Source organism: Nonomuraea sp. NPDC049419, assembly GCF_040676995.1.
Taxonomy (GTDB): domain Bacteria; phylum Actinomycetota; class Actinomycetes; order Streptosporangiales; family Streptosporangiaceae; genus Nonomuraea; species Nonomuraea salmonea.
In genome coordinates this window covers 57182-113993 of record NZ_JBFAQB010000003.1, presented here as the reverse complement: position 1 = coordinate 113993, position 56812 = coordinate 57182, and the positions used below count along the sequence as shown (strand labels likewise).

At 71.4% G+C, this 56812-nt stretch carries 54 protein-coding genes and 3 pseudogenes (2 of these 57 cut by a window edge); 27 read left to right on the top strand and 30 right to left on the bottom strand.

Annotated features, from left to right (window positions below):
- Nucleotides 1-1020, top strand: partial view of a BTAD domain-containing putative transcriptional regulator gene (locus AB0K12_RS10645; protein WP_364558078.1) — the 3' end only. 1563 nt of this gene lie to the left of the window's left edge; 1020 of the gene's 2583 nt are visible here — the last part of the coding sequence; the start codon falls outside the window, past its left edge; its stop codon occupies nucleotides 1018-1020.
- A 52-nt stretch (nucleotides 1021-1072) separates the two neighbouring features.
- On the opposite strand, the gene urtE is transcribed toward AB0K12_RS10645, so the two are convergent.
- Genes urtE through urtA form a run of 5 tightly spaced genes read right to left on the bottom strand, consistent with a single transcriptional unit; the run spans nucleotide 1073 to nucleotide 5560 of the window.
- The gene (gene urtE, locus AB0K12_RS10640; RefSeq protein ID WP_364558076.1) at nucleotides 1073-1762 is read right to left on the bottom strand and encodes an urea ABC transporter ATP-binding subunit UrtE; all 690 of its coding nucleotides are present in this window, start codon (nucleotides 1760-1762) and stop codon (nucleotides 1073-1075) included.
- Nucleotides 1740-2489, bottom strand: a complete 750-nt coding sequence (gene urtD / locus AB0K12_RS10635; protein ID WP_364558073.1) for an urea ABC transporter ATP-binding protein UrtD — start codon at nucleotides 2487-2489, stop codon at nucleotides 1740-1742. Before urtD ends, urtE begins: the two co-directional genes overlap by 23 nt.
- Nucleotides 2473-3495: an urea ABC transporter permease subunit UrtC gene (gene urtC, locus AB0K12_RS10630; RefSeq protein WP_364558071.1), complete on the bottom strand. Its 1023-nt coding sequence runs from the start codon at nucleotides 3493-3495 to the stop codon at nucleotides 2473-2475. The genes urtD and urtC overlap by 17 nt, the downstream gene beginning before the upstream one ends.
- Nucleotides 3492-4340, bottom strand: coding sequence for an urea ABC transporter permease subunit UrtB (urtB, locus tag AB0K12_RS10625; RefSeq protein ID WP_364558068.1), 849 nt, complete (start codon nucleotides 4338-4340; stop codon nucleotides 3492-3494). Before urtB ends, urtC begins: the two co-directional genes overlap by 4 nt.
- Nucleotides 4340-5560, bottom strand: a complete 1221-nt coding sequence (gene urtA, locus AB0K12_RS10620) for an urea ABC transporter substrate-binding protein (RefSeq protein ID WP_364558066.1) — start codon at nucleotides 5558-5560, stop codon at nucleotides 4340-4342. The genes urtB and urtA overlap by 1 nt, the downstream gene beginning before the upstream one ends.
- Nucleotides 5561-5758: 198 nt before the next feature.
- On the opposite strand from urtA, the gene AB0K12_RS10615 reads away from it, so the two are divergent.
- The 7 genes from AB0K12_RS10615 (at nucleotide 5759) to AB0K12_RS10585 (ending at nucleotide 11286) form a co-directional block, all read left to right on the top strand.
- The gene (locus tag AB0K12_RS10615; RefSeq protein WP_355419214.1) at nucleotides 5759-6061 is read left to right on the top strand and encodes an urease subunit gamma; all 303 of its coding nucleotides are present in this window, start codon (nucleotides 5759-5761) and stop codon (nucleotides 6059-6061) included.
- Nucleotides 6058-6369, top strand: coding sequence for an urease subunit beta (locus tag AB0K12_RS10610; protein ID WP_364558061.1), 312 nt, complete (start codon nucleotides 6058-6060; stop codon nucleotides 6367-6369). The genes AB0K12_RS10615 and AB0K12_RS10610 overlap by 4 nt, the downstream gene beginning before the upstream one ends.
- The gene (locus AB0K12_RS10605) at nucleotides 6362-8071 is read left to right on the top strand and encodes an urease subunit alpha (RefSeq protein ID WP_364558059.1); all 1710 of its coding nucleotides are present in this window, start codon (nucleotides 6362-6364) and stop codon (nucleotides 8069-8071) included. The genes AB0K12_RS10610 and AB0K12_RS10605 overlap by 8 nt, the downstream gene beginning before the upstream one ends.
- Entirely contained in the window at nucleotides 8071-8739 is a 669-nt protein-coding gene (locus tag AB0K12_RS10600; RefSeq protein WP_364558056.1) for an urease accessory UreF family protein, read from the top strand. The genes AB0K12_RS10605 and AB0K12_RS10600 overlap by 1 nt, the downstream gene beginning before the upstream one ends.
- 14 nt (nucleotides 8740-8753) lie before the next feature.
- Nucleotides 8754-9428: an urease accessory protein UreG gene (gene ureG, locus AB0K12_RS10595; protein WP_364558053.1), complete on the top strand. Its 675-nt coding sequence runs from the start codon at nucleotides 8754-8756 to the stop codon at nucleotides 9426-9428.
- Nucleotides 9429-9753: 325 nt separating this feature from the next.
- Nucleotides 9754-10617 (top strand): urease accessory protein UreD, encoded by an 864-nt coding sequence (locus AB0K12_RS10590; protein WP_364558050.1) that lies wholly within the window; start codon nucleotides 9754-9756, stop codon nucleotides 10615-10617.
- 201 nt (nucleotides 10618-10818) lie between these two features.
- Nucleotides 10819-11286 (top strand): hypothetical protein, encoded by a 468-nt coding sequence (locus AB0K12_RS10585; protein ID WP_364558048.1) that lies wholly within the window; start codon nucleotides 10819-10821, stop codon nucleotides 11284-11286.
- Nucleotides 11287-11304: 18 nt separating this feature from the next.
- Here AB0K12_RS10585 and era read toward each other — a convergent pair whose 3' ends face one another.
- The 9 genes and pseudogenes from era to AB0K12_RS10540 form a co-directional block, all read right to left on the bottom strand.
- Nucleotides 11305-12222 (bottom strand): GTPase Era, encoded by a 918-nt coding sequence (era, locus tag AB0K12_RS10580; RefSeq protein ID WP_364558045.1) that lies wholly within the window; start codon nucleotides 12220-12222, stop codon nucleotides 11305-11307.
- Nucleotides 12223-12231: 9 nt separating this feature from the next.
- Nucleotides 12232-12708, bottom strand: a complete 477-nt coding sequence (locus tag AB0K12_RS10575; RefSeq protein WP_364558042.1) for an NUDIX domain-containing protein — start codon at nucleotides 12706-12708, stop codon at nucleotides 12232-12234.
- Between the two features lie 7 nt (nucleotides 12709-12715).
- Nucleotides 12716-13033, bottom strand: a complete 318-nt coding sequence (locus AB0K12_RS10570; RefSeq protein ID WP_364558039.1) for a cytidine deaminase — start codon at nucleotides 13031-13033, stop codon at nucleotides 12716-12718.
- Nucleotides 13034-13043: 10 nt separating this feature from the next.
- A complete protein-coding gene (locus AB0K12_RS10565) occupies nucleotides 13044-13691 on the bottom strand; it encodes a hypothetical protein (protein WP_364558036.1) in 648 nt (215 codons plus the stop codon).
- Nucleotides 13692-14123: 432 nt separating this feature from the next.
- On the bottom strand, nucleotides 14124-15437 hold the full coding sequence (locus tag AB0K12_RS10560; protein WP_364558033.1) for a hemolysin family protein: 1314 nt from the start codon (nucleotides 15435-15437) through the stop codon (nucleotides 14124-14126).
- Nucleotides 15434-15910, bottom strand: a complete 477-nt coding sequence (gene ybeY, locus AB0K12_RS10555) for an rRNA maturation RNase YbeY (protein WP_355419238.1) — start codon at nucleotides 15908-15910, stop codon at nucleotides 15434-15436. The genes AB0K12_RS10560 and ybeY overlap by 4 nt, the downstream gene beginning before the upstream one ends.
- Nucleotides 15907-16641, bottom strand: a complete 735-nt coding sequence (locus AB0K12_RS10550) for a PhoH family protein (RefSeq protein ID WP_364559811.1) — start codon at nucleotides 16639-16641, stop codon at nucleotides 15907-15909. The genes ybeY and AB0K12_RS10550 overlap by 4 nt, the downstream gene beginning before the upstream one ends.
- A 417-nt stretch (nucleotides 16642-17058) precedes the next feature.
- Nucleotides 17059-17763 (bottom strand): annotated as a pseudogene (locus AB0K12_RS10545) (PhoH family protein); the annotation flags it as partial.
- A gap of 117 nt (nucleotides 17764-17880) precedes the next feature.
- A complete protein-coding gene (locus AB0K12_RS10540) occupies nucleotides 17881-18225 on the bottom strand; it encodes a histidine triad nucleotide-binding protein (RefSeq protein WP_364558029.1) in 345 nt (114 codons plus the stop codon).
- A gap of 278 nt (nucleotides 18226-18503) precedes the next feature.
- On the opposite strand from AB0K12_RS10540, the gene AB0K12_RS10535 reads away from it, so the two are divergent.
- On the top strand, nucleotides 18504-19016 hold the full coding sequence (locus tag AB0K12_RS10535) for a SigE family RNA polymerase sigma factor (RefSeq protein WP_049573205.1): 513 nt from the start codon (nucleotides 18504-18506) through the stop codon (nucleotides 19014-19016).
- On the top strand, nucleotides 19013-19675 hold the full coding sequence (locus AB0K12_RS10530) for a hypothetical protein (protein WP_364558026.1): 663 nt from the start codon (nucleotides 19013-19015) through the stop codon (nucleotides 19673-19675). Before AB0K12_RS10535 ends, AB0K12_RS10530 begins: the two co-directional genes overlap by 4 nt.
- Before the next feature lie 70 nt (nucleotides 19676-19745).
- Here AB0K12_RS10530 and AB0K12_RS10525 read toward each other — a convergent pair whose 3' ends face one another.
- The 3 genes from AB0K12_RS10525 to hrcA are packed head-to-tail and all read right to left on the bottom strand — an operon-like array spanning nucleotide 19746 to nucleotide 22635.
- On the bottom strand, nucleotides 19746-20471 hold the full coding sequence (locus AB0K12_RS10525; protein WP_364558023.1) for a 16S rRNA (uracil(1498)-N(3))-methyltransferase: 726 nt from the start codon (nucleotides 20469-20471) through the stop codon (nucleotides 19746-19748).
- Nucleotides 20468-21610, bottom strand: a complete 1143-nt coding sequence (gene dnaJ / locus AB0K12_RS10520; protein ID WP_364558021.1) for a molecular chaperone DnaJ — start codon at nucleotides 21608-21610, stop codon at nucleotides 20468-20470. Before dnaJ ends, AB0K12_RS10525 begins: the two co-directional genes overlap by 4 nt.
- 11 nt (nucleotides 21611-21621) lie before the next feature.
- Nucleotides 21622-22635 (bottom strand): heat-inducible transcriptional repressor HrcA, encoded by a 1014-nt coding sequence (hrcA, locus tag AB0K12_RS10515; RefSeq protein WP_364558018.1) that lies wholly within the window; start codon nucleotides 22633-22635, stop codon nucleotides 21622-21624.
- A gap of 415 nt (nucleotides 22636-23050) precedes the next feature.
- Between hrcA and AB0K12_RS10510 the strand changes: the two genes are divergently transcribed.
- Genes AB0K12_RS10510 through AB0K12_RS10500 form a run of 3 tightly spaced genes read left to right on the top strand, consistent with a single transcriptional unit; the run spans nucleotide 23051 to nucleotide 25238 of the window.
- Nucleotides 23051-23560, top strand: coding sequence for a hypothetical protein (locus tag AB0K12_RS10510; RefSeq protein ID WP_364558016.1), 510 nt, complete (start codon nucleotides 23051-23053; stop codon nucleotides 23558-23560).
- Nucleotides 23561-23577: 17 nt separating this feature from the next.
- Nucleotides 23578-24387: a DUF3097 domain-containing protein gene (locus AB0K12_RS10505; protein WP_364558013.1), complete on the top strand. Its 810-nt coding sequence runs from the start codon at nucleotides 23578-23580 to the stop codon at nucleotides 24385-24387.
- Nucleotides 24384-25238, top strand: a complete 855-nt coding sequence (locus AB0K12_RS10500; protein ID WP_364558010.1) for a DUF4870 domain-containing protein — start codon at nucleotides 24384-24386, stop codon at nucleotides 25236-25238. The genes AB0K12_RS10505 and AB0K12_RS10500 overlap by 4 nt, the downstream gene beginning before the upstream one ends.
- Here AB0K12_RS10500 and hemW read toward each other — a convergent pair.
- Entirely contained in the window at nucleotides 25235-26455 is a 1221-nt protein-coding gene (hemW, locus tag AB0K12_RS10495; protein ID WP_364558007.1) for a radical SAM family heme chaperone HemW, read from the bottom strand. The two genes, AB0K12_RS10500 and hemW, sit on opposite strands and share 4 nt — an antisense overlap.
- A 129-nt stretch (nucleotides 26456-26584) precedes the next feature.
- Here hemW and AB0K12_RS10490 point away from each other — a divergent pair, with 129 nt between their 5' ends.
- Nucleotides 26585-27832, top strand: a complete 1248-nt coding sequence (locus AB0K12_RS10490) for a glycoside hydrolase family 18 protein (protein WP_364558005.1) — start codon at nucleotides 26585-26587, stop codon at nucleotides 27830-27832.
- 9 nt (nucleotides 27833-27841) lie between these two features.
- Here AB0K12_RS10490 and AB0K12_RS10485 read toward each other — a convergent pair whose 3' ends face one another.
- Nucleotides 27842-28693: a hypothetical protein gene (locus tag AB0K12_RS10485; RefSeq protein ID WP_364558002.1), complete on the bottom strand. Its 852-nt coding sequence runs from the start codon at nucleotides 28691-28693 to the stop codon at nucleotides 27842-27844.
- A gap of 245 nt (nucleotides 28694-28938) precedes the next feature.
- Entirely contained in the window at nucleotides 28939-29391 is a 453-nt protein-coding gene (locus tag AB0K12_RS10480; RefSeq protein WP_364559807.1) for an RNA polymerase sigma factor, read from the bottom strand.
- 302 nt (nucleotides 29392-29693) lie between these two features.
- Between AB0K12_RS10480 and AB0K12_RS10475 the strand changes: the two genes are divergently transcribed.
- The 4 genes and pseudogenes from AB0K12_RS10475 to AB0K12_RS10460 form a co-directional block, all read left to right on the top strand.
- A complete protein-coding gene (locus tag AB0K12_RS10475; protein ID WP_364558000.1) occupies nucleotides 29694-30182 on the top strand; it encodes a hypothetical protein in 489 nt (162 codons plus the stop codon).
- Nucleotides 30182-31348 (top strand): sensor histidine kinase, encoded by a 1167-nt coding sequence (locus tag AB0K12_RS10470; protein ID WP_364559804.1) that lies wholly within the window; start codon nucleotides 30182-30184, stop codon nucleotides 31346-31348. The genes AB0K12_RS10475 and AB0K12_RS10470 overlap by 1 nt, the downstream gene beginning before the upstream one ends.
- A 193-nt stretch (nucleotides 31349-31541) precedes the next feature.
- Nucleotides 31542-31874, top strand: a pseudogene (locus AB0K12_RS10465) (response regulator transcription factor); the annotation flags it as partial.
- A gap of 396 nt (nucleotides 31875-32270) precedes the next feature.
- Nucleotides 32271-32474, top strand: a pseudogene (locus tag AB0K12_RS10460) (response regulator transcription factor); the annotation flags it as partial.
- Here the strand turns inward: AB0K12_RS10460 and AB0K12_RS10455 are convergent.
- The gene (locus AB0K12_RS10455; protein ID WP_364557997.1) at nucleotides 32461-32739 is read right to left on the bottom strand and encodes a hypothetical protein; all 279 of its coding nucleotides are present in this window, start codon (nucleotides 32737-32739) and stop codon (nucleotides 32461-32463) included. The pseudogene AB0K12_RS10460 and the gene AB0K12_RS10455 overlap by 14 nt on opposite strands.
- A gap of 328 nt (nucleotides 32740-33067) precedes the next feature.
- Between AB0K12_RS10455 and ccmA the strand changes: the two genes are divergently transcribed.
- Both ccmA and AB0K12_RS10445 read left to right on the top strand, forming a co-directional pair.
- A complete protein-coding gene (gene ccmA / locus AB0K12_RS10450; RefSeq protein ID WP_364557994.1) occupies nucleotides 33068-33691 on the top strand; it encodes a heme ABC exporter ATP-binding protein CcmA in 624 nt (207 codons plus the stop codon).
- A gap of 26 nt (nucleotides 33692-33717) precedes the next feature.
- Nucleotides 33718-35277, top strand: coding sequence for a DUF6297 family protein (locus AB0K12_RS10445; protein ID WP_364557992.1), 1560 nt, complete (start codon nucleotides 33718-33720; stop codon nucleotides 35275-35277).
- A 10-nt stretch (nucleotides 35278-35287) separates the two neighbouring features.
- Here AB0K12_RS10445 and AB0K12_RS10440 read toward each other — a convergent pair whose 3' ends face one another.
- Both AB0K12_RS10440 and lepA read right to left on the bottom strand, forming a co-directional pair.
- Nucleotides 35288-35755, bottom strand: a complete 468-nt coding sequence (locus AB0K12_RS10440; protein WP_364559801.1) for a GNAT family N-acetyltransferase — start codon at nucleotides 35753-35755, stop codon at nucleotides 35288-35290.
- A gap of 77 nt (nucleotides 35756-35832) precedes the next feature.
- Nucleotides 35833-37704 carry a translation elongation factor 4 gene (lepA, locus tag AB0K12_RS10435; protein ID WP_364557990.1) on the bottom strand — a complete coding sequence of 624 codons (1872 nt, stop codon included), beginning with the start codon at nucleotides 37702-37704 and terminating at the stop codon, nucleotides 35833-35835.
- A gap of 14 nt (nucleotides 37705-37718) precedes the next feature.
- Between lepA and AB0K12_RS10430 the strand changes: the two genes are divergently transcribed.
- From AB0K12_RS10430 to AB0K12_RS10405, 6 genes are all read left to right on the top strand, one after another.
- Nucleotides 37719-38705 (top strand): glycoside hydrolase family 18 protein, encoded by a 987-nt coding sequence (locus AB0K12_RS10430; protein ID WP_364557987.1) that lies wholly within the window; start codon nucleotides 37719-37721, stop codon nucleotides 38703-38705.
- 108 nt (nucleotides 38706-38813) lie between these two features.
- A complete protein-coding gene (rpsT, locus tag AB0K12_RS10425; protein ID WP_113700875.1) occupies nucleotides 38814-39083 on the top strand; it encodes a 30S ribosomal protein S20 in 270 nt (89 codons plus the stop codon).
- Between the two features lie 205 nt (nucleotides 39084-39288).
- On the top strand, nucleotides 39289-42342 hold the full coding sequence (locus tag AB0K12_RS10420) for an ABC transporter permease (RefSeq protein ID WP_364557983.1): 3054 nt from the start codon (nucleotides 39289-39291) through the stop codon (nucleotides 42340-42342).
- Nucleotides 42339-44921, top strand: a complete 2583-nt coding sequence (locus tag AB0K12_RS10415; RefSeq protein ID WP_364557981.1) for an FtsX-like permease family protein — start codon at nucleotides 42339-42341, stop codon at nucleotides 44919-44921. The genes AB0K12_RS10420 and AB0K12_RS10415 overlap by 4 nt, the downstream gene beginning before the upstream one ends.
- Nucleotides 44918-45835, top strand: a complete 918-nt coding sequence (locus AB0K12_RS10410; RefSeq protein WP_364557978.1) for an ABC transporter ATP-binding protein — start codon at nucleotides 44918-44920, stop codon at nucleotides 45833-45835. The genes AB0K12_RS10415 and AB0K12_RS10410 overlap by 4 nt, the downstream gene beginning before the upstream one ends.
- Nucleotides 45832-46524 carry an ABC transporter ATP-binding protein gene (locus tag AB0K12_RS10405; RefSeq protein ID WP_364557975.1) on the top strand — a complete coding sequence of 231 codons (693 nt, stop codon included), beginning with the start codon at nucleotides 45832-45834 and terminating at the stop codon, nucleotides 46522-46524. The genes AB0K12_RS10410 and AB0K12_RS10405 overlap by 4 nt, the downstream gene beginning before the upstream one ends.
- Before the next feature lie 28 nt (nucleotides 46525-46552).
- Here AB0K12_RS10405 and AB0K12_RS10400 read toward each other — a convergent pair whose 3' ends face one another.
- Complete coding sequence (locus AB0K12_RS10400) at nucleotides 46553-47887, bottom strand: MFS transporter (RefSeq protein WP_364557972.1); 1335 nt, start codon at nucleotides 47885-47887, stop codon at nucleotides 46553-46555.
- A gap of 67 nt (nucleotides 47888-47954) precedes the next feature.
- On the opposite strand from AB0K12_RS10400, the gene AB0K12_RS10395 reads away from it, so the two are divergent.
- Nucleotides 47955-48440 (top strand): MarR family transcriptional regulator, encoded by a 486-nt coding sequence (locus AB0K12_RS10395; RefSeq protein ID WP_364557969.1) that lies wholly within the window; start codon nucleotides 47955-47957, stop codon nucleotides 48438-48440.
- A gap of 7 nt (nucleotides 48441-48447) precedes the next feature.
- Here the strand turns inward: AB0K12_RS10395 and AB0K12_RS10390 are convergent, their stop codons facing one another.
- The 6 genes from AB0K12_RS10390 to hutI all read right to left on the bottom strand — a co-directional run.
- A complete protein-coding gene (locus AB0K12_RS10390; RefSeq protein WP_364559798.1) occupies nucleotides 48448-48858 on the bottom strand; it encodes a cytidine deaminase in 411 nt (136 codons plus the stop codon).
- Between the two features lie 306 nt (nucleotides 48859-49164).
- Nucleotides 49165-50136 (bottom strand): DNA polymerase III subunit delta, encoded by a 972-nt coding sequence (holA, locus tag AB0K12_RS10385; protein ID WP_364557966.1) that lies wholly within the window; start codon nucleotides 50134-50136, stop codon nucleotides 49165-49167.
- A gap of 252 nt (nucleotides 50137-50388) precedes the next feature.
- Complete coding sequence (locus AB0K12_RS10380) at nucleotides 50389-52917, bottom strand: ComEC/Rec2 family competence protein (RefSeq protein WP_364557962.1); 2529 nt, start codon at nucleotides 52915-52917, stop codon at nucleotides 50389-50391.
- A gap of 388 nt (nucleotides 52918-53305) precedes the next feature.
- A complete protein-coding gene (locus AB0K12_RS10375; RefSeq protein WP_364557960.1) occupies nucleotides 53306-54085 on the bottom strand; it encodes a ComEA family DNA-binding protein in 780 nt (259 codons plus the stop codon).
- A 749-nt stretch (nucleotides 54086-54834) separates the two neighbouring features.
- Nucleotides 54835-55593: a DegV family protein gene (locus tag AB0K12_RS10370; protein WP_364557957.1), complete on the bottom strand. Its 759-nt coding sequence runs from the start codon at nucleotides 55591-55593 to the stop codon at nucleotides 54835-54837.
- Between the two features lie 148 nt (nucleotides 55594-55741).
- On the bottom strand, nucleotides 55742-56812 hold the 3' portion of the coding sequence (hutI, locus tag AB0K12_RS10365) for an imidazolonepropionase (protein WP_345399018.1). The gene runs 138 nt beyond the window's last position; only the last 1071 of its 1209 coding nucleotides appear in the window; its start codon lies off the right edge, out of view — the gene reads right to left on this strand; the stop codon is at nucleotides 55742-55744.

The following is a 56812-nucleotide window of genomic DNA, read 5'->3' as shown; positions in this document are numbered from 1 at the left end:
GACGTCGCAGGCCAGGTCCGCTACCGGATGCACGACCTGACCCGGCTGTTCGCCCGCGAGCAGCCGGTGCCCGGCGTGCCGGCGAAGGTGGCGGCGGCGGCGCTGGCGCGGGTGCGAGCCTCGCGGTTCTCACTGGTGTCGGGCGATCCCGAGACGGCGGTCGCCACGCGGGACATCAGGGAGTCGGTGGAGTGGCTGGCCGCCGAGCGCGCGTTCCTGCTCAGCCTGGTCGCCGACCTGCACGCGGCGGGGCTCGACGAGGAGTGCTGGCGGCTCGGCCACCTGCTGGCGCCGTTCCTGGAGCGGCACAGGTTCCTCGACGACTGGCGGACGGTGGCCGGGCTCGGCCTCGCGTCGGCGCGCCGGGCGGGCGACGACCAGGGTGCCGGGCTCGTCCTGCTCGACCTGGGCGACCTGCACCTGGCGGAGCGGCGGTGGGACCAGGCCGAGGAGGTGCTGCGGCCGGCGCTGGAGACGTGCCTGCGCCACGGCGGGGCCCGCCACGCGAACCGGGTGCGGCTCCGGCTCGGCCGCGTCCACCTGGAGCTGGGCCGGCTCGACGCGGCCGAGGAGACGCTACGGCGGTGCCGCGAGGCCGCCGGCAACGTGCGCGACGAGGCCGACGCCGACCGGGTGCTGGGCGAGGTGCTGCGCCGCGCGGGCCGCCTCGACGAGGCCGCCGACCGCCTGCTCGCCGCCGTCGAGGGGCTGGCCAAGCTGGGCGACCGGCACCGGCAGGCCGACGCGCTGCTCGACCTGTCCGCCGTGCGCCTGGCGCAGGCCGCCAAGCCGGCCGCCAGGGCCGCCGCCGAGCAGGCCAGGGGCATCGCCGTACGCCTCGGCGACCGGCTGCTCGACGCCTACGCCCTGCTGGCCCTGGCCGGGGTGAACCGGGCGGAGGGCGCGGCGGGGCGGGCCGCCGAGCTGGCGGGCGCGGCGCTGGAGGTGTTCGACGAGACCGGCGACCAGCGCGGCGCCGCCAACGCCCGCGCTTTCCTGGCCCGCACCCCGCCCCGCTGACCGCCGTCTTTGAGCGCCCCCGCCCCGCCACCGGCCACGCCGGGCGGCGAGGTCAGACGGCCAGGAGGCGCTGGACGTCCTCCCTGTGCAGCTCCTCGGCCGTGCCGGTGCTCACGACGTGGCCCGCGTCGAGGATCACGAACGTGTCGGCCAGCCGCAGTGCGATGTCCAGGTACTGCTCGACCAGCAGCACCGCCAGCCCCGACGCGTGCAGCCGCTCGATGGCCGCCTCGATCTCCAGGATGATCGACGGCTGGATGCCCTCGGTCGGCTCGTCCAGGATGAGCATGCGCGGCCTGGTCACCAGCGCGCGGGCCATCGCGAGCTGCTGCTGCTGGCCGCCCGACAGGTGCCCGGCGCTGCGCTTGAGCAGCGGGCGCAGCGCGGGGAAGAGGTCGAGCGCCTCGTCCACGGCCGACCTGGGCTGCTTGGCGGCCTCGACGGTGACCAGCAGGTTGCCCAGCACCGACAGCTGCGGGAAGCACTGGTGGCCCTGGGGGACGTACCCCATGCCGAGGCGCACCCGCTCGTGCGGCTTGAGCCTGGTGACGTCGCGGCCGTCGAACGTCACCGTGCCCGCCGTCGCGGGCAGCACCCCCATGACGGTGTTGAGCAGCGTGGTCTTGCCCACGCCGTTACGTCCCATGACGCACACGAGCTGCCCTGGCCCGACCTCCACCGAGACCCCGAACAGCACGCGGGCCCGCCCGTAGCCGGACTCAAGGCCGGTTACCGACAGCATCCCCTGTCCTCCTCCCCAGGTAGACCTCCTGCACGCGGGGGTCGGCGCTGACCTGCTCGACCGATCCCTCCACGAGCACCTTGCCCTCGTGCAGCACGGTCACCGTCGAGGCGTGCCGCCGCAGGAACTCCATGTCGTGCTCGACCACGATCACCGTGTGGTCGTCGGCGATCTGGGTGAGCAGCTCGCCGGTGCGTTCGCGTTCGTCCTTGGACATGCCGGCGACCGGCTCGTCCAGGAGCAGCAGCCGGGGCCGCTGTGCCAGCAGCATGCCGATCTCGAGCCACTGGCGCTGGCCGTGCGAGAGAACGCCGGCTGAACGTCCGGCGAGCTCTTCGAGACCCGTTCTGGCCAGCGCCTCCTCCACGGCCTCCGACACGCCGTCGCGCCGTCGCGCGAGCGTCCACAGCGGCTTGCGGAAGGTGGCGGCGAGGTCGAGGTTCTCCAGCACGGTGAGCGCCTCGAACACCACCGACGTCTGGAACGTGCGGCCGACGCCCATCCGGACGATCTGGTGCTCCTTCCGGCCGACGAGGTCCTGGCCGCCGAAGCGCACGGTGCCGGCCGCCGGCCTGGTCAGCCCCGTGATCACGTCGATGAGCGTGGTCTTGCCCGCCCCGTTGGGCCCGATGAGGAAGCGCAGCTCGCCCTCGGGCACGGTCAGGTCCACGCCGTCGAGCGCGCGGAACCCGTCGAACACGACCTGGACGTCACGTAGTTCGAGCACGTCGCAGCCTCCCTGCCAGGCCCACGATCCCTCTCGGGGCCAGCGTCATGACCAGGATGAAGAGCGCTCCCTGCAAGTAGAGCCAGCCGTCGGCGAACTGCTCGCTGAACGCGGTCTTGGCGTAACCCATGACGACCGCGCCGAGCACGGCCCCGGCCAGCGCGTGCCGCCCGCCCACGGCCACCGCCACGACCAGCTCCAGTGACGGCACGACGCCGAGCAGGGCCGGCGAGATGATGCCGACGACCGGGACGAACAAGGCGCCCGCGAGCCCCGCCATGCCCGCCGAGAGGGCGAAGGTCACGGTCTTGACCAGGGCAGGGTCGTAGCCGAGGAAGCGCACCCTGTCCTCGCCGTCGCGTACGGCGACGAGCAGCCGGCCGTACCGGCTGTTCACCAGCTGCCTGGTGGCCAGGTAGAGCACGCCGAGCACGCCCGCGACGACCAGGTAGAGGCCGCGCTGGGTGGAGTCGTCGGCGAGGTCCTGGCCGAACAGCTCGAAGAAGTTCGTCATGCCGTTGGTGCCGCCGGTCAGGCCCTGCTGCCCGACCAGCAGGATGACCATGGCGGCGGCCAGCGCCTGGGTGAGGATCGCGAAGTACGCACCGCGTACGCGCTGGCGGAAGACCAGCGTGCCGAGCAGCACCGCGAGCGCCACGGGCCCCAGGACCGCCATCGCCACCGCGAAGACCGGGTTGGCGAACGGTGTCCACAGCGCGGGCAGCTCCTCCACCCCGCTCCACACCATGAAGTCGGGCAGCTGGCCCGGCCCGGCCTCGTGGAGCTTGAGGTACATCGCCATCGAGTAGCCGCCGAGCCCGAAGAAGACGCCCTGCCCGAGGGTCAGCATGCCGCCCTGCCCCCAGGCCAGCCCGATGCCGAGCGCGACGATCGCGTAGCACAGGTATTTGGCGAGCAGCCCGAGCCGGAACGGCTCCAGCAGCAGCGGCGCGGCGATCAGCGCGATCACCGCGATGGTCGCGAAGGGAAGGTTGCGTTTGATCACGTCAGCACCCTCGACCTGAGCACGAACATCCCCTGCGGCCTGATCTGCAGGAACGCGATGATGACGGCGAACACGATGACCTTGGCCAGCGAGGCGTCCGACCAGAACTCGGCGTAGGAGTTCAGCAGGCCCAGGCCGACGGCGGCGAGCACCGCGCCGCGCAGCTGCCCGAGCCCGCCTGCCACGACGACGAGGAAGGCGTCGACGATGTAGTACGTGCCGAGCGCCGGCCCGACCGGGCCGATGAGCGTCAGCGCCACCCCGGCGAGGCCGGCGAGGCCGGAGCCGATGAAGAACGTCAGCATGTCCACCCGGCCGGTGTCGATGCCGCTGGTGGCGGCGAGCTGCCGGTTCTGCACCACGGCCTGCGTCCTGCGGCCGAGGCCGGTGCGCGTGAGGTACGCCCAGACCCCCACCACGCCGGCCACCGCCAGCGCCATGATGAACAGCCGGTTGTAGGGCAGGATGCCGACCCCGCCCGCCAGCCACGAGGGGGCGGGCACCTGCACGTTGGGCGCGCCGAACAGGTCGCGGGCGAGCTGCTGCAGCACCAGGCTGACGCCCCAGGTGAGCAGCAGCGTGTCCAGCGGCCTGCCGTAGAAGTGGCGGATCGCGGCCCGTTCCAGGATCAGCCCCATCACCCCGGCCACCAGGAACGCGACCGGCAGCGCGAGCACGAGGTCCTGCAGCAGGAACGCGGTGTAGGCCCCGGCCATGATGAACTCGCCGTGCGCCATGTTGATCACGCCCATCTGCCCGAACGTGAACGTCAGGCCGAGCGCGATCAGCAGCAGCACCGCCCCGATGGACAGCCCGATGGGAAGCTGGTTGACGAAGGCCGACATCACTGACCCGCCGCCAGGCCGCCCGCCCACGCGTAGCCCTTGAGGTACGGGTCTGGCTTGATCGGCTCGCCCGAGTCCCACACCTGCTTGATCAGGCCGTCGGGCTGGATGATGCCGATGCGGGCGGTCTTGTACATGTGCTGGTTCTCGCCGTCGATGGTGACCAGGCCCTCGGGGCGTTCGAGCGCGATGCCGGGCGCGGCCTTCTTGACCGCCTCCACCTCGGTCGTGCCGGCCTTCTTGACGGCCTCGGCCCACAGGTAGACGGCGTTGTAGCCGGCCTCCATCGGGTCGGAGGTGACCTTGTTCTGGCCGTACTTCGCCTTGTACGCCTTGACGAACGCCTCGTTGGCCGCGGTGTCGGTGGTCTGGTAGTAGTTCCAGGCGACGGGGTGGCCGGCGATGTTGTCCACGCCGATGCCGGTGACCTCCTCCTCGGCGACGCTCACCGACAGCACCGGCATGGTCCCCGCGCTGACGCCCGCGCTCTTGAGCTGCTTGAAGAAGGCCACGTTGCTGTCGCCGTTGAGCGTGTTGAACACGGCGTCGGGCTTGGCCTGGACGACCTTGTTGGTCAGCGTGGAGTATTCGGTGTGGCCGAGCGGGGTGTACTCCTCGCCGAGGATCTCCATGCCGTTCGCGGCGGCGTACGCCTTGATGATCTTGTTGGCCGTACGCGGGAAGACGTAGTCGCTGCCCACCAGGAACAGCTTCTTCTTGCCCTGCTCCTTCAGGTAGTCGAGGCCGGGGATGATCTGCTGGTTGGTGGTGGCGCCGGTGTAGAAGATGTACGGCGAGCTCTCCAGCCCTTCGTACTGCACCGGATACCACAGCAGCGCCTTGTACCGCTCGAAGACCGGCAGCATCGCCTTCCTGCTCGCCGACGTCCAGCCGCCGAACACGGTGGCCACCTTGTCCTGCCTGATCAGCTTCGTCGCCTTCTCGGCGAAGGTCGGCCAGTCGGAGGCGCCGTCCTCCACGACGGGGACGAGTTTCTTGCCGAGCACGCCGCCGGCCTTGTTGATCTCGTCGATGGCGAGCAGTTCGGCGTCGCGGACGGTGACCTCGCTGATCGCCATCGTGCCGCTCAGCGAGTGCAGGAGACCGACCTTGATCTCGTTGGACGAGGCGGCGGGTCCGGCGTCCGATCCGCACGCCGCTAAGGTTGTGACGAGGAGCGCGGGGACGAGCGCGCGGGCAATCGGGCGGGAGATGCGCACAGCCGTTCCTTCCTGCCGACCAGTACTGCGAGAAAGGTGACTCCGCGACATTTCGCCTTCAGATCTCGAAGGTTAATTGGCGATTGCCGAGTCTTCACAAGCGCACATAACCCGTCATGTCGGTGCTCGCCAGGGCACGAAACCAACACGACATCGACCGGCAACAGGGCGGAAACGGCCGGTTCCTATGGTCCGGCCATGCGGCTTACCTCACACGAGCAGGAGCGGCTGCTCATCCATGTCGCCGCCGGGGTGGCGCGTGAGCGGCGGGCCAGGGGCCTGCGGCTCAACCATCCCGAGGCTACCGCCATCATCGCCTCGTTCCTCATGGAAGGCGCCAGAGACGGGCGCAGCGTGGCCGACCTGATGGAGGCGGGCCGGTCGGTGCTCGGCCGCGCCGACGTCATGGAGGGCGTGCCGGAGATGCTGGAGAGCGTGCAGATCGAGGCCACGTTCCCCGACGGCACGAAGCTCGTCACCGTCCACAGGCCGATCCCGTGATCCCCGGCGAGTACGTCCACCCCGAAGGCGCGATCCCGCTCAACCCGGGCCGCGAGCGGGTGACGATCCGCGTGGTCAACACCGCCGACCGGCCCGTCCAGGTGGGCTCCCACTACCACTTCGCCGCCGCCAACCCCGGCCTCGACTTCGACCGGCGGGCGGCCAGGGGCATGCGGCTCGACGTGCCCGCCGGCACCGCCGTCAGGTTCGAGCCCGGCGTCGAGCGCGACGTGACGCTCGTGCCGCTGGCCGGGCTCCGGGTCGTCCCCGGGCTGCGGCCCGAGTGGGCGGGGCCGCTCGATGACTGAGCTGTCCCGCGAGCGGTACGCCGCCCTCTACGGCCCCACCACCGGCGACCGCGTCCGGCTGGCCGACACCGACCTGTTCATCGAGGTCACCGACGACCTGTCCATGGGCGCGGCGGGCGCCGGCGACGAAGCCGTCTTCGGCGGCGGCAAGGTCATCCGCGAGTCCATGGGCCAGGCCAGGACCACCCGCGCCGACGGCGCCGCCGACCTCGTCATCACCGGCGCGGTCATCCTCGACCACTGGGGCGTGATCAAGGCCGACGTGGGCATCCGCGACGGCCGCATCGCCGCCGTCGGCAAGGCCGGCAACCCCGACACGATGGACGGCGTCGACATCGTCATCGGCCCGTCCACCGAAGTGCTGGCGGGCAACGGCAAGATCCTCACCGCCGGGGCCGTCGACTCCCACGTCCACCTCATCTGCCCGCAGCTCCTCGACGAGGCCATCGGGTCCGGTGTCACGACGATCGTCGGGGGCGGCACCGGGCCCGTCGAGGGCACCAAGGCCACCACCGTCACCGGCACCTGGTACCTCGGCCGCATGCTCGAGTCCCTCGACGCCTACCCGCTGAACTTCGCCCTCCTCGGCAAGGGCAACACGGTCAGCACCGAGGGTCTGGCCGAGCAGCTCAGGGCCGGCGCCTCCGGCTTCAAGCTGCACGAGGACTGGGGCACCACCCCGGCCGCCATCGACGCCTGCCTGAGCGTGGCCGACGCCTCCGGCGTGCAGGTCACGATCCACACCGACACGCTGAACGAGGCCGGCTTCCTCGAATCGACGCTCAAGGCCATCGGTGACCGGACGATTCACGCGTACCACACCGAAGGGGCCGGCGGCGGGCACGCGCCCGACATCATCCGCGCCGCCTCCTACGCCAACGTGCTGCCCTCCTCCACCAACCCCACGAGACCCCACACCGTCAACACCCTCGACGAGCACCTCGACATGCTGATGGTCTGCCACCATCTCAACCCGGCCATCCCCGAGGACCTCGCCTTCGCCGAGTCCCGCATCAGGCCCGGCACGATGGCGGCCGAAGACGTGCTGCACGACCTCGGGGCCATCTCCATGATCGGCTCCGACTCCCAGGCCATGGGACGCATCGGCGAGACGATCATCCGTACGTGGCAGACCGCCCACGTCATGAAGGCCCGCCGGGGGCAGCTCGGCGACGGCCCCGCCGACAACCTGCGGGCCCGCCGCTACATCGCCAAATACACCATCTGCCCCGCCGTCGCCCACGGCCTCGACGGCGAGCTCGGCTCCGTCGAGCGCGGCAAGCTCGCCGACCTCGTCCTGTGGGACCCGGCCTTCTTCGGGGTCAAACCCGACCTCGTGCTCAAGGGCGGCGTCGTCGCCTGGGCACAGATGGGCGACGCCAACGCCTCCATCCCCACGCCCCAGCCGGTGCTGCCGCGCCCCATGTTCGGCGCCTCCCCCGTCACCGCCGCCGCGACCTCCCTGCACTTCGTCGCGCCGCTCGCCCTGGAGTCCGGCCTCGCCGACCGGCTCGATGTCCGCCGCAGGCTCGCGCCCACGGCCGACGTACGCCGGCGCGGCAAGGCCGCCATGCCGCTCAACGACGCGCTCCCCCGGATCGACGTCGCTCCCGACACCTTCGAGGTCCGCATCGACGGCGAGCTGATCGAGCCCGCCCCCGCCACGTCCCTGCCCATGGCCCAGCGCTACTTCCTCTTCTGATGAACCCGTCCCTGCTGCTCCTCACCGACTCCAGGCTCCCCGCGGGCGGCCACGCCCACTCGGGCGGCGTCGAGCGCGCCGTCGCGGCGGGCTCGGTGCACGACGCGCCGTCGCTGGCCGCGTTCCTGCGCGGGCGCCTGCACACCGCAGGCGCGGTCGCCGCCGCGCTGACGGCCGCCGCCCGCACCCACGCCGCCACCCCTGGCGCGCGGCGGTGGGCGGAGCTGGACGCCGAGGTGGACGCCAGGACCTCGTCCCCCGCCCAGCGCGACGCCTCCCGCACCCAGGGCAGGCTGCTGCTGCGGGTCGCCCGCCGGGTGTGGCCGTCGTCCGTGCTGGAGGAGCTGGGACGGGCCGTACGCGATCCGCACCACCCCATCGCCCTCGGCGCGGCGGCCCACGTCGCCGGCGCCACCTCCGAGGAGGCCGCGCTGGCGGCCGCCTACCACGCGATCACCGCGCCCGCCACCGCCGCCGTACGCCTGCTCGGCCTCGACCCCGTCGCCGTGCACGCCCTGCTCGCCGGCCTCACCCCCGACCTGTCCGCGATCGCCGCCCGCGCCGGATCCACCTCCGGGTGGGACTCGTTGCCCGCGCACTCCGCACCCGCCCTCGACCTCCTCGCCGAGCAGCACGCTCAGGCCGAGGTCAGGCTCTTCGTCTCCTAGGAAAGGACCCCACCATGGGAGCCAATCACGACGACCACCACCACACGCCCGACGGCCGCGGCCGCGCGCTGCGCCTCGGCGTGGGCGGGCCGGTGGGCAGCGGCAAGACGGCCCTGGTCGCGGCCCTGTGCCGGACGCTCGGCCCGACCCTGTCGCTGGGCGTGGTGACCAACGACATCTACACCACCGAGGACGCCGACTTCCTGCGCCGCGCGGGCGTCCTCGACGAGGAGCGCATCCTGGCCGTCGAGACCGGCTGCTGCCCGCACACGGCGATCCGCGACGACATCGCCGCCAACCTCGACGCCGTCGAGACCCTCGAATACCGGTTCGGGCCGCTCGACCTGGTGATCGTGGAGAGCGGCGGCGACAACCTCACCGCCACCTTCAGCCGCGGGCTGGCCGACCGGCAAATCTTCGTCCTCGACGTGTCGGGCGGCGACAAGGTCCCGCGCAAGGGCGGTCCCGGCGTCACGACGGCCGACCTCCTGGTCGTCAACAAGACGGACCTCGCGCCGATGGTGGGCGCCGACCTCGGCGTCATGGCGCGGGACGCGGCGGCCGTACGCGGGGAGCGGCCGGTGCTGTTCACCTCGATCCGCCAGGACCCGACGGCCGACACGGTGGCCGGCTGGGTCAGGGACGAGGTCCGCGCCTGGTCCCACTCCCACGCCACCCCCGTCTCATGAACCCCCTCCACGCTGCCACCACCTGCCCACCAACCTGCCCGACACCCCGCCCGGCGACTCATCCGCGCCACCACGGCCCGACCCCGAAGCCCCATCGCGTCCTGCCTCGCCGGCCGCAACCAGGCCTGACGCTCCCCGCACCACCGACCCCACCACCGCATCACCCGCTTTCACCGAGACCACGCGCTTCGCGAAGAGGACCGCTGAACGCGGGCCGGCGCGCGGGGCGGGGGTGCGGGAAGAGCGGGTGGGGAACGGGGTGGACAGCGGCGCGCGGGACACGCGGACAGCGGCCGTCGTGCCGAGCGGTGCAAGAGAGGCGCAGGTGAGGACAAGCGTGGGGACCGGCGCGCGGGACACGCGGACGGCGACCGCCGCCGAGACCGGCGCGCCCGACACACAGACCCTGACCGCGATCGAGACCATGGCACCGGACACCCCGGCGGTGGACGCCGGGGAGGCCGGGGGGCGGGGGATGCGTGCGGTGGCGGTGGTGGAGACCGTTGCCGGGGCTGGGGGGCGTACGGTGCTGCGGCGGTTGGCTTCCGCGCCGCCGCTCACGTTGCGGCAGACGGGGCCGCACACCGTGCATCTGGTGTCCACCGCGGCCGGGCCGCTCGGTGGTGATCGGCTGCACTTGGACCTGCGGGTCGCGCCCGGCACGACGCTGGAGTTGAGGTCGGTGGCCGCCACCCTTGTGCTGCCCGGTGACGGGCCGTCCACGATGGTGGTCACCGCGCACGTCGGTGCGGGGGCGACGCTCAGGTTCGTCCCCGAGCCGACCGTCCTGGCCGCCCGCAGCGACCACCGCCTCCACGTACGCCTCACCCTGGAGCAGGACGCGACGGTGCTGTGGCGCGAGGAGATCGTCTTCGGCCGCCACGGAGAGCCGTCCGGCCGCTGCCATGCCCGCTTCGACGCCACCCGCGACGGCGTGCCGCTGCTCAGGCAGGAGTTCACGGTCGGCGACCCGGCCCTCGACGGCTCCCCCGCCGTGTACGGCAGCGCCCGCTGCGTCGGCACGACGTTCATGACCGCCCAGGCCCCGGCGGCGGTGGCCGAGGGCGTCGCCGTCCTCCCCCTGGCCGCCCCAGGCACCCTGGTGTCGGCATTGGCCGACGACGCCGTCCAGCTCCGCACCCGCCTGGAGTGGGGCGAACGCCAAGCACTCCCACTCGCCACCCCGTGACCGCGCCCACGCCTGGACGGACGCCAAGCCCTCCACCCGCCACCCGGTGACCGTGCCACCCCTGGACGGACGCCGGATGACCGGTCCGCAGCCGGATGACGGGTCCGCTGCCAGGTGATCGGCTCGCGCTTCTACCGCGCCACGGTGACGACTCCGTTGCGTACGGTGGTGAGGCGACCTTCCCCGGCTTACGCTGATCGTGTGGCCGAAGACCTCAAGCCCGCGCCCACCCGTTCCCGCCTCGGTCGCGGCCCCGCGTTCGCGGTGCTGGCGGCCGGAGCCCTCCTGGCGTGCTGCGCGGTCCTGCCGTGGGCCGGCCTCCAGGCGACCAGCAGCCTGTTCGGCGCCGGCGTGGCCAGCCACGTGCGCGGCATCGACGACCCGCTCGGCGTCTACACCCTGCTGGCCGGCCTGACCGCGGTGGGCTGCGGCGTGGCGGGCCTGCTCGCCCGCCCCCGCCTGGCCGCCCTGGCGATCGTGCCGGGGAGCGTGGCGGTGTTCGTGCTGGTGACGTTCGTGATGGGCGACGGCGGCCTGCGCGACCGCGTCTCCATCCACCTCGGCGACCTGCTCTCGATCGAGCCGGTGATCAGGTCGGGCTGGTTCGCCGCGCTGGCCTGCGCGGTCGCGGTGGTGCTGCTGTCGGTGCTCGCGCTGGTGCGCCGCTGACCGCCCCGCGCGCGAGGATCAGTCGTAGAAGCCGAGCCGGCGCAGCTGCTTGGGGTCGCGCTGCCAGTCTTTGGCCACGCTGATGCGCAGGTCGAGATAGACGCGGGTGCCGAGCAGCGCCTCGATCTGCTTGCGGGCCTTCGTGCCGACCTCGCGCAGCCGCTCGCCCTTGTGCCCGATGACGATGGCCTTCTGTGAGGGCCGCTCCACGAACATGTGGGCGTAGATGTCGAGCAGGTCGTCGCGCCCCTCCCTGGGCAGCATCTCGTCGACGACCACGGCGATGGAGTGGGGCAGCTCGTCGCGTACGCCCTCCAGCGCAGCCTCCCTGATCAGCTCGCCGACCAGCACCTGCTCGGGCTCGTCGGTGAGCTGGCCGCCCTCGTAGAGCGGCGGCGACTCGGGCAGGTGCTCGATCAGCACGTCGGCGACGACGTCGAGCTGGTCGCCCGACTCGGCCGAGACGGGCACGATCGCCGCGAACTCCGCGATCTGCGACACCGCGAGCAGCTGCTGGGCGATCTGCTCCTTGCTCGCCAGGTCGCACTTGGTGACCACCGCGATGACGGGCGTCTTCTTCACGGCCGACAGCTTGTCGGCGATGAACCGGTCGCCCTTGCCGATGGGCTCGTTGGCCGGCACGCAGAACCCGATCACGTCGACCTCGGTCAGCGTGGACAGCACGAGGCTGTCGAGCCGCTCGCCGAGCAGGGTGCGGGGGCGGTGGAGGCCGGGGGTGTCGACGATGATGAGCTGGGCGTCGGGCCGGTGCACGATGCCCCTGATGACGCGCCTGGTCGTCTGCGGCTTGGACGAGGTGATCGCCACTTTCGTGCCGACCAGGGCGTTCATCAGCGTGGACTTGCCGACGTTCGGCCTCCCCACGAAGCAGGCGAATCCGGCGCGATGGTTGTCTGGCGAAGTCACATAGTGCATTGTGGCCCATCAACCGGCGTGTTCACGCCACCAGGCATAGGCGAGGGGCAGCACGCCGGGTGTCCAGGCGGTGGTGTCGAGGCCGCGCAGCTCATCTTCCACCACCCAGCGGCAGTCGTTGATCTCGACGCCGTCGGGCCGCGGCTCGGGAGATCCGGGCGCGAGCCGACAGCCGTAGCCGGCGATGACGTAGCCGACCTCGTGCCCGTTGGGATAGACCGTACGGAACTCGGGCCCGCCGTAGACGCCGACCAGCCCCAGCACCTCGATCTCGACGCCCAGCTCCTCGCGCAGCTCCCGCACCACGGCCGCCTCGGGCCGCTCGTCGGGATCGACGCCGCCGCCGGGCGCCGCCCACAGCCCCACGTCGCCGTGGCGGGCCAGCAGCATGCGGCCGGCGTCGTCGAACACGAACCCGGTGACCGACGGCAGCATGAGCAGATCCGTGCCGACCTTCTCCCGCAACCTCGCCAAAAATGGCGACATGGGCATGTCAGCCTCGCAGGGTGCCGTCGGGACCGGCCACCAGCAGCTTGCCCGCCCCCAGCTCGGCCGCCACCGCCTCGTCGGCGGGGCTCGGGTCGCCCTCGCTCACCAGCGCCACCGCTTCGAGCGAGCGCGCGCCGCTGGAGACGGCCATGGCCACCGCCACCTGCACGGCGGAGAGCGTGAGCGCGGACAGGGCCACGTTCGTCGCCGAGTAGGTGCGGCCCGTCTCGTCGCGCACGGCCGCGCCCTCGGCGGAGCCGTTGCGCGCCCTCGCGGCGCGAGCCAACGTGATGATCTTGCTGTCTTCGGGATCGAGTGTCACGCGCTCTAGGTTAGGCGTTGACCATGGAGATCGCCGCCTCGACGACCTTACGCGTACGCTCGGTGTCCACGTCGTTCATCCCGGTGTGCACCACCGACACCAGCGTGTCGCCGACCCGGGCGAGCACGACGTCCAGCGCGTACGGGTAGCCGTTGAGCCGCCCGCTGAACCGCGCGCCCACGGCGTCGTCGGCCGCCTGCTGCACCGCCTGCTCGATGGGCAGCTCGTGCAGCCGCATGTCGGTGCCGCTGGACGTGTGCACTTCGCGGCAGTTGCGCATCGCCTCCGACAGGGCGTCGAGGTGCTCTTCCGCTTCCTGGTTGGCGTACCTGGCGAGGCCGACCCCGGCCTGCTCACCCAGCCCGTCGCCGAGGTAGCTGACCGCGGCCTGCGCGGTCAGCGCCTGCCCGGGCGCCTGCCCGCCGGCCGGTTTCAGCACGGCCCGGCAGTTCCTGTCCGCCTGGCCGAACGGCATCCGCCAGGCCTGCTCCGGCCTGATCGTGAAGCCGTCGGGCAGGCGTGGCTGCTCCTTGCTGACCACCTCGCGCAGTTGCGCCATGGCCTGTGCGTCGAGGAAGCTCTCGGCTCCTCCGCCGCCGCAACCCGCCAGGAGGCAGGTCAGCAGCGCGCAGGCGCCGATCCCTGGTCTTCGTTTCATGGTCCCCCCTTGATCGGTGGCTTGCCCGCACGAGGAATGCGGCAATCCACCGGAGTGACCACCAATACGCAAAAAGGGTGCCCCCGCCCTGATCAGGACGAGAACACCCTTTACGCCGACCAGCGTCGCGACCAGGATCGTGACGCCGTCGTCCCCCCAGGATCGTCGTCAGGCCGCGAACCCCACCCGGCCTTCGGACGATTCCCCTGTAGACACCCACCGCACTGGATGTCGTGATTTGAGAGTGCCGGAGGCGGCTTGCAGTTGACTTGTAGAACGCTTGCCGTTTCGTCCGCATTCGCCGCCGTCTTGCCCGCTCACTCCCGGCCCACGCGCTCGCTCACTCCCGGCCCCCGTGCACGCTCACCGCCGGCCCTCGTGCACGCTCACCGCCGGCCCTCGTGCACGCTCACCGCCGGCCCTCGTGCACGCTCACTCCCGTCCGTGGGACCGCTCGCGCTCGGCGGTGGCGGGAACGACCTCGTCCGCCGGCGGCCCCACCCGCCGCACCACCACCGTGCTGATGCGGTTACGCCGCCCGGCCAGGCTCTCCGCCGTCAGCGACAGCCCGGCCACCTCGGCGTGCGAGCCCGCGATCGGCACCCGGCCCAGCGCGTGGGCCAGCAGCCCGCCGACGGTCTCGACGTCGTCGACCTCGATCTCGGTGTCGAACAGCTCGCCCAGCTCGTCGACCGGCATGCGGGCGGTGACCCGCATGCCGCCGTCGTCCATGGGCTCGACGCGCGGCGCCTCCTGGTCGTACTCGTCGGTGATCTCCCCGACGATCTCCTCCAGGACGTCCTCGATCGTGACCAGCCCGGCGGTGCCGCCGTACTCGTCGATGACGATCGCGATGTGGATCTGGCGGGCCTGCATCTCCCGCATGAGCTGGTCGATGGGCTTGCTCTCCGGCACGTACGCGGCCGGGCGCAGGATCGACTCGATCGTCTCCTTGCCCCCGCCCTCGCCCGACTCGTGGATCTTGCGGGCGATGTCCTTGAGGTAGGCGATGCCGATGACGTCGTCCTCGTTCTCGCCCACCACGGGGATGCGGGAGAACCCGCTGCGCAGCGCCAGCGACAGCGCCTGGCTGATGGTCTTGGACCGCTCGATGTAGACCATGTCGGTGCGGGGCACCATGACCTCGCGGACGAGCGTGTCGCCCAGCTCGAACACCGAGTGGATCATCTCGCGCTCGTCCGGCTCGATCACCCGGCGCTCCTCGGCCAGGTCGACCAGGTCACGCAGCTCGGCCTCCGAGGTGAACGGGCCGTCGCGGAACCCCTTGCCCGGCGTCAGCGCGTTGCCCAGCAGGATGAGCAGCTTGGGCAGCGGGCCGAAGATGCGGGTCAGGCCGTACACGATCGGCGCGCTGGCCAGCGCGACCGGCTCGGCGTGCTGGCGGCCCAGCGTACGCGGCATGACGCCGACCACGACGTAACTGATCACGATCATCGCGGCCGCGGCCCAGAAGTAGGCCCAGCCCTGGTCGTCGAGCAGGTCGATGAAGAGCAGCGTCGCGATCACCGTCGCGACCAGCTCGCAGCTCAGCCGCAGCAGCAGGAGCAGGTTGAGGTAGCGCGGCGGGTCGGTCACGATCGTCTGCAACCGCGCGGCGCCGCGCCGCGCCTCACGGACGTATTCGTCGGCACGCACCCGGGAGATGCGTGTCAGCGCCGTTTCCGCACTGGCGATCAGGCCACCGACGACGACGAGCGCGATGGCCGACAGCAACCAGGCGTTCACCGCGGGTTGCGCACCTCCTGCCACGACTCGAGGAGCCGGGACTGCAGTCCGAACATCTCCTTGTGCTCCTCCGGCTCGGCATGATCGTAGCCGAGCAGATGCAGGATGCCGTGGGTGCACAGCAGCTCGAGCTCGTCGGCCGTGCTGTGCCCGGCCTCCTTCGCCTGTCTGGCCGCCACCTGCGGGCACAGCACGACGTCGCCCAGCAGCGCCGGGTCGGCCGGCCCCTCGGACTCGCCGCGCGCGCCGCCCCCGGGCCGCAGCTCGTCCATCGGGAAGGCCAGCACGTCGGTCGGGCCTGGCTCGCCCATCCACTTCTCGTGCAGCTCCGCCATGGCGTCCTCGTCGACGACCACGATGGACAGCTCGGCGAGCGGGTTGATGCCCATCTCGCCGAGCACGTGGGCGGCCAGGGCGACGATGCTCTCCTCGTCGACCCCGACGCCCGACTCGTTGTTGATCTCGATGCTCACGGCCGCCGCTTCCCTCGCTGCTGGATCGCCTTCGGCTCCTGGGCCGCCTGCGTGGCGTCGTAGCGCCCGTAGGCGTCGACGATCTCGCTGACGAGCTTGTGCCGCACCACGTCGGAGCTGGTCAGCCGGGCGAAGTGGATGTCGGGGATGCCCTCGAGGATCTCCTGCACCACCCGCAGCCCGCTGACCGTGCCCGAGGGCAGGTCGACCTGCGTGACGTCACCGGTGACCACGATCTTCGAGTTGAACCCGAGCCTGGTCAGGAACATCTTCATCTGCTCGGCCGAGGAGTTTTGTGCCTCGTCGAGGATGATGAAGGCGTCGTTGAGCGTGTTGTGGGTGAGGAGGTGGCCCTCGGTGACGTAGAGGGAGTCCTCGGCCGCCACCTGGATGCACACGCACTCGGCGGTGCCGCCCGGCTCGATGCGCGCGATGTGCCGCGCGGGCCTGGTTTCCGGCAGGCGGATGTCGAGGACGTACGCCTCCTCCCGGCTCGCGTAGGCCACGCCGCCGAGCGACCGCACGAGGGCGATCACGTCGTCGCGCAGCCGCTCGGAGCCGGTGGTGAAGCGCGGGCCGTGCTCGGTGACCGTCCCGGCCGCGTCGAGCAGGCCCTGGAGCAGCGCGAGCCTGATCTCCGGCGTGTTGCGGAGATAGACCTCTGGCACGAACGTCGTGGCCGCGGTGCGGCCCGCCAGGCCGAGCTCGGTGAGCGGATGGGTGAGCGTCATGGTGCCGCCGGAGCGCCCTGGCGGGCGGTGGCCGCTCGTGCGCGGCTCGACGTCCCGGCCGTCGCCGAGGATCAGGCCCAGCGCGTACGGATCCATCGGCACCGCACGCTCGGGGAAGCGGACCGGCGCGGTGAGCATCGGCAGCTCCCACCGGCGCTCGCCGAGCAGCTGCTTGGTCTCCAGCACCCGCCACGGCTCACCCGCGCCGTCGCGGACGGTCCACAGGTGGTCTTCGCTGGCGAGCACGGAGGCGCCGTCGTCGCTGGACAGCCGGTAGATCGTCTTCTCGCCCTGCGGATGGACGCCCAGCACGGGAGTCGGCTCGCCGTCGGAGCCGACGACGAGGTCGCCGACCTCCAGCTCGCCGATCGCCCGCCAGCCGTCGGGGGTCAGCACCTGGCTGTCCACCGGCTGGGCCCTGCCGCGCATGTAGGCCAGCGGCGCGACCTCGATCGTGCCCGCCGCCATCAGCTTGGGGATGGAGTCGGGGTCGACCATGTCGTGCAGCGCGTCGTAGAGCGGGCGCAGGTAGGGGTCGATCTTCTCGTAGAGCGTGCCGGGCAGGAAGCCCAGGCGCTCGCCCGCCTCGACCGCCGGCCGGGTCAGGATGATGCGGTTGACCCGCTTCTCCTGCAGCGCGCGCACCGCCTTGGCCATGGCGAGGTAGGTCTTGCCGGTGCCGGCGGGGCCGATGCCGAAGACGATGGTGTGATCGTCGATGGCGTCGACGTAACGCTTCTGGTTGACGGTCTTGGGGCGGATGGTGCGGCCGCGCGAGGACAGGATGTCGAGCGAGAGCACTTCGGCGGGCCGGTCGGAGGTCATGCGGAGCATGGCGATGCTGCGCTCGACCGCGTCGGGGGTGAGCTCCCCGCCGCTGCGCAGGACTTCGACGAGCTCTTCGAAGAGGCGCACGACGGTGCCGCTCTCGTCGGGGCTGCCGGTGACGGTGATCTCGTTGCCGCGTACGTGGATGTCGGCCCGGAAGGCGCCCTCGATGACGCGTAGCAGCTCGTCGCGGGAGCCCAGGAGGCTGACCATCGGGTATTCGTCCGGTATCAGCACCTTCGCTTGAGTCCGCGAGGGAGGTGCTGTGCGTCGGGATTCGTGTAGTTCGGACATGGGCAGGCCAGCGGCCTGATGCCTCCCGGTCTCTTTCGGAGTTCTTCTCCGCCCATCGTATCCGGGGCCAGGCCGATTGCTCGCGTCAATATCACCGCGCCCGGCCTGCCCAGGCCGTCAGCCGGGCGGCCAGGTGAGATCGCGCCCGCCGAGCACGTGGGCGTGCACGTGGAAGACGGTCTGACCGGCGCCTGGACCGGTGTTGAAGACGACGCGGTAGCCGCTCTCGGCGACGCCGCCGAGCACGGCGACCTCGTGCGCGGTCTTGAGCACCTCGTCGGCGAGCCCGTCGTCGGCCGCGGCGAGCGCGGCGGCGTTGGCGTGATGCTCCTTGGGGATCACCAGCACGTGGGTCGGCGCCTGCGGGTTGATGTCCTGGAACGCCAGGGTCCGGCCGGTTTCGTAAACGATCTCGGCGGGAATCTCCTTGGCGACGATTTTGCAGAAGAGGCAATCGCTCACTCGATCAGCCTACCGAGGGCGCCGCCGTCGGTGAGTCCGTTGCGAATCGGTAATCAGCTGTGTCGTGCGCAGGAAGATCCACAAGGTTAGGGTGAGTGTGCGACACTTCAGCAGAAAAGACGATTCAGGGTCGGGCGAGCGCCACCTGGCGAGGACACGACTGGGTAATGCACCCTAAGGAACCGGGGAAACCTCCAGAACCGGAAGAGCGTAAACCCTCTGGGAAGGCCGCGCGTCCCACTGATGTGACCACCGAAACCCTTCTGGCCGACAGGTCGATGGGGGCGGTGCCGGTCGGGTGGGATGCCGACATGGCCGTTACGGCGCTGTACAGTGCGCATTTTCGGTCGTTGGTGCGTCTGGCCGTGTTGCTGGTACGCGACATGGCAACAGCTGAGGAAGTCGTGCAGGATGCGTTCGTCGCCATCCATGGCGCCTGGCGCAGGCTGCGTGATCCCGACAAAGCACTCGCCTACCTGCGCCAGTCAGTCGTCAACCGGTCCAGGTCGGTGCTGCGACACCGCGCGGTCGTCGAGAAGTATGCTCCCAAAGGTCTGCCCGACGCGCCGAGCGCCGAGAACGGCGCCATCGGCGAGCTGGAACGTTCTGCCGTGATCGAGGCATTACGTGCCCTTCCGACCCGACAAAGAGAGGCTCTGGTTCTACGCTACTACGGTGATCTGTCCGAAGCTGAGATCGCCCACGCCATGGGCATCAGCAAGGGGGCGGTCAAGAGCCACACCGCACGTGGCATGGCCGCCTTGCGATCGGTCCTGGAGAAAATGTCATGACCCAGCCCCCCGACGAGTACGGCGACCTGCTGCGCCGTGCGCTCCGCGCGGAGGCGGACGCGGTCGTGCCCTCGCCGGACGGACTGGAGATCATCCGTGCCCGCATCGAGCGGCGGGGCGTACGCAATCTGTTCTGGTGGCGCGCGGGAGCGGCCGCGGCCAGCGCGGTGCTGGTGGCGGGCGCAATCGTGTTCGCCGTCCCCGGCCTGCGCTCCCAGATCATCGATCAGGCGCCCGTGCGGATCGTGGACGACGAGACGAGCAAGGTGCCGTCCAACTCCTCGACCACCCGGTCCATCGATCCGCCCGCGACCAGCGTGCCGCCCCGTGAGTCGCCGCCTGCGGTGGTGATCCCGGCGACGCCGTCGCCCGCCTCGCCCAAGCCGACCCGTAAGGCCGAGTCGACCAGCAGGCCGTCTCCGTCGCCCACCCCCACGCCCACCACGACCCCATGTCCTTCGGCGCTCGCCGAGGAAGCCGAGCCGCCGTCCGACTGCCCCACCCTCTCACCGTCGCCGACGCCGACACCGTCGCCCACCATGATCGAGACGTCCGCGCCGCCGTCGTGCCCGCCGGAGCAGTGCCCGCCGGACGACGAGATGAACGAGACGCCGCCCGTCGAGGCGACCCCCCTGCAGGACACGCAGACCACGCCCTAGCGGCCCGACCTTCGCAGGACACGCCTCACGGCGCACCCCCTGCAAGACACGCAGACGAGGCCCTGGCGGCTCACCAGCGGCCCGTGCGGCTGAACAGCACAGCGGCCGCCGCCACCCCCGCCGTGGACGTGCGCAGCACCGTAGGCCCGAGCAGCACCGGCTCCGCCTTGGCCGCCCTGAAGCGCTCCAGCTCCTCCTCCGAGACCCCGCCTTCCGGCCCCACCACCATGACGACGTCGCCGCCCGCCGGCAGCGCCACGCCCGACAGCGGCTCGGCGGCCTCCTCGTGCAGCACCAGCCCGAGCGCCGCCTCCGCCAGCAGCCGCTCGACGCGTGCCGTGGAGGCGAGGTCGGCCACCTCGGGCAGGTGGAAGCGGCGGGCCTGCTTGCCCGCCTCGCGCGCGGTGGAGCGCCAGCGGCCGAGGGCCTTGGCGACCTTGTCGCCCTTCCACTGGGTGATGCTGCGGGCCGCCGCCCACGGCACGATCACGTCGACGCCGGCCTCGGTCATCATCTCGACCGCCAGCTCGCCCCTGTCGCCCTTGGGCAGCCCCTGGACGACCACCAGCCGGGGCCGCGGCGGCTCGACGTCGTAGCGGCGCAGCACCTCAAGCCGCAGCGCGTCCTTCAGCGCCTCGCGTACGACGCACTCGGCCACCCCGCCCGCCCCGTCGGTGAGGTCGAGGCGCTCACCGGCGCGCAACCGGCGTACGGAGGCCGCGTGCCGCCCCTCGGGGCCGTCGAGCGTCAGCTCGGGCCCTTCGAGGTGCGCGCTCAGGAAGACCGGAGCCGTCACCGGCCGTTGAACGCGTCACGCAGGCGGGAGAAAAAACCCTGCTGGCCCGGTGCGAACTTGCCAGGCGGGCGCTCCTCACCTCGCTGCCTGGCCAGCTCGCGCAGCAGCTCTTCCTGAGCCGCGTCGAGACGGCTCGGCGTCTCGACGTTGACGTGGATGAGCAGGTCGCCCCTGCCGGACTCGTTGAGCCGCTGGACGCCTCTGCCGTACATGGTGATGACCTGGCCCGACTGCGTGCCTGGCCGGACGTCGATCTCCTCGGCGCCGTCGAGGGTCTCGACGGACAGCACGGTGCCGAGCGCGGCGGCCGTCATCGGGATCTGGACGGTGCAGTGGAGGTCGTCGCCGCGCCGTTCGAAGATCTCGTGGGGCCGCTCGACGATCTCGAGGAACAGGTCGCCGGGCGGGCCGCCGCCCGGACCGACCTCGCCCTCGCCGGCGAGCTGGATGTGGGTGCCGTCCTCGACGCCCGCGGGGATGCGGACCTTGATCGTACGCCGGGTGCGCACCCGGCCGTCGCCGGAGCACTCCTGGCAGGGGTTGCGGATGATGGTGCCGAAGCCGCCGCACTGCGGGCAGGGCCGCGAGGTCATGACCTGGCCCAGGAAGGACCGCGTCACCTGGGAGATCTCGCCGCGCCCGCTGCACATGTCGCAGGTGTCGGGGTGGGTGCCCGGCGCGGTGCCGGCGCCGTGGCAGATGTCGCACAGCACGGCCGTGTCGACGGCCAGCTCGCGGGTCGTGCCGAACGCCGTCTCGCGCAGGTCGAGCTCGACCCTGATGGTGGCGTTGCGGCCCCTGCGGGCGCGCGAGCGGGGCCCCCTGGCACCGGTGGCGGTGCCGAAGAAGGCGTCCATGATGTCGCTGAACGGGAAGCCCGCTCCGAAGCCTCCCGCGCCGGCGCCCGCTCCCGCGCCGCCGCCGAAGGGGTCGCCACCCAGGTCGTACATCTGGCGCTTGTTCGGGTCGGACAGCACCTCGTAGGCCTGCGTGATCTCTTTGAACCGCTCCTGCGTGTCAGGATCGGGGTTCACGTCAGGGTGCAGCTCGCGGGCGAGCCGGCGATACGCCTTCTTGATCTCGTCCTGACTCGCGTCACGGCGCACCCCGAGGGTGGCGTAGTAGTCGCTGTTTGCCACTTATCGACCTCTTATGATGCAGCCAGGATCTGGCTGACGTAGCGTGCCACCGCGCGTACGGCGCCCATCGTCACGGGATAGTCCATCCTGGTCGGCCCCAGAACGCCGAGCCGGGCCAGTTGGTTGTCGCCAGAACCGTATCCGGTCGCGACGACGGATGTGCCCCTGAGGTAGGGGTTTTCCGAGCCGATGCGCACGGTGAGCGCGGACGGGGTGTCTGAGGATGTCTCGCCGAGCAGCCGCATGAGGACGACCTGCTCCTCAAGCGCCTCCAGCACGTCGCGCAGGCCGGTGGCGAAGTCGGCGCCGGCGAGGTTGGCCGCGCCGGCGAACACGATCTTCTCGTCGTGCCGCTCGACCAGCGTCTCGAGCAGCACGGAGAGGATCGTCGCCGCGGCGGGCCGGTCTTCGATCGGGAGCCTTTCCGGCAGGTCGGCCACCAGCTCGGGCACGTTGCTCAGGCCGCAGCCGTCGAGGCAGGCGTTGAGCACGGCGCGCAGGTTGGCGATGCGGTGGTCTTCGACCGCCTCGGGCAGCTCCACCACGCGCTGCTCGACGCGGCCGGTGTTGGTGATGAGCACGAGCATGACCCGCCGGTCGGTCAGCGGGACGAGCTCGACGTGCCGGACCGTCGATCGGTTGAGCGTGGGGTATTGCACGACCGCCACCTGCCTGGTCAGCTGCGCCAGCAGCCGGACCGTGCGGGTGACGACGTCGTCGAGGTCGACCGCGCCGGCGAGGAACGTCTCGATCGCCCGCCGCTCGGCCCCCGACAACGGCTTGACCTGCGAGAGCCGGTCGACGAACAGGCGATAGCCCTTGTCCGTCGGCACGCGGCCCGCGCTGGTGTGGGGCTGGGTGATGTAGCCTTCCTCCTCCAGCGCGGCCATGTCGTTCCTGACCGTCGCCGGGGAGACCTTCAGATTGTGACGCTCGGCCAGCGCCTTGGAGCCCACCGGTTCGTTGGTGGACACGTAGTCTTCGACAATGGCCCGGAGCACCGCCAGCTTCCGATCGTCGAGCACGTGCTCACCTCCTGCCTCTGTCCCTTACAGGAACGTGGTGTCTAGCACTCTGTGTTCCCGAGTGCCAAGTGTACGGCTCTCGCCCACAAGGTGCGATAACACCGCGTCCCAACTGCTGTCTGGCTTCCTGTGAGCGACAGGCCCCACACTTGCCCTCATGACCGACGATTCCCGGCCCCCGACGTACGGCCCGCCGCCAGGCTACGGTCCGCCCCAGTACGGACCGCCCCCACAAGGACAGCCGCCGCAGGGACCACCCCAGTACGGGCAACAGCCTCCGTGCGGACAGGGGCCACCGCAGTACGGTGACCCCGCTCAGTTCGGCCCGCCATCTCAGTACGGACAATACGGCCAACAGGCCCAATTTCCACCACGAATAGACTCCAAAGCCATAAAGCCCAGCCGGTGGTGGCTGGTGGCCGTCTGGGGCGTGTTCGTGGCCTGTCTGGCGGGCGGCGGCGTGCTGTTCGCCACCGGTCTGGGCGGCGCGACCGACCTGGTGCCCAAGCAGACGTTCGCGTCCGGCGAAAGCGTCACGGTGACGGTCGACCCGGCCGAGAAGCCAGGCGTCTACCTCGCCAGCGACACCGCCGTCACCTACGACTGCTCGATCAGCGGCGAGGCCAAGCTGGCCAAGACCCCCGACCGGCGAACGGTGTCGGCCGGCGACGCCGTGTGGGAGCAGTTCCTGGTGATCAACGCGCCGGCCAAGGGCGACTACCAGCTCACCTGCGTCAACCAGGAAGAGGCCACCGTGCGCTACGGCGTCGGCCGCGACTCCTACTCCGTCGTCAACGGCGTCGCCGACGGCCTCATCGCCCTCGTGGTCCTGCCGGGCGCCGGGCTGCTCGCCGCCATCGCCGGCACGATCGTCGTCCTCATCCGCCGCAGCGGCGCGCGGAAGCGCCTTGCAGTGAGCGGGTGATTTGCTACGGTCCCCGTGTGTACGAGGGCGATGTACTGGCGGGAAATTGGCGGCGGCCGGGCAAGGGCAAGATCCCCAAGGTGCCCGCGGAACCTGACCTCGTCGTGGAGGACGCCGACAGCGGCTTCTGCGGCGCCGTGGTGGCCTGTGACAAGGAAGCCGTCACGCTGGAGGACCGGTTCGGCAAGCGCCGGCTCTTCCCGCTCGCGCCCGCGGCGTTCCTGCTGGACGGCCGTCCCGTGACCCTCGTACGCCCCACCGCCACCACCCCCACCGGCCCTCGGCGCAGCGCGTCGGGCTCGATCGCCGTCGAAGGGCTGCGGGCCAGGGTCGCCAGGCAGAGCCGCATCTACGTCGAAGGCGTCCACGACGCCGCCCTCGTCGAGAAGATCTGGGGCCACGACCTGCGGGCCGAAGGCGTCGTCGTCGAATACCTCGAAGGCGTCGACCACCTGCCCGCCATCGTCGATGAGTTCGGCCCCGAGCCGGGGCGGCGCCTCGGCGTGCTCGTCGACCACCTGGTGCCCGGCTCCAAGGAGAGCCGGATCGCCGCCGAGATCACCTCGCCCGACGTGCTCGTGGTCGGGCATCCGTTCGTCGACATCTGGCAGGCGGTCAAGCCGTCCGTGCTGCGCATCCCGGCCTGGCCCGACGTGCCGCGCGGGGTGCCGTGGAAGGAGGGCGTCATCGCCGCGCTGGGCTGGCGCATGGAGCCCGCCGAGGCGTGGCGGCGCATACTCGGCGCCGTCTCGACGTACACGGACCTGGAGCCGGCGCTGCTCGGCCGGGTCGAGGAACTGATCGACTTCGTTACGGAGGCCCCATGAGCCAGGACCCGACCCCGCCACCCGCCGACGACGACGCCACCCGCAGGTTCGCCCCGGCGGACGACGACGCCACCCGCAAGGTCACCCCGTCCGACCTGCCGCCGCCCGCGCCCGGCTCGGGCCCCCAACCCGGCCCGCCCCCGCCGTACGGACAACAACCCGGCTCCCCCCAGCAACCCGGCTCCACGCCCGGCTACCCACCGCAGCCCGGCTCCACCCCGGGTTACTCGCAGCAGCCCGGCTCCACCCCGGGTTACTCGCAGCAGCCCGGCTCGTCCGGCTACGGGCAGCAACCCGGGTCGGCGCCCGGTTATGGGCAGCAGCTCCCCTATGGGCAGCAGCCCGGGTCGGCGCCCATCTACCACCCGCAGCCGCCCAGCGGCTACGGCCTGCAGGGCCCCTACGGCGGTCCCGGCGGCTACGGGCCGCCCGGTGGTTACGGCCGGCCCGGCTATCCGCCGCCCCCGCCCGGCTACGGCTACCCGCAGGCCCCCGGCGAGCCCTACGTGCCCGGCCGCTTCGGCCCCCGCCCCGGCACCGACGACAACTCCATGGCGATGCTGGCCCACCTCCTCGGCCTGCTGGTCTCGTGGATCGGCCCGCTCATCATCTACGTGGTGCGCAAGGACCAGTCGCCCTACGTCAGGGACCAGGCGGCGGAGGCGCTGAACTTCCAGATCACCATGTTCATCGGCTACATCGTGTCCGCGTTCCTGATGCTGCTGTTCATCGGCTTCCTGCTGCTGCCGGCGGTCTTCGTCGTGTCGCTGATCTTCCATGTCCAGGCGGCGATGGCGACGTACCGGGGCGAGCGTTACCGCTATCCCCTCTCCATCCGCCTGATCACCTAGACCAGGAGGTCCCTGACCAGGGCGTCGGCCAGCAGCCGGCCCTGGAGGGTCAGCACCATGCGGCCCGCCTTGAACGGCTCGGGCTCCAGCAGCCCGCGCGCCAGGGCGCTCGCCACCACGGGCCGCGCGGCGGGCGCGACCTCGGCCAGCGGATGGCCGGACGACAGCCGCAGCTCCAGCATGAGGCGTTCGGCGTCGCGGTCGTCGTCCCCGAGCACCTCGCGGGCGTGCGCCGGCGAGTGGCCCGCGGCCAGGCGCTGGGCGTAGGCGGCGGGGTGTTTGACGTTCCACCAGCGGGTGCCGCCGACGTGGCTGTGGGCTCCTGGGCCGGCCGCCCACCAGTCGCCGCCGGTCCAGTAGAGCAGGTTGTGGCGGCAGCGGGCGTGGTCGGTGACGGCCCAGTTGGACACCTCGTACCACGCGAACCCGGCCGCGGACAGCAGCTCGTCGGCGATGAGGTAGCGGTCGGCGGCCACGTCGTCGTCGGGCATCGGCAGCTCGCCGCGCCTGATGCGCGCGGCCAGGCGGGTGCCCTCCTCGACGATCAGCGAGTACGCCGACACGTGGTCGGGCCCGGCCTCGATCGCCGCGCCCAGCGAGGCCCGCCAGTCGTCGTCGGACTCGCCCGGCGTGCTGTAGATCAGGTCGAGGTTGACGTGCTCGAACCCGGCCGCACGCGCCTCCCTGACGGCCGCGGCGGCCCGGCCCGGCGTGTGGCGGCGGTCGAGGACCTGCAGCACGTGCTCGCGCACGCTCTGCATGCCGAAGCTGATGCGGTTGAAGCCGCCGTGGCGCAGCTTCTCCAGCGACGAGGGATCGACCGACTCGGGGTTGGCCTCGGTGGTGACCTCGGCGTCCGGCCGCAGCCCGAACTCCGAGCCGAGCGCGGCCAGGATGCGTGCCAGGTCTTCGGGGGGCAGCAGGGTGGGGGTGCCGCCGCCGAAGAACACCGTCTCCACCGGCAGGTCGGTCTCGCCCAGGACGCGGCGCGCCAGGCGGATCTCCTCGATCACCGTGTCGGCGTAGTCGCGCTGTGAGGCGCCGGGGCCCAGCTCGGAGGCGGTGTAGGTGTTGAAGTCGCAGTAGCCGCAGCGGGTCAGGCAGAACGGCACGTGCACGTAGAAGCCGAACGGGCGCTCGCCGAGGCCGCGCAGGGCGCTGTCGGGCAGCTCGCCCGAGGTGGGCGCGGGATCGCCGTCAGGCAGGATGGATGGCACGTTTCCAGTGTGCCCGTCTCCCGCAGTGCTCCGGCCGGTGCGGGTCGTTGACGAGGGCTCAGGGCGGCTCTACGATCGCGTTCAACTTATAGGAAAGTTTCCTATTTGTAGCTGTCCGGGAGCGGCCCCGTGAAGAAGAAGATCCTCATCGCCCTGTCCGTCTTACTCGGGCTCACGCTGGTCTCCGTACCGGCCGAGGCCCGCACCGGGTTCAACCGGGTCGCGTACTTCATCCAATGGGGCGTCTACGGACGTGACTACCACGTCAAGGACGTGCACCTCAGCGGCGCCGCCGCCAAGCTCACCCACCTCAACTACGCGTTCGGGTTCGTGAACGGCGACGGCACCTGCTACTCCTCCGACCCGTGGGCCGACTGGCAGCGGCCCGTGCCCGCCGAGCAGAGCGTGGACGGCGCCGCCGACGAACCGGGACAGGCGCTCAACGGCAACCTCAACCAGCTCCGCAAGCTCAAGGCCAAGCACCCCAAGCTCAAGGTGATGATCTCGCTCGGCGGCTGGACCGGCTCCGCCGCGTTCTCCGACGCCGTGCTCACCGCCGAGTCGCGCTCCAAGCTCGCCTCCTCCTGCATCGACATGTGGCTGCGCGGCAACCTGCCCGGCCTCGAGCCCGGCGCCGCCGCGGGCGTCTTCGACGGCATCGACCTCGACTGGGAATGGCCCGGCTCGGCCGGCGCCGAGGGCAACGTGATCAGGCCCGAGGACAAGCGCAACTTCACGCTGTTCGTGACCGAGCTGCGCCGCCAGCTCACCGCGTTCTCGCGGAAGGCGCAGCTCAGCGCGTTCCTCCCGGCCGCCGCCGCCAAGATCGACGCGGGCTTCGAGGTACGCGAGGTCTTCAGGCAGCTCGACTTCGCCACCCTCCAGGGGTACGACCTGCACGGCACCTGGGAGCAGCAGACCGCGCACCACGCCAACCTGTTCACCGACCGGCGCGACCCCAGCCCGGTGAAGTACAGCGTCGACCAGACCGTCCGCGACTACCTCAAGCGCGGGGCGCCCGCACGCAAGCTCGTGGTCGGCGTGCCCGCGTACGGGCAGGGCTGGACCGGCGTCACCGACCGCTCCAAGGGCCTCTACCAGCCCGCCACCGGCCCCGCCCCCGGCAAGTGGGCCCCCGGCACCGAGGACTACAAGGACCTGGTGAACAAGCCGGGCCAGCGCCACCGCGACCTGCTCACCGGCGCCCTGTGGCTGTACGACGGCAACGAGTTCTGGTCGTACGACGATCCGGCGGTGATGCTGCAGAAGGCGGCGTACATCCGGTTGAAGGGGCTCGGCGGGTTCATGCTCTGGTCCATCGACCAGGACGACTCCCGCGCCTCCCTCACCTCCGCCCTCTCCAGCGTCCTCCGCTGACCCGGGCTCTCATGGGTGCGGACGATCCAGATCGAACGCCACATCGGCCAGCCGGATCGTCCGCACCTGCGGGTCCTTGAGCAACTCCCGCAGCTCGCGGACCGAGCTGAGCTCGTCCACGTAGGCGTGGGCGAGCCCGGCCCGCGACGCCTCCCGCAGCCGCTCCAGGCTCAGGTCGAAGGAGCGCAGGTTGGCGTCGTCGTGGTCACGCAGCAGCCCGACCCACGCCCGGAACTGCGGCAACCCGCCTCGGCACACCTCATCCGTGATGTCGCCCGCGCGATGGTCCGCCGTGTCGATCCAGTAGTCGAAGCCCCATGTGATCGGCAGCGACCCGGGCCTGCGTTCGTACACGACCCGTTCGGCGCAGGAGCCGTGGCGCCGTACGAACGCCTCGAACTCCGCCTCCCCCAACGGCCGCTCGAACTCCACCACCGCCAGCGCGCTCAGATCGGCCGGCAACCGGGCGAGCACCTCCTTCACCTCCGCCTTCCTCCCCAGCGTGGTGCCGACGTTGAACAACGACTGGGAGAGCCGGGTATTGGCGGTGTGACCGAGCGGCAACCGCCCGACCCGCCCGAAGAAGTCCTGACTGATCGAGTACGTCTGGCTCCCACCCGGCCACGCCCCGACCGGCCCCAGGGGACGGGCGGTCACCTCGAACGCCATGGAGACGGGCGTCGTCTCGCAACAGGGCCCGTTGTTCACGAGGTAGGCGGGGTTGTACATCTTGAACGCGGTCCCGAGCACGTCCATCATGCGACGTTCACGATCACCCCGCGTCTGCACCAGCGACGCCCCTTCGGTCACGACCACCGCGACCAGCGCCAGCACCGCCAGCACGCTGACCACCGTCCGCACCAGCCCTCGCCGGACAGCGCGCCTGGTACGCCTGGGATCAAAGTCCGGCATCGTGGGCAACTCCGGCAGGCTGCGTGCATCACCCGCCGCATCCGGCGCATCGAGCCGGCCAGGCGCGTCCGGCATATCGAGCGAACCAGTCGCGTCCGGCGCATCGAGCGCGCCAGGAGCATCCGGCGCATCGAGCGGGTCAGACGTATGTGACTGATCGTGCGGGCCAGGCGTGCCCGGCCTATCGGACGTGCTCATGCATCCTCCCCGTACAGGTCGGCGAAGGCGGCCCGCGCCCGCCACACCGCGGTCTTGATCGAGCTGTGTGACCTTCCGGTCATCGCGGCCACCTCAACCATCGAGAAGCCCTCGAAATAGACCAAGGTGAGCAGCCGCCGCTGCTGCTCGGGCAGCCGCTCCAGCGCGTCGCGCACATCCAGCGCGGCCACGTGCAGCGGCGGCACACCAAGCTCATCGGCGTCGGGCAGCGCGAGCTCCCGCCGGCTCCTGCGTACGTGATCGAGCAGCACGTTCCTGGCGATCGTGAGGAGCCACGCGGCCGCGCTCTCCCCTCGCCAGCCGAGCAGCGCCCTGGTCGCCTTGACGAAGGTCTCCTGCGCCAAGTCCTCGGCGAGATGCGGATCGCGGGTCCTGCGCAGAAGGAACCCGCACACGAGCGGCCAGTGCTCGCGATAGAGCTCCTCGATGATGTCGCCCCCCGAACGGTCTCAATGGTCATGTCACCAACAGACGCACCAAAACCCGCAATGGTCACACGAACCGAAACCGCACTAAGCCCGACCACTCACCCAGCCCTGCCACAGCCTCAACCTCCCGCCAGTGCCGACCGCGCGGCACAACCAAGCATCCGGGCCGCCCGCCCCCTAGGAACGGCCCCCATCGCGCAGCCCGGTCGCTGGGTCGTGTATCCACCCTTGGGTGGAGATCTGCGAAGCTCCACCCGCTGGTCGATCCGCCGCGACGGCCCCCGTCCCTACCGTCACGTGTCATGAACTCCGTCGAAACCGGCCTGCTGATCCTCCTGGTCCTCGCGTTCGTCATCTACCGCCAGTTCAAGACCCGCCCGGCCGACCGCTCCAGCATCTTCTACATCTCCGCCGTGGTGATCGTGATCGGTCTGGTCTCGGGCGGCCTCTTCGACCCCGACCACTTCGCCCTCAGCCTCGTCTTTCTCGCCGCAGAGGCGGTGATCGGCGTCGGACTCGGCATCCTGCGGGCGATGACCGTGCAGATCTGGACCGACGCCCAAGGAGCCGCCTGGTCCAAGGGGACGGTCTGGACTCTGCTGGCCTGGCTGGCCTCGATAGCCGTGCGCGTCATCGAGCAGGTCGCCGGCACCTCCATGGGACTGACCGTCACGACCGGCGGCATCCTGATCTTCGTCGGCCTGACCCTCGCCACGCAGGCGCTCGTGGTGTCGCGTCGCGCCCGTGCGCTTCCCGGGTCCGCCGCACGGTCCTATAACGTCGAAAGGTGATGCCCGTTACGTCCAGCCCCCTCTCCCGCATGCTGCGGCTGGGCGTGATCGTGCTGGTCGGCGCGGGACAGGCGCACACCGCACTCGTGTCCGGCCCGCCGAGCATCATCCTGAGCTCCGCCCTGGTGCTCACCCTCGCCGTGGCCCTGCTCCCCTTCAGGATCGCCGGCCGGAGGTCGGCGGACACGCCGATCCCGCTGATCGCCCTCGGCGCCGCCACGATCATCGCCGTCGCCCTGCACGAGCTGACCCCCAACAGCACCCCCGCCCTGGTCCTGCTCGCCTGCGTGGCCGCCGCCGGCCGCCGACCCCTCCCGCAGTCGCTGGCGATCGCCCTGACGGCGATCGTCAGCCTGCTGGTGGCGGGGGCGATCACCGGTGACGTCACCCGGAACCTGACCCTCGCCTTCAGCACCAGCCTGGTCTTCCTCGTCGCGTACGCGGCCAGGCAGCGCAAGGCCATCAGGCAGGCCGAGGCCAGGGAAGCGGTGCTCGCGGAACGGGCCAGGATCGCCAGGGAGCTCCACGACATCCTCGCCCACTCCCTGTCGGCCCAGCTCGTCCACCTGGAGGGCGCCAAGCTGCTCCTGCGCGCCGAACGCACCGACGAGGCCCTCGACCGCGTCACCCGCGCCCGCGACCTCGCGAAGTCGGGCCTGGAAGAGGCCAGGCGCGCAGTGGCCGCCCTACGGGAGGATCCACCAGAGCTCCCCACCGCCCTACGCCGGCTGGCCGAGGAATTCGAAAGCACCACCCACCACCCCTGCACCCTCCACATCTCCGGCCCCGAACACCGCCTCACCCCGGAAGCCGAGCTGGCCCTGACGCGAACGGCCCAGGAAGCCCTCACGAACATCCGCCGCCACGCCCCCGGCACCCCCGCGACCATCGGCCTGACCTTCTCCAGCACGTGGTGCGACCTCCGCATAACCAACCCCACCCCACCGACCCACCACCCACCGAACGGCTCCGCACCGGGACATCGCTCGCCCAGCGAAGGTGCGGCGCAGCAACGGTCGCCCAACGACGCTGGGGCGGAGCAACAGTCGCCGGGCGGCGGGCACGGCCTCATCGGCATGCGCGAACGCGCCGAACTCCTCGGCGGCACCCTCACGGCAGGCGCCGACGACCACGGCTTCACGGTCCACCTCAGGATCCCGGCATGACCCGAACAACCCCTACACCCAACCCTCCTTCCACGGCACCCGCGGCACCGGCCTTGACGAATCCACCTGCAGCCACCCTCGGCTCTGCCGCCCTGGCAATAGGCGCATCGCGCCCGACAGCGACCAGGCGGGACAAACCGGGCCCAGGAGGAGCTGCTGCTTATTGCGCTTCGATGGCTCAGGGGGTGGGCGGATGATTCGTGTCGTCGTGGCGGATGACCAGGCTGTGGTGCGGGAAGGGCTGGTGTTGCTGCTCGGTCTGCTGCCTGGGATCGAGGTGGTCGGGTCGGCGGCTGACGGTGCGGCGGCGTTGCGGCTGGTCGAGACGGAACGGCCGGACGTGGTGCTCATGGACCTCCGCATGCCGCGCATGGACGGCGTTGAGGCCACTCGCCGGGTCCGGGCCGCCCATCCCGGCACGCAGGTCGTGGTGCTCACGACATACTCGGACGACGAGTCGGTCTTTGCCGCGCTCAGGGCAGGTGCGCGGGGCTTCCTCACCAAAGACGCCGAGGCGGAGGACATCGCCAAGGCCCTGGCGACCGTGATGCGCGGGGACGCCCAGCTCGACCCCACCGTGCAGCGCCGCCTCCTGGACAGCATGTCCCCACCCAGCCCATCCTCGGCCGCCATGCCCCCAGCCACAACGCCTCCTTCCCCGGCGTCTCCGCCCACGACGGACCGGCCAGCCGTGCCCCCAGCCACAACGCCCCCCTCCTCGGCATCCCCGCCCACGACGGGCCGGCCGGCTTTGCCCTCTTCGGCCACGTCTCCCCCTGCCAAGCCCCTCCCCATGCCCCCTGGCGAGGCGCCTCCGCGCAGTGGGGCTGCTTCCCCTGCGCCGCCCTCACGTACGAGTGCCTTGGAGTCGCGGCAGCAGCATTCGGGTGGGCGGCGGACGCGCCGGAGTGGTGAGTCCCTTCCCGATGGCCTGACGCCGCGCGAGGGCGAGGTGCTGATGCTCATCGCCGACGGCCTCTCCAACGCGGAGATCGCCGCGCGTCTCTTCATCACGGAAGCCACGGTGAAGACCCACATCAACAACCTCTTCGCCAAGGCGGGGCTCAGGGATCGCGCGCAAGCCGTCACGTACGCCTACCGCCACGGCCTGGTCACCCCCGGCTGAGCCCATCTCCAGGACGCCCGCCAAGATGTCCGTTGAGCTGGGACTCCTCGTCGAATCCGGCGAGCTGTAAGAGCGTCTCCAACGCCGCCTGCCGAGTCTCCTCGACCGAGTCACCGCGTTCGCCGAAGCACTCGGCCGCCACGTCGAGCAACGTCGCCACCACCGCCGCGTCGGGATAGGGCACATCGACCAGGACGGTGCCGTCAGCCGCCTCCTCCCCCTCGCCCACGTGACGTCTCAGCAGCCGCCGTGTCTCCTCAGCCACGGCGACCCCAAGAACCGCTGCACGCTCGAATCGCTCAGAAGCAATCACGTCACCCTCCAGTCGCACAGGTGTTCGGAGAATGAAAAGTAGACGACGGCACCGACAAAATCCGCCCGCCAGTCCAGCCCGGGGTGCGGTTGAAGGATGCGGCGCGGGAGTTCGTGGTGGGTCGCGCGGCGGGCGGGGGCGTGCCCGGCCCGCTCAACGCCGCGCCGCCTGACGAACCCCCGGATGCGTCGGTGGGTGCGGCGGCGGAGACCCTTCGGCGGCTGTGGCGGCGAAGGGTCTCGGCCGCGCGGTTGCGCTGCTCGTCAGCTAGCCTCGAACCGTGCCAGACCCGATCATCTGCGTCGATTCCCTCTCGGTCGAGCTCGGCGGCAACCCGGTGCTCCGCGACCTGACGTTCACCGTGGCGCCGGGTGAGATCGTGGCCGTGGTGGGGCCCAACGGCTCCGGAAAGTCCACGCTGCTGCGCTGCCTGGCCGGGCTGCGGCCCGCCACCGCCGGTGGGGTACGGGTGTTCGGCGCGGCGCCGGTAGACGACGCCCGGTTCTGGGGCCGGGTCGCGCTGCTGGGCGATGAGCCCGCCTGGTATCCGGGGCTCACCACCCGCGAGCACCTGGAGCTGATGGGCGCCGTGCACCGTGCCGCGCGGATGACCGTGGACGCGGCGCTGGAGATGTTCGCGCTGGTGGAGCGGGCGGACGCGGCCCCGCTGAATCTGTCGACCGGTCAGCGCCAGCGCCTCGCCCTCGCCGCCGCCCTGCTCAGGCCGAGCGAGCTGCTGCTCCTCGACGAGCCGGAACGCGGGCTCGACGTCGAGTTCCGGGCCGCCCTGGGCGATCTGCTCGACGAGTACGCCTCCGAGGGCGGCACCGTCGTCCTGGCCACCCACGACCAGGACCTCGCCGGCCACGGCCGCCGCGTCCTCCCGTCAGGTGCCCCCGCATGACCGGCCTCTCCTTCGAGGATCGACCGATGAGCGAGTCCGGCGTGCGGGCCGTTCGCGCGTACCTGCGCTCCCATGGCCCCGCCCCCGCCAGCCTCCTCGACCGGTACGTCACCGGGTTCTGCCTGCTCATGGCCGTCATGGTGCTCGGGCACCCGCTGGCCGGGGTGTTCGCGGGACTGGCGGGCCCGGTCGATCCAGGCAGGATGGGAGCGGGTGCGGCGCTGCTCTCGCTCGCCCTGGCCGGCTTTCTGGCGGGCGCGCGGACGGCGGGCCCCGTGGTGCTGAACGGGCCTGACGCCTCGTGGCTGCTGCTCTCCCCGCTCAACCGCCGGGACCTGCTGGCCCGTCCGGCCAGGACGCTGGGCGTGGTGGCGCTGGTGGCGGGCCTGCTGTTCGGGGTGGGCCTGCTGGCGGTGCTGGGTGCGCCGGATCAGCTCGTGTGGCGGGTGCTCGCCGCGCTCGTGCTCGGCGTGGCGACGACCGTGGGCGGGATGGCGCTGGCGGTACTCGGGCAGGCGGCGCAGGGGTGGCATCCGGCGCAGACTGGACAGCCGGGGCAGGCACCACATACGGGGCGGGCGTGGCAACTCTGGCTGACCCTGGCGATCGTCGCACTGCTGGCGCTGGCGGCGGTGGCGGTGACGAACCAGTTGCGCACGGTGCTGACCGTGGCGGCGCATGCCCCGTTGTCACCCCTGGCCGCCACGGCAACCGGAGCGGTCGTGACGGCGGGGCTGCTGGCCCGGCACGCCTGGCGTTCGCTCGACCGCATCCCCGCCCGTACGCTCACGACCGCCTCCACCCGAGCCGGGCACGTGGCGAGCGCCACCGCGTCGCTGGACACCAGCGCGCTCACCTGGATCGTCGAGGACAACCACTGGCGCGCCAGGAAACTCGGCTCCCGTCGCTGGCCGCGGCTGTCCGGGCCGCTCGCGCCCGCCTGGCAGGACTGGCGGCGCCTGGCCCGCAGGCCGGGATGGCTGGCGACGATCGCGGGAACGTCGGTGCTGCCCGCGGTCCTCGGTCAGGCGGGCGCTCCCCCGGCGGCGGTCGCGATCGCGGTCCTGGCGGGCGGGCTGGCCGTGGCAGCGACGGCCGCCTCGGGTGCCCGCCGCGACGCCGACAACCCGGCCCTGGCCAGGCTCATCGGAACCGCACACCGCCCCACGCTGGCGGCCCGCGCGGTGCTGCCCGCCCTGCTGAGCGGCACGTGGACGTCCCTGGCCCTCCTCCTGACCGGCCTGGGCGGCCTGGGCGGCCTGGGCGGCGCCGCGAACCTGCCCCTGAGTGACGTAGCGCCCCTGGGGCTGGTGGTCGCGCCCGCTCTGGCGGCGGCGGCGCTCCGCATGGCCAGGCGCGCGCCGGTCGACCACTCGATGCCGATCATCGAGACCCCGGGCGGCCCGATCCCCACCGGTGTGCTGAAGTGGGCGGCCACGGGCCCCGACCTGGCGTTGATCGGCTCGCTGCCCGCCCTGATCGCCCTCACCACTCCGGGCGTCGCCACGGCCCCCTACCTGGCGGCTCAAGCCGTCTGGAGCACGGTGGTGCTGGCGGGATACGTCTGGCGCAGCAGAGCACGATAAGGGGGGCGGTTCAGGCCACGTACAGGTCGCTCGGGACGCCCCCGTACGGAATGGTGCGATCCCGCCGCATGCCGGCCCGCTCCGCGACCTTCCGCGACGGCTCGTTGATGTCGCGGATGACCGCGACCACGGTCCCCAGTGACTTCCCCACGTCGAGGGCCGCCCGGGCGAGCTCCAGCGCATAGCCGTGCCCCCACGCGGAGGGCCGGAACCGGTAATAGAGGTTGAGCATGTGCCGCCCGTCCACGATGGCGTGCCGCAGCCCGCCGAAGCCCAGCACGTGGGAGTCGCCGAGCGGCCGCGCGGCCCAGTAGCCGAGGCCGCGTTCGTCCCAGTCGTCGAGCCACAGGCCGAGCATGGCCCGGCTGGACTCGATGTCGGTGACGGGTCCGCTGGGATGGTAGATGCTGGTGCGCGGGTCGGAATGGATCTCGTGTACGGCGTCCAGATCGTCAACCGTCACCCGAGACAGGACCATACGCGCCGTCTGCACCCTTTCCATGCCTTCAGGGTATTTCGCCGGGGCGGGCGGGCGGCACGAGCCCCGGCGAACCCCTACTTCTTGGCCTTCTCGCCGCCGGAGTCGGTGGACAGCGCGGCGACGAAGGCCTCCTGGGGCACCTCGACCCGGCCGACCATCTTCATCCGCTTCTTGCCTTCCTTCTGCTTCTCCAGCAGCTTCCGCTTACGGGAGATGTCACCGCCGTAGCACTTGGCGAGGACGTCCTTACGGATGGCGCGGATGTTCTCGCGGGCGATGACCCTGGCCCCGATGGCGGCCTGGATCGGCACCTCGAACTGCTGCCGCGGGATCAGCTCGCGCAGCTTCTTGGCCATGTCGACGCCGTAGGCGTACGCCTTGTCCTTGTGGACGATCGCGCTGAAGGCGTCGACCGCCTCACCCTGCAGCAGGATGTCGACCTTGACCAGGTCGGCCTCCTGCTCGCCCGCGGGCTCGTAGTCGAGCGAGGCGTAGCCGCGGGTGCGCGACTTGAGCTGGTCGAAGAAGTCGAAGATGATCTCGCCGAGCGGCAGCGTGTAGCGGATCTCGACGCGGTCTTCCGACAGGTAGTCCATGCCGAGGAGCTGGCCGCGCCGCCCCTGGCAGATCTCCATGATCGCGCCGATGAACTCGGCGGGCGCGAGGATCGTGGACTTGGTGACCGGCTCGAAGACCTGCGCGATCTTGCCGCCGGAGGGGAACTCGGACGGGTTGGTGACCGACAGCTCCTTGCCGTCCTCCATGACCACGCGGTAGATGACGTTGGGCGCGGTGGAGATGAGCGACAGCCCGAACTCGCGCTCCAGCCGCTCGCGCACGATCTCCATGTGCAGCAGCCCGAGGAACCCCACGCGGAAGCCGAACCCGAGCGCCGCCGACGTCTCCGGCTCGTAGACCAGGGCGGCGTCGTTGAGCTGCAGCTTGTCGAGTGCCTCGCGCAGCTCGGGGTATTCGTCGCCGTCGATCGGATAGAGCCCGGAGAACACCATGGGCTTGGGGTGCTCGTAGCCGGCCAGCATCTCGCCCGCGGGCTTGGCGGCCGAGGTGACGGTGTCGCCGACCCGCGACTGGCGGACGTCCTTCACTCCGGTGATGAGGTAGCCCACCTCGCCGACGCCGAGCCCGAGCTCGGCGGGCTTGGGCTCGGGCGAGATGACGCCGATCTCGAGCGTCTCGTGGGTGGCGCTGGTCGACATCATGAGGATGCGCTCGCGCTTGCCGAGGTGGCCGTCCACGACGCGGACGTACGTCACCACGCCGCGGTAGGTGTCGTAGACGGAGTCGAAGATGAGCGCCCGCGCGGCCTGGTCGGCCCGGCCGACGGGCGCGGGCACGGTCTGGACCACGTGGTCGAGCAGCTCGCGCACGCCCTCACCGGTCTTGCCCGACACCTTGAGCACGTCGGAGGGGTCGCACCCGATGAGCCCCGCCAGCTCCTCGGCGAACTTCTCCGGCTGCGCCGCCGGCAGGTCGATCTTGTTGAGGACGGGGATGATGTGCAGGTCGGCGTTCATGGCCAGATAGAGGTTGGCCAGGGTCTGCGCCTCGATGCCCTGGGCGGCGTCGACCAGCAGGATGGCCCCCTCGCACGCCTGCAGCGAGCGCGACACCTCATAGGTGAAGTCGACGTGGCCGGGCGTGTCGATCATGTTGAGCACGTGACCGTCCCACGGCAGCCGCACGGCCTGCGACTTGATCGTGATGCCGCGTTCGCGCTCGATGTCCATCCTGTCGAGGTATTGCGCCCGCATGGTGCGGTCGTCGACCACGCCGGTGATCTGCAGCATCCGGTCGGCAAGCGTCGACTTGCCATGGTCGATATGCGCGATGATGCAGAAGTTGCGGATCAACGCGGGGTCGGTCTGGCCAGGCTGAGTGCGCACCGAAGTCCGTTTCGACAGGGTTGAGGTCAAGCAGTCTTCCATGGTGACATGCCCGGGTGATTGCCCGAACCGTCATCCGCCGCGGCCTGCGCCTGATCGCGCTTGCCTTGGCCGTCCTGGTCGCGCTGGCCGGCCTGCTCGCCGCAGCGCTCCGCCTCCAGTTTACCGGTGCGCCGGCGGCCTGGGCGAAGAGCACAGGCAACGACGCCCTCTGGCTCGGCCACGCGTGGGTGGACGGCCGCCGCACGGAGCGCGACCTGGAGCAGCTCGCCGTACGGCTGCGCACGACAGGCGTCAAGGACCTGTACGTCCACTCCGGCCCGTTCGAGGCGGACGGCCGATTAGATCCCGCTAAATACCCCAACGCCGGAAATTTCGTCCAATGGGTACGAAAACACCTCCCCGGCCTCCGCGTCTCCGCCTGGCTCGGCCAGAAGGTGGACGGCACCCTCGACCTCGACGACCCCCGCTCCCGCACGAACGTCCTGGCCGGCGTCGCCGCCATCATGAACCAGGGCTTCGACGGCATCCACTACAACTTCGAGCCCATCGGCGACGGCGACACCGAGTTCCTGGAGCTGCTGGAGCGGACGAGGCGACACACCCGACTGCTGTCGACCTCGACCCCGCAGCTGGAGCCCTACTGGGGCCTGCGCCTGGCCGCCAGAGCCGCGCTGGGCCACGACAAGTACTGGTCGCAGGGCTACTTCCAGGAGGTCGCCGCCCGGGTCGACCAGGTGGCGGTCATGACGTACGACTCCTTCACCCCGCTCCAGTCCCTGTACGGCGGCCACGTCGCCCGCCAGGCCAGGCTCGCGCTGGACCTGGTGCCGCAGGACAAGACCCTCTACGTCGGCGCGCCCGCGTACCACGACCACGGCGTACCCTGGCTGGACGGAGCCGAGAGCGTGGCGATGGCCGCGGAGGGCGCCCGGCTGGCGCTGACCGACCACGGCAGGCGCGAGCGCTTCGGCCTGGCCCTCTATGTCGACTTCGCCGCGACGGAAGAGGACTGGCACGAGTACATGACACGGTGGCGTTGATTTGAGCAGCCGCCTCGGTTATTGGTAGCCTGGGCTACTGCGTGTGGCGCGCCCTCTCTCGAGCCCGCGCGCCCCATCCATCACTCAGACTTTCACCGAGGCTTCTTCGTGGCGAACATCAAGTCCCAGATCAAGCGCAACAAGCAGAACGAGAAGGCTCGCCTGCGCAACAAGGCGGTCAAGTCGTCCCTGAAGACGGCCGTCCGCAAGTTCCGCGAGGCCGCCGAGCAGGGTGACGTCGAGCAGGCCGTGGCCCTTCAGCGGGTCGCCGCCCGCCAGCTCGACAAGGCCGTGAGCAAGGGCGTCATCCACAAGAACCAGGCCGCCAACCGCAAGTCCGCGATCGCCAAGCAGGCCGCGGCGCTGGCCGCCAAGTAAGCAGCGACGCCGCGGCAGCGGCTACGGCGCTTCTCGACGCCGCACTCCACGTGTCCGGAGTGCGGCGTTCTTGTCGTCTCTGGAGCCGTTTTGTCACGGTTTCGATATCACACAGCCGTATCGGGTGAGTCACCGTTGCAGAGATCACCTTGCCCGCCACCTGCGCCATCCCCGAAGGTGCACTAAACACGACAAAGGGGGATGCATGCGGGGGCCGTTGGTCGTCAAAAGGGCGCTCAGCGAGCCGCTGCTTCTCCTGGCCGCGTTCGGGTCGATCCTGCTCGCCACCACCACGCTGGTGGCGCTCACCATGTACGCCTCCTCCATCGCCGACGCGGGCGTCCGCAGGACGATGGAGACGGCCTCCTACGAACAGATCGCCGCCACGGTCAGCGCCCCCGTCACGGCCAAGACGTTCCCCGAGTTCGACAAGGCCGTGCGCGCGGAGCTGACCGGCGCCTACACCCGCCCGCCCGAGCTGAGCACCAGCTTCCGCTCCGACTCCTACACCATGCCGGGCCAGGAGAGCAGGCAGCGGCCCGAGCTGCTGCGCTTCGGCAGCTACGACGGCCTCGACCGGCAGGCGCGGCTGGTCAGCGGCGCCTGGCCGCAGCCGGGCGACGACCCGGTGCAGGCGGTCATCTCGCTGCCGGCGGCCTCGGAGACCGGGTTCAAGGTCGGGCAGGAGTTCACCACGCGCGGCCGGCTCGACAGCCGTCCCGTGCGGGTGCGCGTGGTCGGCGTGTTCCAGCTCGACGACCCGTTCGGGGCGCGCTGGGCGGGCGAGCAGCTGCTCAGCCGGGGCGTCGAGCGCGGCGACTTCACCACGTACGGGCCGCTGATGGTGCCCCGCGAGACGTTCGTCGCCCGCTTCGCCACCAGCGTGAACGCCACCTGGACCGCCGTCCCCGACCTGCGCGCGCTCACCCCCGAGCAGCTGCGCCCGATGGCCGGCGCGGTCGCCGGCCTGGAGCAGCGGCTGAAGGCGGCCGGCTGCGGCAGCTGCGTGGCCGCGAGCCACCTGCCCGACATCCTCACCCAGCTCGACACCGCCTCACTGGTGGCCCGCTCCACGATGCTGATCCCGGTGCTGCAGCTGCTGTTGCTGGCCGCGTACGCGCTGATGCTGACCGCGCGGCTGCTGGCCGACCACCGCCGCATGGAGGTGGCGCTGCTGCGCTCGCGCGGCGCGGGAACCGTGCGGCTGGCGGTGCTGGCGGGCGGTGAGGCACTGCTGGTGGCCTTGCCGTGCGCGGTGATCGCGCCGTTCCTCGGCCCGCCGCTGCTGGCCGCGATCAACCGGCTGCCGTGGATCGAGGCCGCCGGGGTGCGGCTGTCGCCGTCGGCCGACCTGGGGACGTTCCTGGTGTCGTTCGGGGTGGCGCTGGCCGCGGCCGTGCTGCTGATGGCGCCGGCGCTGGCCGGGGCGCGGCGGACGTACGTGGAGGAGCAGGCGGCGCGCGGGCGCGGCGGCGGGCGCGGCCTCATCGAACGGGCGGGCGCCGACCTCGCGCTGCTGGTCGTGGCCGGGCTCGCCATCTGGCAGCTGCAGCGCTACGGCGCTCCCGTGACCACGACGGCCACCGGCGGCCTGGGCATCGACCCCCTGATCATCTCCGGGCCCGCGCTGGCCCTGCTCACCGGCGGCATGCTGGGGCTGCGGCTGGTGCCGCGGGTGTCCAAGCTGGCCGAGAAGATCACCTCCAGGCGGCCCGCGCTCGCCCCCGCGCTCGGCGCCTGGCAGGTGAGCCGGCGCCCGCTCAAGTACGCCGGGCCCGCGCTGCTGCTCACGATGGCCATCGCGATCGGCATCGTGTCGCTCGCGACCGCAGCGACCTGGCGTACGTCCCAGCTCGACCAGGCCCGCCACCAGGCCGGAGCCGATCTGCGGCTGTCAGGGCCGCCGGACGGTCCCGAGCTGGGCTCGCTCGGGCGCGGCACCGCCTTCACCACGCTGCCCGGCATCGGCGCCGCATCGCCCGGCTTCCGCGGGCAGGCGGATGTCGGCGGCGAGAACGCGATGCTGGTCACGCTCGACGCGAGCAAGCTCGGCGAGCTGTTCCACCTGCGCCCCGACCTGTCGGAGCAGCCGGTGAGCGAGCTGTCGCGGACGCTGGCCGGCAGCCGTACGGACCGGCTCCAGCTGCCGGGGAAGCCCGCCAGACTCACCGTGAACGCCGAGGCGAGCGACGAGGTGGCGGCGCGGCTGGTGCTCACCGACGCGCTCGGCGTCTGGCGGGACGTGCCGCTCGGCGTCCTCAAGGCGGGCACCAGCCAGGTCGAGGTGGACCTGCGGGCGCTGGCCGGGCGGAAGGGGCAGATCACCTACCCGGTGTCGCTGCTCGGCGTGATCGCCGGGGCGCCCTCGGGCAGCGCGACGCTCAAGGTGACCGGGCTGAGCGCCGACGGTCAGCAGGTGGCCGCGCCGCCACTGACGATGGAGGCCGAGCTCAGCAGCGCCGCGACGTTCGTCCAAGGAGCGCAGCCGGGGCCGATGCCGGTGGTGCTGACCGGCGACCTGGCCGCCGCGCTCAAGCTCTCCCCCGGGCAGTCGGGGCGGGTCAGCATCGACCGCCGGGTGCTGCAGGTGAAGGTCGCGGGCGTCGTCGAGAGCATGCCGACCACCACGGCCGGGCAGCAGGCCGTACTCGCCGACTGGGAGACGATGCAGGCGTACGAGCTGGCCCTGGCCCAGCCACCGAGGCCCGCCACCGAATGGTGGCTGGGCACCGACGACCCAGGCGCCGCCACGGCCGCGCTCAAGAGCCACCCCGAATGGGACGTCACCGTGCTCGACCAGCGCGCACTCGCCGCCACCCTCCAGGACGACCCGCTGGCCAGCGGGCTCCAGGGGGCGCTCATGCTGGGCTTCCTCGCGGCGCTGGTGTTCGCGGCGCTCGGCTTCCTGGTGAACGCGGCCGTCGCGGCGCGTGAGCGGCTGGCCGAGTTCGCGATCCTGCGGGCGCTCGGAGTGAGCCCGCGGCAGGTGTTCGGGATGCTGGCCATGGAGCAGGCGTTCGTCGTCGGGCTGTCGCTGCTGGCCGGCACCGGGCTCGCGATCGTCGTGGGCGAGCTGGTCGTGCCGCACATCGTGCTCACCGGGCAGGCCGCGGCCGTCACGCCCGGGGTGCTGCTCGACATCCCCTGGGCGGCGACCGCCCTCATGCTGGTGCTGGTGACGGCGGTGCTGTTCGCGATCCTCGCCGGGCTGGCACGCACCGTACGCGGCCAGGGCCTCAGCCTTCGGGAGGAACAGTGAGGACGTGGCTGCTCGCCCGGGTCCACCTGGGCCCGCTGGCCGTGCTCTTCGCGCTGACGTTGAGCGCCTGCCTGCTGGTCGCCGGGCTGCCGCGGGCCACGGAATCGGCGTACGACCAGGCGTTGCAGCGCGCGCTGACCGGCGCGCCCGGCGTGCAGACCGACCTGACGGTCACCGTCGGGTCCTGGTCACCGGCGCTCGACCTGCGCGAGCGCGCCCAGTTCGACACCCGCGACCGCCTCTGGCACGAGATCCTGCCCGCCGGGCTGCGTCCCCTCGTGACCGGGCCCGGCCACTCGAGCGCCAAGACCACGCTCACCCCCATCGCCGGCACCGGCGGCTCCTCCTACCTCAACGTGGGCTGGCTGTCCGACGCCGACCAGCGCGTCGAATGGGTGCGCGGCCGCGCCCCCGGCGCGCCCTCGACCATGCGGTACGAGGGCGAGACGATCCCCGTGTTCGAGGCCGGGATCGCCGATGAGGCCGAGCGGGAGATGGGCCTCGGCATCGGCAAGACCACGGTGATCGGCGAGCACGACTACGCCGCCGTCAAGATCGTCGGCATCTTCCGCGCCAAGCAGCCCGACGACCGCTACTGGTCGCACCACAACGACCTCCTGCACGTGCTGAAGCAGCAGCCGCCGGGCAGCCTCGACTTCGAGAAGCACGCCACGGCCCTGCTGTCCGACGCCGGGCTGGCCGTCCTGAGCGGCGAGGGACGCAACCTGGCCTACCGGTGGACGCTGCCGCTCGACCCCCGAGGGGCGACCGCGCTGGCCGTTCCGGGGCTGCTCAACGACGTCGCCGAGTTCGGCCGGGTCGTGGACGTGCAGTCGAACGGGCCCGTCAGCCCGTACCGGCTGGAGACCGGGCTGCCCAACCTGCTCACCGGGTTCCAGGCGGAGCTGTCCACCGCGCAGACCGTGATGTCCCTCGTGCTCGGCGGGCTGCTGGCGGTCGCGCTCGGCGTGATCGTGCTGGCCCTGCAACTGCTGGCCGACCGGCTCGACCACACGTTGTCGCTGGCCAGGGCCCGTGGCGGGTCTCTGGGGCAGGTGGCCCGCACGGCGGCCGGGCTGACCGCCGTCGCCGTCGTGCCGGGGGCCGTCGCGGGGTACGCGCTGTCGTACCTGGTGCCGGGGCCCGTGCTGCCGATCGTGCACGCGGGGCCGGTGTTCGTGGTGCTGGTGGCCGTCGGCTTCGCCGCCGCACGGCTCGCGCTGGCCCACCGCACCCCCTTGCACGAGCGGCGCGAGGACGTCGCCGCCGCGCGCCCGTCCGCCCGGCGGATCACGCTGGAGGTGCTCATCGTCGTGCTGGCCGTGGCGGGGGCGTACCTGCTGCGGGCCAGAGGGCTGAGCGCGTCGGCGGGGCAGGACCCGTTCCTGCTGGTGGTGCCGGTCGCGCTGACCGTGGCGGCGGCGCTGGTCACGTTGCGCTGCTACCCGTACCCGCTGCGGCTGATCGTCAGGCTGGCCGCGCGCGGGCGGGCCGCGGTGCCGTTCCTGGGGCTGACCAGGGCGGCGCGGGCGCGGGCCGCCGCCGTCATGCCGGTGCTGATCCTGCTGCCCGCGCTGGCCGTGTCGGTCTTCGCCGCCGTCGTCACCGACGGCATCGCCGGCACCCAGCGGCTGGCGTCCTGGCAGCAGACCGGCGCGCCGATCAAGATGACGTCCGAGATCGAGATCCCGGCCGAGACGATCGACAAGATCCGCGCGGTGCCCGGCGTCGAGCAGGTCGTGCTCGCCCAGCGGGGCCAGGTCCAGGTCGGGTACGGCGCCGAGCGGGCCGAGGCGCTCGCCGTGGACGTCGCCCAATGGCGCTCGATCCTGGCCGACGCGCCCGTGAGCGTGCCGCCGCTGTCGGAAGGCGTGCTGGTCTCCCCCGAGCTGCGCGGGCGCGGCACGCTCGACCTCGGCTGGCAGTCCCGGCTCAAGCTGCCCACCCGCGGCGTCGTCGAGTCGGTGCCCGGCTTCTTCACCAAGGGCAAGTTCCTCATCGTGCCGATCGGCGTCCAGCTGCGCCCCGCCGTGAACACGCTGCTCATCAAGGGCGACGCGGACGTGGCCGAGCTGGCCGCGCTCGCGCCGTCGGCCACCGTCATCTCCCAGGAGGGCGCGCTGGCCGCCATCCAGGACGACCCGCTGACCAGCACCGTACGCACGACGCTGGCCATCGTGACCGCCGCACTGGCCGGTTACGCGCTGCTCGCCGTCGTCCTGACGCTCATCGTCGGCGCGGCCGACCGCGCGAGGGCGGTCTCCTTCCTGCGTACGCTGGGCCTGTCCGACCGGCAGGCGCAGCGGCTCACCGTCCTGGAGATCATGCCCATGATCATCGTCACCGCGCTGGCCGGTCTGTGCCTCGGCCTGGCGCTGCCCGCCGCGCTCGGGCCCGGCGTCGACCTGTCGTCCTACGCCGGTGACCTGCCCGTCGGCGACTACTCACCCGACCCCGTCCTGCCCAGCGCGCTGGCCGCCGGGCTCGCCGTCGTCGCCGTGCTCGGCGCGTACGTCCACACCGCCATCAGCCGCCGCCGCAGTCTCGGCGCCGTCCTTCGAGTGGGGGACCTCACATGAACCCGACCCTGTCCGAGCTGGAAGCCAAGGCCACGAAGGAGAAGGCCGCGTTCGGCGGGGACGCGCACATCGTGTGCGACAACCTCGTCCGCATCTACAAGACCGAGGGCGTCGAGGTCGTCGCGCTGCAGGGTCTCGACCTCGTCATCGACAAGGGCGAGCTGGTCGCCATCGTCGGCGCCTCGGGGTCCGGCAAGTCCACGCTGCTCAACGTGCTGTCCGGGCTCGACGTGCCGACCGCGGGCGTGGCCAGGGTGGCCGGCATGGACCTGCTGTCGATGACCGCGCGCGACCGGCTGCGCTACCGGCGTTCCGTGGTGGGCTTCATCTGGCAGCAGACGGCGCGGAACCTGCTGCCGTACCTGACCGCCAAGGAGAACGTCGAGCTGCCGATGAAGCTGGCCGGCAAGCTCCGCCGCGAGCGCGCCGGCGAGCTGCTCGACCTGCTCGGCGTCGCCTCCTGCGCCGACCGGAGGCCGCCCGAGATGTCCGGCGGGCAGCAGCAGCGCGTCGCCATCGCCGTCGCCCTGGCCAACTCGCCGCAGCTCATCCTCGCCGACGAGCCGACGGGCGAGCTGGACAGCGAGACGTCCGAGCAGGTCTTCGAGTCGCTGCGCACCGCCAACAGGGAGCTGGGCGTGACCGTCGTCATCGTCACCCACGACCCGCTGGTGGCCGAGCAGGTGGACCGCACCGTCGGCATCCGCGACGGGCGCACCAGCAGCGAGACCGTACGCCGCGAGGGCGCGGAAGGGCAGATCATCGCCGAGGAGTACGCCGTACTCGACCGCGTCGGACGCCTCCAGCTCCCGCGCGACTTCATGAACGCCCTGGAGATGGAACGGCGCGTGCGCCTCGAACTCGAATCCGACCACATCGGCGTGTGGCCCGCCCGAGAGGAGCCGTCCGAATGAGTCAGTCGCCCCTGGTCGAGGTCGAAGGGCTGCGCAAGGTCTACCGCACCGGGCCCAAGGAGGTCGTGGCGCTGCGGGACGTGTCGTTCTCCGTCTTCCCCGGAGAACTCGTCGCGCTGCGCGGGCGGTCGGGGTCCGGCAAGACCACGCTGCTCAACCAGATCGGCGGCCTGGACAAACCGGACACCGGCCGGGTGGTCGTGGACGGGCGTGAGATCACCGCCATGTCCGAGGACGAGCTGCTCGCCGTGCGGCGTGACGTCGTCGGGTTCGTGTTCCAGTCGTTCGGGCTGATCCCCGTCCTGTCGGCGGCCGAGAACGTGGGCGTGCCGATGCGGCTGATGCGCGCGCCCGCAGCCGAGCGCGAGGCCAGGGTCCGCATGCTGCTCGCGCTCGTCGGGCTTGAGCAGCACGTCAACCAGCGGCCGTACGAGCTGTCCGGCGGGCAGCGGCAGCGCGTCGCCATCGCCCGCGCCCTGGCGAACCGGCCCCGGCTGCTCGTGGCCGACGAGCCGACCGGGCAGCTCGACTCGCAGACCGGGCGGCAGATCATGGAGCTGCTGCGGGCGCTCGTCCGCAGCGAGGGGGTCACGGCGCTGGTCGCCACCCATGACCCGAGCTTGATGACGGTGGCGGACCGGGTGCTGGAGATCAGCGACGGCGTCGTCCACGAGGCCGCCCTGACCTGAGACGGTCATCCGCGCTCGCCGGCCCCGGTCACCTCCGCCGGACGCGTCCCGGCGCCCAGGCGATGGCGATGAGGTTGGCGGCGGCGACCAGCACGCCGCCCACGACCGCCGGCGCGGCGATCCCGGCCACCCCGGCCAGCGGCGCGGCCACCGCCAGCCCGAACGGCCGCGACGCGAACGAGATCAGCTGATCGAACGACCGCACCCGCCCCAGCGCGCTCTCCGGAACCTCGTCGGCCACCACCGTCTCCCACAACGGGCTGAGCAGCCCCAGCCCGAACAGCGCCACGGCGTAGGCCCCTGCCATGACCGGCAGCGGCGCCCCGGCCGCCAGCGCCGCCATCGGGAACACGTAACAGGCCGCCCCGATCTGCACGACGACCAGGGGCCGCCGGACCGGCAGCCGAGGTGCCAGGAACACGCCCAGCACCATCCCGACGGTGCCGCACTGCAGGATGAGCGCCCAGCTCGCCTCACCGCCCAGATCCCGTACGGCGACGACCGGCCCCAGCGTCAGGAACAGCCCGGCCATGAAGTGCCACACGCCGTGCCCGACCACGCACGCCACGAACCACGGCCGCCTGCCGATCTCCCGCCACCCTTCGACCAGCTCCGGCCCGAACCCAAGCCCCCGGGCCGCCGGCTCCCGCCCGACCGGGAGCGGCCGGCGAACACCACCAGACCCCACCGTCAGGCCCGGCGCCCGAACACTTCCGGACCCTGGCGCCAGGACCCGTGACCGGACACCACCGGACTCCGGCGCCCGAACACCACCGGACTCCGGCGTCCGAACACCACCGGACTCCGGCGCCAGGACCGGCGAGCGGACACCGCCGAGCGTCAATGCCGAGCACGCGAACACCACAGCCGTGACCCCCGCCGCCCACCCAGGCCCGGCGACCACCGTGATCGTCCCGGCGATCGCCGGCGCGGCCACCGCCGACAGGCTCGTCACCACCCCGATCCGCGCGTTCACCCGCAACCGGTCCGGCCCGGGCACCACCGCCACCACGAGCCGCGGCACCGCAGGACTCCCGAAGGCGATCGCCACCCCCGCCACCGCCGACAACACCACGAAATCGGCCACCCGATAGACACCGAGCAGCAGTTCCCCGGCGATGACCGCCTGCGACAGGCACCGGGTCAGGTCGGCGAGAAGCACCACCCGCGCGGGCCTGACCCGATCGGCCAGCACCCCGCCCACCGGCAGCAACACCAGCAACGGAACCAGCTCGGCCGCCAGCACCAGACCGAGCTCTCCCTCACCACCCCCGGCCCGCAGCACCGCCAGCGTCAAAGTGGTCGGAATGAGCGCCGTGCCCAGCGCTGACAGGCATCGCCCGATGAGAAGCCGCATCACCATGCCGGTGACAATATTTCGTTACCGAACATTACGTCAACGAATTAATCACTGCCCTATGCTCCCAGGCATGGAGGACTCGGTCGATCGTCACCTGGCCCGCTGGCGCGGCAAGGCCCCCTTCGACGAACGGGTGGAGGCGATCGTGACCCGCCTGCAGTTCCTGGTGAAACACATCGCCCACACCAAGGAGGCGGCCCTGTCGGAGGTGGGCATGCAGGACTTCGAGTTCGAGACCCTGCACCGCCTCGTCGCCCGCGGGGGCGTGGCGACGCCGTCGGAGCTGGCCGCCGACCTCCTCCTGTCGCCGGCGGGCATGACGGGCCGCCTCGACACGCTGGAACGCTCAGCGCTCGTACGCCGGGTCCGCAGCACCGAGGACCGCCGCCGGGTGGACGTGGAGCTCACCTCGAAGGGCCACGACCTGTGGATGGAGGCCATGACCATCCGCGCCGAGGTCGAAGCCTCCATGGTCAACGCACTGTCCCCCGAGGATCAGGCCCACCTGGACGGCCTCCTCAAAACGCTGCTCCACCACGCCGAAACCACCCGTTAGCCCGTACTCATGCGTCGAGCTGATGATCCGCCCAGACGTAGGTGACCGGCAGCAACTCAGCGACAGGCACCATCCGAAGACCGTTCGAGGTGCCGACGATGACCTTGATCTCCGGGAAATAATCGAGCAGAAGCTGCCGGCACCGCCCACACGGCGGCACGACACCACGATCACGATCCCCCACGGCGACCATGACATCCAGGTCGTAGATCCCCTGCCCAGCCGCCGTACCGACGACGACCATCTCGGCACAGGGCCCACCGGTGAAGTGATAGACGTTCACCCCGGTAACGATCCGCCCATCCCGAGCCCGAGCAGCAGCCGCCATGGTGTGCTCGTCTCCCCGGCACCGAGTGGCCGCAACGTGCGCCGCCGCCCGCACCACCTCATCGTCAACCCACTCGCCACGCCCGGCCATCACCAGCACCCCCCACATCCATCACGACACGCAGAACCCCGCTCAGCACCCCCCAGCAGCCCGCCCGGTCACCTCCCTGATCCCCGCATCGCCACGGCCCGGCCAACACCGCCGAGCCCGACGCACCCGGCACTCCCTGCCCAGCCCTCAGCCCCGACCTCCTGCTCCAACCCGCAGCCCTGACCTCCTGCTCCAACCCGCAGCCTTGACCTTCTGCTCCAACCGTCAGCCCTGGCTTCCTGCTCCAACCGTCAGCCGGAAACCCTTACCTCCCGTTCCAGCCCTTAGCCGACGCGGAGGCCGCGCTCACCGTCCGGTGCGGCTCGCCACGATCACCTGCACCGTGTGCTCCAGGGCGTAAGCCGGATCCGCTCCCCCACCCTTGACCTGCTCGTCGGCATGAGCCACCGCCTGGATGGCCCGCGACAGCCCTTCAGGCCCCCACCCGTTGAGCTGCCGCTTCACCCGGTCGACCTTCCACGGCGGCATGCCCACATGACTGGCCAACTGCCCGCCGCGCAGGTTGCGAGGCGCGCTGCCGACCTTGGCCAGCGACCGCAACCCACCGGCCAGCGCACTGACCAGCAGCACGGGAGCGACACCGGTGCCGAGCGCCCACCTCAGTTGCTCCAGCGCCTCCGCCAGCCGCCCCTCCACGGCCGAGTCGGCGACGTTGAACCCGGTCACCTCCGCCCGCCCCCTGTGATAGCGAGCCACCGACGCCGCACTGATCGTCTTGTCCTCGGTGTCGAACATCAGCTGCGAACAGGCCGCCGCCAGCTCCCGCAGATCGTTCCCCACCGCATCCAGCAGAGCCTGAGCCGCATCGCCCGAGATGTTCCGCCCGGCCCGCTTGAACTCCCCCTTGATGAACTCCATCCGCTCACCGGCCTTGGTGACCTTGCTGACCGTGACCACCTTGGCCCCGGCCTTCTTCACCCCATCGACCAGCGCCTTGCCCTTCACCCCACCCGGGTGGGCGAGCACCATCACGGTGTCCTCGGACGGCTGCTTCGCGTACGCCACGATCTCGGCGATGACGTCCTTGCCGAGATCCTGCGCCCCCCGGATCACCACGACGGACCGATCCCCGAACAACGAAGGGGACGTCAGCTGCGTCAACTCACCCGTCGTGACCTTGCTCCCGACGAGGTCATGCACGTCGACCCCGGGATCGACACTCCTGGCCGCCGCGACGACCCCACTGACCGCCCGCTCGGCCAGCAACTCCTCATCGCCGACGACCAAGGTCACAGGTGCTGGATCGGTTCCCGCCATGTCAGGCAGCATGCCACGCCCCACCGACAACTAGGTACTCGCAACCCACCGCCGAATCCTCACACCAAGGATCGCGAAAGAAGCTCAACTTCGGTGTTCGTCACATGCGAGCGCTCCCGTCCGAACAAGCAGCGGCAGCACCTGATCACGAACAGCCGGAGCAGGACGGGACCGACTACGTGGGGGACGGGACCGACTACCTGCGGGACGGGACCGACTACCTGCGGGACGGGACCGGAACAGCTCGGGAAGCTAGGGGCCACGGGGAACCACTGCCAGGCCGCCACCTTCTCGCTCCACCACCGCGAGGTCCCCCGACTGGTCCGTACGGTGGATCGTGAGGCCGAGCCGTCGCAGGAGACCCAGCGTGGACGTCGCCGGGTGACCGTAGTCGTTGCCGGCTCCGACGCTGATCAACGCGGCCCGCGCTCCCAGCGATGCCAGGAACTCAGGTGACTGCCTGTTGGACCCGTGGTGCGGCGTCTTGAGGATGTCGGCCCGTACGATCAACCGCCGCGCCAGCTCGTCCTGAGCCTCGGTCTCCAGATCACCGCCGAGCAGCATCGATCCGGACCGCCACTGTACGTGCATCACCACGCTCGAGTTGTTGATCGCGCTGCCCTCACCCTGCCCGTGCAGCTCACCCGCGACCGGGGCGGGCGCGAGGACGGTCAGCTCCGACGGCCCGAACCGCCATCGGGTGCCCGGCGGCACCGTCCACTCGGGTATGCCGCGTTGCCGCAGCATACCGGTGATGCGTCCCCCGGACCGCGCACCCGTACGCTGCGGGCTGACGACGACGGCCCCGACGCGACGGTTCCTGAGGACGCCCGGCAGCCCGTCCACGTGGTCGGCGTGGGGATGCGTGAGAACGAGCAACGGCACGTCCGAGACCCCGAGTCTCCGCAGGCACCGGTCCATGACCACCGGATCCGGCCCCGTGTCCACGACCACGCCCCGGCCCGGACCGGCCGAGATGACCAGGCCGTCGCCCTGCCCCACGTCGCACATGACCATCACCCACCCCTTGGGCGGCCACGACCCGGCGATGGGCCGGAGCACCAGCACCGCCACCAGCGCCGCCCCGGCCGCCGTCAACGCCACAGCACGCCAGGCCCGGCGTCTCATCACCGGAACCACCACGGCCACCGCAAGCACCAGTGACCCGAGCCCGGCGAGCCCCGCCGGCCACGGCACGGTCGCGAACGGCACGGTCACCGCCCACCGGGACACCGTGATGATCCATCCGACCGCATACCCGGCGGGAATCACCAGCATCCGCGCCCCATCAAGCCAGACCGGCGCGATCAACGCGGCACCGAACCCGAGCAGCGTCGCGGGCGCCACCGCCGGCGCGACGAGCAGGTTGGCGACCACCGCGACGGGCGTCAGCTGCCCGGCCATCAACACCAGGACAGGCGTCACCGCAAGCTGCGCCGCCGCAGGAACCGCCACCGCCTCCGCCGCCCACCGCGGCAACCGCACCACCCGCCTACGTCCGCTCTCCGGCGACGCGTCAGGATCCGGTTGAGAGGCCGGGCGTGCCTCCCCCACCGCAGAGGAACCCCTCCCGGAAGAAGCTGAGCCGACAACAGAGGCCCCCTCCCCGCTCTCCGGAACAAGGGCAAGACCGGCGACGGCACCCCTTCCAGGCATTACGTCAGGGGCTGCGTCGGTAGGTGAGGGGTTTTCCTCTGCGCTGTTCTTGCCCATCAGCTTGTCTCGCCAGCGGGGGGCGATGAGGAGGATGCCGGCGGTGGCCGTTACTGAGAGGGCGAAGCCGTACGAGCGGGCGAGTTCGGGCACGAACAGCATCAGGAAGAGGACCGTCGCCGACAGGGCCGCGACGCCGTCCTTCGAGCGGCCTGTACCCATCGCGATCGCGGCTGCCAGGCCCATGAGGAGGGCTCGCAAGACGCTCGGCGAAGGCCGTGCGACCACGGTGAACGCCAGCATCGCGACGGCGGCGAAGCCCGCTCGCAGAGGGAGGGAGAGGCCGACGAGCCGGGAGAGCGCGAGTGCCGCGCCCGCCACTATGGCGAGGTTGGCCCCCGACACTGCATTCAGGTGGCTGAGGCCGGCTTCCCTGAAGTCGGCTGTCACCTGCGGGTCCATGCGGGAGACGTCGCCCACGACCAGGCCGGGCAGGAGACCCCGCTGGTCGGGAGGAAGTACGTCGGCCGCTGATCTCAGGCCCGACCTGATGGCGCCCGCCGCCGTCTGCAGGGTTGACGGGGGTGTCAGGAGGCGGGGTGCCTCGCGGACGAGCAGGATCGCCGCCACGGACGTGCCCGGTGTCGGCTTGGCCAGGCGGCCGGTGACCTCGACCTCCTGGGTGGGCAGCAAGGTACGCCATGCCGAGCCCGTCGCGAAGACCGTGATGGGGACGTCCACTGCTTGCCGCGTCGTGGAGGTCTGGAGGATCTTGAGGGTCGCCGGGATCACGTAGCTCTCTTGCTGAAAGCGGGCGGTTCCGTTCGGCCTGCGTCTCGGGTCGTCGGTGAGGCCGATCTGGGCGGTGATGAAGGCGTTCTGTTCGGCCAGTCCGGCGGTCGGCCCGGCCGTGAGGGCGTGGACGCGGAGAGCAACGGACGCGGCCGTCGCCGCCGTGCCGATGAGGGTGGCGAGGATGATGTTCCGCCACCCCGGGCTGATCCGGCGGGCAGGCTCCGGACGGGCGCGGCCTTTCGAGGGCTGTCGGGTGCGCCACGCCATTACGGCGGCGACGGTCGCGACACCGGCGGCCGTGATCAGGCCGACGAGCGCGGTGCAACCGAGCAAGGCCAGTGCGGTGGCCCAGGCGGCCAGGGCCGGAAGAGCCAGCGGCCATGCGGGCTCAGGCTTGGCAACGGAAGGCTCTTTCGGAACAGCAGGGCTCCGCTTCTGGCGGCCAGGACCGGGAGCGGAGCCGCGGGCGGCGAGAGGAGCACGCCTGAGGCCACGAGCCGCCGTGGATCCGCCGCCAGACCCAGTGCCTAGGCCAGGACGGGGATCAGGACGGGGGCCGCTGCCCGGACCTGGATCGAGGCCAGGGCCAGGGCCCTGGCCAAAACCAGGGGCAGGGGCAGGGGCAGGGGTAGCGCCGGTTACCCAGGCGTGGCCAGTGGGTGAGCTGGTGGCTGCGGCTGGGCCAGGTGCGGTGGCGGGGGTGGGGTCGGGGGCGGGCATGTCAGACGCGGACCTTGGGTTTGATTTCCTCGAACTTTCTCGGGCCGATGCCTGAGACGTCCCGGAGTTGGTCGATCGTGGTGAAGCCGCCACGGCTGGTACGGAACTCCACGATGCGGGCGGCGAGGACCTCTCCTACGCCTGGGAGTTGTTCCAGCTGGTCGGGGGTGGCGGAGTTGAGGTCCAGGATGGCGGTGGCGGGGTCGGTCATCGGGGAACTCGGTGCTGCGTGGCCTGGTGGGGTGCCCACGACTATCTGTTCGCCGTCGATCAGGCGTCTGGCGAGGTTGAGTTGTCCTGTGGAAGCGCCCTTGGACACGCCGCCGGCCGCCGACACGGCGTCCGTCACGCGTGAGCCTGCGGGGAGCAGGTAGACGCCCGGCTTGCGGATCTTGCCGGCGACGTGGACGGTCACCTTGGCGGCGGTGGTCGAAGGGGTGATCGATGACAGCGGGGTGATGGGGGCGGGCGGAGGCAGGGGTTGGGGCGTCGGTTGCGAGCGCCAGACGAGGAAGGCCGCCACCGCCGTGGCGAGCACCCCGATGGCGAGCAGGACGCGTAGACCCGGCTTCCCGGGGTCGAGAGTGGGGCTCTGTGCGGCCAGGAGCTTGCGCAGGGACTGGAGGGAGGCTGTTGCGGGGTTCGGGGTGCGGACGGCTTTCGGGGCAGGGTGACCGGGCTCTGAGGGCCGGGGCGGTTGCGGGTCGGGATCAAGCGGTGTCGTGACGTCCGCTGAACGGCTGAGGTATGCGGGCCCGGCGGGTCCCAGAGGATGGTCCAAGTGCTCCGGTATCGGCAGGCCCGCTGGGGGCGTGAGGTGGGCAGGCACGGCGAGGCTCGGTGAAGCGTCGAAGTGCTCGGGCATCGGCGGGCCCGCTGAAGGTGTGAGGTGCGTGGGCATCGGGAGGAGCGATGCCCCAAGGTCGGCTGGCGGGTCGAGGTGCGGTGGCGTTGCGAAGTCCGCCTCTGGGTTCGGAAGTGGGGCCTGGTGGACATTCGGTGGCGAGGCAGGGTGGGGTGGCGCTGCGAGGTCGTGAGGCGTGCCAGGGTGTGGCGGCGGCGGAAGGGCCGATGAGGAACGGCCTCCCCGACCTCCGGGAGCGCGCTGCGGGACGTAGGGCGGCGGTGGTTCGAAGGGGAGGCCGGGAAGCCGGGCGGGTGAGGCGCTCTGGGGTTCGTGGGCAGGTGGGGTGAGGGTGGTGGTTTTCGGCGGCCTGAGGGCGGTGGTGGATCCTGGGGTGTCTTGGTAGGGCGGTTTGTAGGCGGGACCGATGCCGGTGGCCCAGGTCGGCCTGGTGAGGCGGCGGCGGGCGCGGCGGGCAGGCGCGGTGATCGACCGTAGCCGGGACTCGGCTATGGCGCGTTCTGCCGTCGGATCGGGGGTTCGCACGGCAGTGAAGGTACGGCGAGGCGGTGGGCGGGGAAGGGCCGAGCGGCGTTCTGGGGATACTGGCCGGAACTTGTGCCGAGGGTGTGGACAAGCAGCGGCTCTGGTCGCTCATGTCTCCTTCGCGGAGGACATACCTGTCCCTACGTGTCGCAGGGCGTGACGGTTACGCCGAGCATCCCCGGGCCGACGTGTACGCCGATCACCGCGCCCACCTCCACCACCCGCAACTCCCCCAGCCCGGGCACTCGCTTCGAGAGGCGTTCCGCGAGGCGCTCGGCTCGTTCCCGGGCTCCCAGGTGCTGCACCGCCACGTCCACGGGATCGGTTCCCGCCGCCTCCACGGCCAGGTCCTCCAGGCGGGCGATGGCGCGGGAGGCCGTACGGACCTTCTCCAGGAGGGAGATGCGGCCCTCCGTGATGTGCAGCAACGGTTTGATCATGAGCGCGGAGCCGACGAGGGAGGCGGCCGTGCCGATGCGGCCGCTGCGGCGGAGGTATTCGAGGTTGTCCACGTAGAAGAACGAGCGGGTGCCACAGATGCAGCGGTTGGCGGCCGAGACCACCTCTTCCATGGGTGCGCCGTTCGTGGCGGCTCGGGCGGCGGCCAGTACGGGGTAGCCCAGGCCCATGGCGATCGAGCGGCTGTCGATCACGGCCACTGGTACGGCCGCTTCCCTGGCGGCGGCGCGGGCGGACTCGATCGTGCCCGACATCTCGCCGGAAAGGTGAATAGAGACGATCGCCGATGCTCCGCCCGCGGCGAGGTCGGAGTAGCAGGAGGCGAAGCTGGCCGGCGAGGGGCGAGAGGTCGTGGCCGAGGTGAGGTCGCCGGTGAAGGAGCCCTCGTCGAAGGCGCCTGAGGAGTCAGGCTGGGCGGCCGGTGCCCCAGAAGGGGGCATGGGCGGACCGTCGGGAGCGGCGGCCGATGCGCCGGAAGCGCCCCTGGGGTTCACCTGTACGGGAACCACGGACACCCCGGGGACGGAACCCAGATAAGCGGTCGAATCGGTGACAACAGCGACCAAGGGCGGCATACACCGAGATTAACTACTGAACGGGCGTTCCACCCCGCCACACCCGGCGTGGCTTGAGGCCGAAGGACCAGGCGAAGGCGCCCTCGTGGTCGGCGTCCCACTGGACGATGTCGGCCAGCCGGCCGGGAGCCAGCACGCCGCGGTCAGGAGCGCCCAGGACCGTGGCGCCGCCGAGGGTGGCCGCGCGCAGGGCGTCGTTGACGCTCATCCCGAACGCCGACACCGCCATCGCGATCACCAGCGACATCGAGGTGATGCCGCAGTAGCCGGGGTTGTGGTCGCTGCCCAGGGCGATCTGCACGCCGTTCTTGATCATCTGGCGGACCGGCGGCAGGTGGCCGCGCTGCAGCGCCGTGGCCGGGCAGACGACGGCGGGGACGCCGTAGCGCGACATGATCGCGATGTCCTCGTCGGACATGTGGTGCAGGCCGTCGGCGGAGGCGCAGCCGAGCTCGGCGGCGAGCTGGACGGCGCCGCGGCGGCTGTAGATGCCGGCGTGGATGCGGGGCAGCAGTCCGACGTTACGGCCGGAGGCGAGCACCCAGCGGGACTCCTCGGTCGTGAAGTAGCCCTCGTCGCAGTAGACGTCGACGCTGTCGGCACCGGCCGCCGCCGCGTCGGCGCACCACGCGCCCACGGCCTCGACGTATTCGCGCTGCCTGCCGAAGTATTCGGGCGGCACCACGTGCGCCGCCAGGAACGTGACGTGCACCCGCGGCATCATCGGCTCCTTCTCCAGCTCGCGCAGGAGCCGCACGTCGGCCAGCTCGCCGTCGCGGGTGAGGTGGTAGCCGGTCTTGGCCTCGACCGTGGTGGTGCCGCTGAGCAGCCAGTCGCGCAGGCGCTCGCGTACGCCGTTGCACAAGGTCCACGGGTCGGTGCCGCGGGTCACGGTGACGGTGGAGCCCACGCCGCCGCCGGCCGCGGTGATCGAGGCGGACGTGGAGCCGCCTGTACGGATCGCCAGCTCGGCGTAGCGGTTGCCGGCGTAGACGGGGTGCGTGTGGGCGTCGATGAGCCCGGGCGTGACGAGAGCGCCGCCCAGGTTTTCGACGTGATCGACGTCGACGATGTCATCGACGAC

Excerpts from the sequence above, each read along its gene's own strand:
- AB0K12_RS10390 (WP_364559798.1), bottom strand. The coding sequence starts at position 48,858 with ATGGCCGGGCGTGGCGAGTGGGTTGACGATGAGGTGGTGCGGGCGGCG.
- AB0K12_RS10605 (WP_364558059.1), top strand. The coding sequence starts at position 6,362 with ATGACTGAGCTGTCCCGCGAGCGGTACGCCGCCCTCTACGGCCCCACC.
- AB0K12_RS10600 (WP_364558056.1), top strand. The coding sequence starts at position 8,071 with ATGAACCCGTCCCTGCTGCTCCTCACCGACTCCAGGCTCCCCGCGGGC.
- holA (WP_364557966.1), bottom strand. The coding sequence starts at position 50,136 with ATGGCGGGAACCGATCCAGCACCTGTGACCTTGGTCGTCGGCGATGAG.
- AB0K12_RS10410 (WP_364557978.1), top strand. The coding sequence starts at position 44,918 with ATGAACCCGACCCTGTCCGAGCTGGAAGCCAAGGCCACGAAGGAGAAG.
- lepA (WP_364557990.1), bottom strand. The coding sequence starts at position 37,704 with ATGGAAGACTGCTTGACCTCAACCCTGTCGAAACGGACTTCGGTGCGC.
- urtE (WP_364558076.1), bottom strand. The coding sequence starts at position 1,762 with ATGCTGTCGGTAACCGGCCTTGAGTCCGGCTACGGGCGGGCCCGCGTG.
- AB0K12_RS10445 (WP_364557992.1), top strand. The coding sequence starts at position 33,718 with ATGAGCGAGTCCGGCGTGCGGGCCGTTCGCGCGTACCTGCGCTCCCAT.
- AB0K12_RS10440 (WP_364559801.1), bottom strand. The coding sequence starts at position 35,755 with ATGGTCCTGTCTCGGGTGACGGTTGACGATCTGGACGCCGTACACGAG.
- AB0K12_RS10565 (WP_364558036.1), bottom strand. The coding sequence starts at position 13,691 with ATGAAACGAAGACCAGGGATCGGCGCCTGCGCGCTGCTGACCTGCCTC.
- AB0K12_RS10530 (WP_364558026.1), top strand. The coding sequence starts at position 19,013 with ATGACCCAGCCCCCCGACGAGTACGGCGACCTGCTGCGCCGTGCGCTC.
- AB0K12_RS10550 (WP_364559811.1), bottom strand. The coding sequence starts at position 16,641 with ATGACGCTCACCCATCCGCTCACCGAGCTCGGCCTGGCGGGCCGCACC.
- AB0K12_RS10475 (WP_364558000.1), top strand. The coding sequence starts at position 29,694 with ATGAACTCCGTCGAAACCGGCCTGCTGATCCTCCTGGTCCTCGCGTTC.
- ureG (WP_364558053.1), top strand. The coding sequence starts at position 8,754 with ATGGGAGCCAATCACGACGACCACCACCACACGCCCGACGGCCGCGGC.
- AB0K12_RS10405 (WP_364557975.1), top strand. The coding sequence starts at position 45,832 with ATGAGTCAGTCGCCCCTGGTCGAGGTCGAAGGGCTGCGCAAGGTCTAC.
- AB0K12_RS10615 (WP_355419214.1), top strand. The coding sequence starts at position 5,759 with ATGCGGCTTACCTCACACGAGCAGGAGCGGCTGCTCATCCATGTCGCC.
- era (WP_364558045.1), bottom strand. The coding sequence starts at position 12,222 with ATGCACTATGTGACTTCGCCAGACAACCATCGCGCCGGATTCGCCTGC.
- AB0K12_RS10500 (WP_364558010.1), top strand. The coding sequence starts at position 24,384 with ATGAGCCAGGACCCGACCCCGCCACCCGCCGACGACGACGCCACCCGC.
- AB0K12_RS10470 (WP_364559804.1), top strand. The coding sequence starts at position 30,182 with ATGCCCGTTACGTCCAGCCCCCTCTCCCGCATGCTGCGGCTGGGCGTG.
- AB0K12_RS10535 (WP_049573205.1), top strand. The coding sequence starts at position 18,504 with ATGGGGGCGGTGCCGGTCGGGTGGGATGCCGACATGGCCGTTACGGCG.
- urtB (WP_364558068.1), bottom strand. The coding sequence starts at position 4,340 with ATGTCGGCCTTCGTCAACCAGCTTCCCATCGGGCTGTCCATCGGGGCG.
- AB0K12_RS10395 (WP_364557969.1), top strand. The coding sequence starts at position 47,955 with ATGGAGGACTCGGTCGATCGTCACCTGGCCCGCTGGCGCGGCAAGGCC.
- AB0K12_RS10420 (WP_364557983.1), top strand. The coding sequence starts at position 39,289 with ATGCGGGGGCCGTTGGTCGTCAAAAGGGCGCTCAGCGAGCCGCTGCTT.
- AB0K12_RS10370 (WP_364557957.1), bottom strand. The coding sequence starts at position 55,593 with ATGCCCCCTTCTGGGGCACCGGCCGCCCAGCCTGACTCCTCAGGCGCC.
- AB0K12_RS10575 (WP_364558042.1), bottom strand. The coding sequence starts at position 12,708 with ATGTCGCCATTTTTGGCGAGGTTGCGGGAGAAGGTCGGCACGGATCTG.
- AB0K12_RS10400 (WP_364557972.1), bottom strand. The coding sequence starts at position 47,887 with ATGGTGATGCGGCTTCTCATCGGGCGATGCCTGTCAGCGCTGGGCACG.